At 54.8% G+C, this 57,671-nt stretch carries 46 protein-coding genes; 3 read left to right on the forward strand and 43 right to left on the reverse strand.

From position 1 onward, the window contains the following. Positions 1-179 precede the first annotated feature (179 nt). From ACE418_RS07590 to ACE418_RS07690, 21 genes are all read right to left on the reverse strand, one after another. Positions 180-2,081: a type I glutamate--ammonia ligase gene (locus tag ACE418_RS07590; protein ID WP_416450093.1), complete on the reverse strand. Its 1,902-nt coding sequence runs from the start codon at positions 2,079-2,081 to the stop codon at positions 180-182. 165 nt (positions 2,082-2,246) lie between these two features. Further along, positions 2,247-2,693, reverse strand: coding sequence for a GatB/YqeY domain-containing protein (locus ACE418_RS07595; RefSeq protein WP_292261809.1), 447 nt, complete (start codon positions 2,691-2,693; stop codon positions 2,247-2,249). A gap of 26 nt (positions 2,694-2,719) precedes the next feature. Further along, positions 2,720-2,899, reverse strand: coding sequence for a 30S ribosomal protein S21 (gene rpsU / locus ACE418_RS07600; protein ID WP_020311403.1), 180 nt, complete (start codon positions 2,897-2,899; stop codon positions 2,720-2,722). A 98-nt stretch (positions 2,900-2,997) separates the two neighbouring features. Next, on the reverse strand, positions 2,998-4,122 hold the full coding sequence (gene hemW / locus ACE418_RS07605) for a radical SAM family heme chaperone HemW (protein WP_416450048.1): 1,125 nt from the start codon (positions 4,120-4,122) through the stop codon (positions 2,998-3,000). Then, positions 4,119-5,921, reverse strand: coding sequence for a translation elongation factor 4 (lepA, locus tag ACE418_RS07610; RefSeq protein WP_298589940.1), 1,803 nt, complete (start codon positions 5,919-5,921; stop codon positions 4,119-4,121). Before lepA ends, hemW begins: the two co-directional genes overlap by 4 nt. A gap of 20 nt (positions 5,922-5,941) precedes the next feature. Then, entirely contained in the window at positions 5,942-7,021 is a 1,080-nt protein-coding gene (gene mnmA, locus ACE418_RS07615) for a tRNA 2-thiouridine(34) synthase MnmA (protein ID WP_416450049.1), read from the reverse strand. Then, entirely contained in the window at positions 7,018-8,166 is a 1,149-nt protein-coding gene (locus ACE418_RS07620; RefSeq protein WP_416450050.1) for a cysteine desulfurase family protein, read from the reverse strand. The genes mnmA and ACE418_RS07620 overlap by 4 nt, the downstream gene beginning before the upstream one ends. A gap of 420 nt (positions 8,167-8,586) precedes the next feature. Next, entirely contained in the window at positions 8,587-10,722 is a 2,136-nt protein-coding gene (locus tag ACE418_RS07625) for a DNA topoisomerase III (protein ID WP_416450051.1), read from the reverse strand. Positions 10,723-11,045: 323 nt separating this feature from the next. Continuing rightward, the gene (locus ACE418_RS07630) at positions 11,046-12,692 is read right to left on the reverse strand and encodes an ATP-dependent nuclease (RefSeq protein ID WP_416450052.1); all 1,647 of its coding nucleotides are present in this window, start codon (positions 12,690-12,692) and stop codon (positions 11,046-11,048) included. Between the two features lie 246 nt (positions 12,693-12,938). Further along, positions 12,939-16,337: a 4-alpha-glucanotransferase gene (malQ, locus tag ACE418_RS07635; RefSeq protein WP_416450053.1), complete on the reverse strand. Its 3,399-nt coding sequence runs from the start codon at positions 16,335-16,337 to the stop codon at positions 12,939-12,941. Between the two features lie 211 nt (positions 16,338-16,548). After that, positions 16,549-17,985 carry a glycogen synthase GlgA gene (glgA, locus tag ACE418_RS07640; RefSeq protein ID WP_416450054.1) on the reverse strand — a complete coding sequence of 479 codons (1,437 nt, stop codon included), beginning with the start codon at positions 17,983-17,985 and terminating at the stop codon, positions 16,549-16,551. Positions 17,986-18,016: 31 nt separating this feature from the next. Then, positions 18,017-20,125 (reverse strand): 1,4-alpha-glucan branching protein GlgB, encoded by a 2,109-nt coding sequence (gene glgB, locus ACE418_RS07645; RefSeq protein ID WP_416450055.1) that lies wholly within the window; start codon positions 20,123-20,125, stop codon positions 18,017-18,019. A 22-nt stretch (positions 20,126-20,147) separates the two neighbouring features. After that, positions 20,148-22,577 carry a glycogen/starch/alpha-glucan phosphorylase gene (locus tag ACE418_RS07650; RefSeq protein ID WP_416450056.1) on the reverse strand — a complete coding sequence of 810 codons (2,430 nt, stop codon included), beginning with the start codon at positions 22,575-22,577 and terminating at the stop codon, positions 20,148-20,150. A gap of 28 nt (positions 22,578-22,605) precedes the next feature. After that, positions 22,606-23,727 (reverse strand): glucose-1-phosphate adenylyltransferase subunit GlgD, encoded by a 1,122-nt coding sequence (gene glgD, locus ACE418_RS07655; protein ID WP_416450057.1) that lies wholly within the window; start codon positions 23,725-23,727, stop codon positions 22,606-22,608. A 2-nt stretch (positions 23,728-23,729) separates the two neighbouring features. Beyond that, positions 23,730-24,890 (reverse strand): glucose-1-phosphate adenylyltransferase, encoded by a 1,161-nt coding sequence (locus ACE418_RS07660; protein WP_416450058.1) that lies wholly within the window; start codon positions 24,888-24,890, stop codon positions 23,730-23,732. 399 nt (positions 24,891-25,289) lie between these two features. Further along, positions 25,290-25,532 (reverse strand): DUF4911 domain-containing protein, encoded by a 243-nt coding sequence (locus tag ACE418_RS07665; protein WP_416450059.1) that lies wholly within the window; start codon positions 25,530-25,532, stop codon positions 25,290-25,292. Next, on the reverse strand, positions 25,525-26,754 hold the full coding sequence (locus ACE418_RS07670) for a peptidase U32 family protein (RefSeq protein WP_416450094.1): 1,230 nt from the start codon (positions 26,752-26,754) through the stop codon (positions 25,525-25,527). Before ACE418_RS07670 ends, ACE418_RS07665 begins: the two co-directional genes overlap by 8 nt. Positions 26,755-26,767: 13 nt before the next feature. Beyond that, positions 26,768-27,361 (reverse strand): O-methyltransferase, encoded by a 594-nt coding sequence (locus tag ACE418_RS07675; RefSeq protein WP_416450060.1) that lies wholly within the window; start codon positions 27,359-27,361, stop codon positions 26,768-26,770. Next, the gene (mltG, locus tag ACE418_RS07680) at positions 27,358-28,416 is read right to left on the reverse strand and encodes an endolytic transglycosylase MltG (protein WP_416450061.1); all 1,059 of its coding nucleotides are present in this window, start codon (positions 28,414-28,416) and stop codon (positions 27,358-27,360) included. Before mltG ends, ACE418_RS07675 begins: the two co-directional genes overlap by 4 nt. Positions 28,417-28,424: 8 nt before the next feature. Next, positions 28,425-30,263 carry a DUF4127 family protein gene (locus tag ACE418_RS07685; protein ID WP_416450062.1) on the reverse strand — a complete coding sequence of 613 codons (1,839 nt, stop codon included), beginning with the start codon at positions 30,261-30,263 and terminating at the stop codon, positions 28,425-28,427. A gap of 77 nt (positions 30,264-30,340) precedes the next feature. Then, complete coding sequence (locus ACE418_RS07690) at positions 30,341-31,003, reverse strand: trimeric intracellular cation channel family protein (protein ID WP_416450063.1); 663 nt, start codon at positions 31,001-31,003, stop codon at positions 30,341-30,343. A gap of 70 nt (positions 31,004-31,073) precedes the next feature. On the opposite strand from ACE418_RS07690, the gene tadA reads away from it, so the two are divergent. After that, positions 31,074-31,529, forward strand: coding sequence for a tRNA adenosine(34) deaminase TadA (tadA, locus tag ACE418_RS07695; protein WP_416450064.1), 456 nt, complete (start codon positions 31,074-31,076; stop codon positions 31,527-31,529). Between the two features lie 530 nt (positions 31,530-32,059). Here the strand turns inward: tadA and galU are convergent. The 7 genes from galU to ACE418_RS07730 form a co-directional block, all read right to left on the reverse strand. Next, positions 32,060-32,935, reverse strand: coding sequence for a UTP--glucose-1-phosphate uridylyltransferase GalU (galU, locus tag ACE418_RS07700; RefSeq protein WP_416450065.1), 876 nt, complete (start codon positions 32,933-32,935; stop codon positions 32,060-32,062). Continuing rightward, entirely contained in the window at positions 32,916-34,031 is a 1,116-nt protein-coding gene (glf, locus tag ACE418_RS07705; protein WP_416450066.1) for a UDP-galactopyranose mutase, read from the reverse strand. The genes galU and glf overlap by 20 nt, the downstream gene beginning before the upstream one ends. Positions 34,032-34,076: 45 nt before the next feature. Further along, positions 34,077-35,057 (reverse strand): P1 family peptidase, encoded by a 981-nt coding sequence (locus tag ACE418_RS07710; RefSeq protein ID WP_416450067.1) that lies wholly within the window; start codon positions 35,055-35,057, stop codon positions 34,077-34,079. A 14-nt stretch (positions 35,058-35,071) separates the two neighbouring features. Continuing rightward, a complete protein-coding gene (gene dcd, locus ACE418_RS07715) occupies positions 35,072-35,599 on the reverse strand; it encodes a dCTP deaminase (RefSeq protein WP_416450095.1) in 528 nt (175 codons plus the stop codon). A 27-nt stretch (positions 35,600-35,626) separates the two neighbouring features. After that, positions 35,627-36,913 (reverse strand): tetratricopeptide repeat protein, encoded by a 1,287-nt coding sequence (locus ACE418_RS07720; RefSeq protein ID WP_416450068.1) that lies wholly within the window; start codon positions 36,911-36,913, stop codon positions 35,627-35,629. Positions 36,914-37,174: 261 nt separating this feature from the next. Further along, on the reverse strand, positions 37,175-38,176 hold the full coding sequence (locus ACE418_RS07725; protein WP_416450069.1) for an electron transfer flavoprotein subunit alpha/FixB family protein: 1,002 nt from the start codon (positions 38,174-38,176) through the stop codon (positions 37,175-37,177). 13 nt (positions 38,177-38,189) lie between these two features. Beyond that, complete coding sequence (locus ACE418_RS07730; protein ID WP_416450070.1) at positions 38,190-38,972, reverse strand: electron transfer flavoprotein subunit beta/FixA family protein; 783 nt, start codon at positions 38,970-38,972, stop codon at positions 38,190-38,192. 211 nt (positions 38,973-39,183) lie between these two features. On the opposite strand from ACE418_RS07730, the gene ACE418_RS07735 reads away from it, so the two are divergent. Continuing rightward, positions 39,184-41,124, forward strand: coding sequence for an OPT family oligopeptide transporter (locus ACE418_RS07735; RefSeq protein ID WP_416450071.1), 1,941 nt, complete (start codon positions 39,184-39,186; stop codon positions 41,122-41,124). Here ACE418_RS07735 and ACE418_RS07740 read toward each other — a convergent pair. Continuing rightward, entirely contained in the window at positions 41,121-42,503 is a 1,383-nt protein-coding gene (locus tag ACE418_RS07740; protein WP_416450072.1) for an ATP-binding protein, read from the reverse strand. The two genes, ACE418_RS07735 and ACE418_RS07740, sit on opposite strands and share 4 nt — an antisense overlap. Before the next feature lie 150 nt (positions 42,504-42,653). On the opposite strand from ACE418_RS07740, the gene ACE418_RS07745 reads away from it, so the two are divergent. Beyond that, positions 42,654-43,427, forward strand: coding sequence for a PhzF family phenazine biosynthesis protein (locus ACE418_RS07745; protein ID WP_416450073.1), 774 nt, complete (start codon positions 42,654-42,656; stop codon positions 43,425-43,427). A gap of 47 nt (positions 43,428-43,474) precedes the next feature. Here the strand turns inward: ACE418_RS07745 and ACE418_RS07750 are convergent, their stop codons facing one another. From ACE418_RS07750 to ACE418_RS07815, 14 genes are all read right to left on the reverse strand, one after another. Further along, complete coding sequence (locus ACE418_RS07750) at positions 43,475-43,729, reverse strand: zinc-ribbon domain-containing protein (protein WP_416450096.1); 255 nt, start codon at positions 43,727-43,729, stop codon at positions 43,475-43,477. Positions 43,730-43,769: 40 nt separating this feature from the next. Continuing rightward, positions 43,770-46,907 (reverse strand): type I restriction endonuclease subunit R, encoded by a 3,138-nt coding sequence (locus ACE418_RS07755; protein WP_416450074.1) that lies wholly within the window; start codon positions 46,905-46,907, stop codon positions 43,770-43,772. A 21-nt stretch (positions 46,908-46,928) separates the two neighbouring features. After that, complete coding sequence (locus ACE418_RS07760; protein WP_416450075.1) at positions 46,929-47,462, reverse strand: restriction endonuclease subunit S; 534 nt, start codon at positions 47,460-47,462, stop codon at positions 46,929-46,931. A 37-nt stretch (positions 47,463-47,499) separates the two neighbouring features. Then, a complete protein-coding gene (locus tag ACE418_RS07765; RefSeq protein WP_416450076.1) occupies positions 47,500-48,816 on the reverse strand; it encodes a restriction endonuclease subunit S in 1,317 nt (438 codons plus the stop codon). Further along, positions 48,809-50,410, reverse strand: a complete 1,602-nt coding sequence (locus tag ACE418_RS07770) for a type I restriction-modification system subunit M (RefSeq protein WP_416450077.1) — start codon at positions 50,408-50,410, stop codon at positions 48,809-48,811. The genes ACE418_RS07765 and ACE418_RS07770 overlap by 8 nt, the downstream gene beginning before the upstream one ends. A gap of 150 nt (positions 50,411-50,560) precedes the next feature. Next, complete coding sequence (locus ACE418_RS07775; protein WP_416450078.1) at positions 50,561-50,908, reverse strand: RNA polymerase sigma factor; 348 nt, start codon at positions 50,906-50,908, stop codon at positions 50,561-50,563. 159 nt (positions 50,909-51,067) lie between these two features. Further along, positions 51,068-51,298, reverse strand: coding sequence for a DUF2922 domain-containing protein (locus ACE418_RS07780; RefSeq protein ID WP_416450079.1), 231 nt, complete (start codon positions 51,296-51,298; stop codon positions 51,068-51,070). 43 nt (positions 51,299-51,341) lie between these two features. Beyond that, a complete protein-coding gene (locus ACE418_RS07785) occupies positions 51,342-51,560 on the reverse strand; it encodes a DUF1659 domain-containing protein (protein ID WP_292296835.1) in 219 nt (72 codons plus the stop codon). A 130-nt stretch (positions 51,561-51,690) separates the two neighbouring features. Further along, positions 51,691-51,921 carry a hypothetical protein gene (locus ACE418_RS07790; RefSeq protein ID WP_416450080.1) on the reverse strand — a complete coding sequence of 77 codons (231 nt, stop codon included), beginning with the start codon at positions 51,919-51,921 and terminating at the stop codon, positions 51,691-51,693. A 25-nt stretch (positions 51,922-51,946) separates the two neighbouring features. After that, a complete protein-coding gene (locus tag ACE418_RS07795) occupies positions 51,947-52,852 on the reverse strand; it encodes a phage replisome organizer N-terminal domain-containing protein (RefSeq protein WP_416450081.1) in 906 nt (301 codons plus the stop codon). 263 nt (positions 52,853-53,115) lie between these two features. Continuing rightward, a complete protein-coding gene (gene rlmD / locus ACE418_RS07800; protein WP_416450082.1) occupies positions 53,116-54,498 on the reverse strand; it encodes a 23S rRNA (uracil(1939)-C(5))-methyltransferase RlmD in 1,383 nt (460 codons plus the stop codon). Between the two features lie 15 nt (positions 54,499-54,513). After that, on the reverse strand, positions 54,514-55,818 hold the full coding sequence (locus tag ACE418_RS07805; protein ID WP_416450083.1) for a thymidine phosphorylase: 1,305 nt from the start codon (positions 55,816-55,818) through the stop codon (positions 54,514-54,516). A gap of 4 nt (positions 55,819-55,822) precedes the next feature. Beyond that, a complete protein-coding gene (locus ACE418_RS07810; RefSeq protein WP_416450084.1) occupies positions 55,823-56,995 on the reverse strand; it encodes a phosphopentomutase in 1,173 nt (390 codons plus the stop codon). Positions 56,996-57,007: 12 nt separating this feature from the next. After that, a complete protein-coding gene (locus ACE418_RS07815; protein ID WP_416450085.1) occupies positions 57,008-57,568 on the reverse strand; it encodes an NUDIX hydrolase in 561 nt (186 codons plus the stop codon). Between the last annotated feature and the right edge of the window lie 103 nt (positions 57,569-57,671).

A 57,671-nucleotide genomic window follows, 5' to 3' on the forward strand; every position in this document is an offset into this window, starting at 1 on the left:
ACTACGAACGAAAAACTTTTAAGTTGAAGGGGCCTCGCATGATGGCAAAAACCTTCGTGCGACAGCCCCTTTTAAGTAGTTAGTGGCTAGCTGTTAGTGGTTAGCGGATGGTTAAAAATTTATAGTCACCTAAAAAGGAGCTGTCGCATTGCGACAGCTCCTTTTTTACATCCAAACTATTAGAAAGCGTTATGAGAATATTCGTAGTACATATCGGTGAGCTGATCCATTTTGTCGCTCATTTCGACCATGAGGTCCGATGCGGTATCGTAGTCGTCAGCAGCCAGGGCCTGTTTGATCTTGGAGAAGATGGAAAGGCTCTTTTCCGTGTCGCGGCCCAGTTCTGTACGGAGGGCGTTGATTTTGGTCCAGCGTTCGACTTCGAGGGCATTGCTGTCGCCATCTGCATGGAGCTGTTCAGCAGCGATGACTTTCGAGAGGTTTTCCGGAATGATGCGGTACTGGAGTTCCAGTGCCCAGCGGCTGAGTGCGCCGAGTTTGAAAGATTCCATGAGGCGTTTCTGGAAAGCGTCGCAAGCGAGGTCGTCCAGTTTTTCCGGATACGTCGTAAGGGCTTTGAAGTTTTCCCATACCGTACGCGGAGCTTTGCCGAACATGGCGCTGCGTTCTTCGTCGTTGAAGTTTTCGAAGACGTCGACTTCAGAACGGTATGCACGGTCTTTTTCGAGGTAATCAGCATCTTCGCCCGGTTTCTTGGAGAGTTCAGCCAAGAGTTCTGCCGTCGATTTGCCGCTGGAGAGTGCATATTTGATGCCGTCCAAAGCGCCGAGGTAGCACATGGCGATAGCGATGTAGGTATTGGTGAACGGGTTCGGAGCACGGAGTTCAAAACGTGTAGCTGCCGGGCTGGCAATATCGCGGATGAGGCCGGCCAGGACGGAACGGTTACGAGTCGGGACATCCGGTGTTTCGCCACCGAGAGCCGTTACGATGCAAACAGGAGCTTCAAAGCCCGGTTTCAAGCGGTTGAGGGAGTCCGTCGTCGACGATACGAAGGGGTTGATGACTTCGTAGTGTTTGAGGATACCCATGATAGCGCCATAGCCGATAGCCGAGAGGAATTCGCTCTTCATGTCATCCGGGTTGAAGAGGTTGACGAATTTGCCATTCTTCATGATGGCACCGATGCCGAGGTGTGTATGTTCACCGGAGCCGGCAACACCCTGAATCGGTTTTGCCTGGAAGGTAACTTCGAGGCCGTTTTCACGGAAGACTTCGCGGACGATGATACGGGCAGCGATTTCGTTATCGGCTGTCTGTACAGGGTCACTGGCATATTTCCAGTCGACTTCGAGCTGTTCGAGGACGAAGGTCAATTTACCGGAATCGTCGATCTGGGCTTTTACGCCGCCGACTTCTTTATGACCCATTTCCGGATCGAGGCCGTATTTCTGGAGGCGTTCGACAGTCTGTTCAAGAGCCGTACGAACGACGCCATGTGTACGCTGCCAATACTGTTCCTGCATCTTCTGGGATGCCGAAAGGAGACGGGTAGCTACATCCTGGCTCGGAGTCTTGACCCAGAATTCCAATTCTGTTGCCGTCGTGAAGACGATTTTTTCGATGTCGTCCGGATTGATGGACGTGCCTTTGATACCATATTTTTTGACAAGAGCCAAAATCTGATCGCCTACATAATCGCAGGTATTGCGAAGGATGGAACGGGAGTCGATGAAGCCCGTAGCATGGCGGAGGAAGCTGGGGATACGGAGCGTACCAACGGGTTTGCCCGTTTCCGGATCAATGTTACCGTCATTGTAGTCGACGAACCAGTTAACGCCCGGATCGGCTTTGATGTCGACACGTGCATTGGAAAGGGTAGCAATGCCCGGGAGAACAACGGAAGAACCGTCGGTCTGGAAAGCCGTTGCATTGAAGAATTTATCATATTCATCGAAGAATACACTAATAGGAATCTTTTCGTCCGTATCGTTACCGGCGAGGTCGACCCCTACGAGAGATACAAATTTAATTTCCGGGTGCTGTTCGAGTAAAGCCAGCACACCTTCTTTACCATATTGACCTGCAGGGATTACATATACTAAATCATCTTTAGCCATCATGACTCCTCCTTTGGGTGAAAAAAAAGACTCCGCCCCTATGGTTAAGGTTCGGAGTCTTCTTTGACTCTTGTTTCATGACTTATTTTATTTTCAAATCATGCTAAAATAATACAATCAATCAGTCTATTTGTCAATAGATTTCTTTAGAAAAATCTAACAAAACTAATTATTTTGTAAAATTTCTCGAACAATCTGCGAAACAAGCTTGCCGTCGGCCTTACCTTTGACTTTCGGCATGACGAGCTTCATGACGTCGCCCATCTTGAGACCGCTCTGACCGGCAACGGCATCGTTGACGATCTGGCGGATTTCATCGGCTGTGAGCTGTTTGGGCATGTACTTTTCGAGTACGGCCATTTCGGCCTTCGTTTCTTCGACGAGGTCGCTGCGGCCTGCTTTTTCGAACTCAGCCAACGATTCCTTGCGCTGTTTCATTTCTTTGGCAATGACGGCACCGACGCCAGCGTCATCGAGTTCGCATTTGCCGTCGATTTCCGTATTGCGGATGGACGACCGGACCATGCGGATGACGGACAAAGCCGTTTTACCGGCTTCTTTGGCTTTCATGGCCGCTTTCATGTCCTGAAGCAGTTCTTCTTTAAGAGACATGCTATCACCCTTCTTACATTTGACGATTATGCTCTGTACTTCCGTTTCCGTGCTGCTTCGGATTTTTTCTTTCTCCGTACACTCGGTTTTTCGTAGTGTTCACGTTTCCGTACTTCGGAAAGAACACCGGCCTTTTGGCAAGAACGTTTGAAGCGGCGAAGTGCGCTGTCTAACGTTTCGTTTTTACCAACTCTGATTTCTGCCATTCTGTTATCCCTCCCTCCAAGGTATGATAGGGAGTGCTTTTACTGCACACAATGAAATTATACTCAGATTGGTGTCATTTGTCAACAATTTCTGAGGTTCAGCGTATAAATTTACTGAATACATAATTGCCATATCCTAACCCTTCTTCACTGAGGCAGCAGCCCTGGGGCGTGCGCTCCAGCAGGCCCTGGCGGACGAGCTGATTGATGACGGGGCCGAAGTCGGCTTCGATGGTTTTCCCGAAACGGCGCTGATAATCGCCGTAATCGATGCCAACCCGGCGGCGCAGGGCCAGGAAACAGTAATCTTCGACGGCCCGTTTGGCGTCGATGGCGACGGACTCGGCGATGACGCTCCCCCTGCCAGCCTGGCGGATATAGGCCGGGATGTTGGCCACATTGGCCCAGCGCGTCGTACCATCGAAGGAATGGGCCGACACGCCAAAGCCGAGATAGGGCTCATACGTCCAGTATTTGCTGTTGTGGCGCGACTCAAATGCCCCTTTGGCATAGCTGGAAATCTCATAGTGATGGAAACCGGCGCCGTGCATGGCATCGTGGACGGCCTTCCCCATGGCTTCCACCGTCTCATCCGGCGGCAGCTGCCACGTTCCCTTCTCCAGTCCCGCCTTGAGCTGTGTCCCGTCTTCGACGATAAGACTGTAAATGGACGCGTGGACGACGGGCAGCTGGGAAAGGCGTTCCACATCGCGGCGGACGTCGGCCAGACGTTGGCCGGGCAGGCCGTACATCAAATCGAGGGACAAATTATGGATGCCAGCGGCGTACGCGGCCTCGATGGCCTCTTCTCCCTGGGCGGCCGTATGGACCCGCCCCAAAAAGGCCAGCATGGCGTCGGAAAAAGACTGGACGCCCAGGCTCAGGCGGTTGACGCCGCAGTCGGCCAATGCCGCCGCCTTCTCGTAATCGAGGCTGTCCGGATTGGCTTCTATCGTGATTTCCGCCCCTTCCCGGACGCGGAAAGTCCGGCGCAGCTGGTCCAGGATGGCGCTGATGGCCGATGGGTCCAGGAGAGACGGCGTACCGCCGCCAAGGTAAATCGTATCGGCCTCTTCCCCGGCATAGGGCGAGGCCGCGATGTCCCGGCACAAGGCCCGGACGTAGCCATCGCGATAGCGCTCCAGGCCGGCATAGGACGGAAAGTCGCAGTACAGGCATTTATGGCGGCAGAACGGGATGTGGACATAGAGGCCCAGCATCATTCTTCGTCGACTTTGAGGACAGCCATGAAGGCTTCCTGCGGGATTTCGACGGTGCCAAACTGTTTCATGCGCTTCTTGCCTTCTTTTTGTTTTTCCAGGAGCTTGCGCTTACGGGAAATATCGCCGCCATAGCACTTGGCCAGGACGTCCTTGCGCAGGGCGGCCACGTTTTCACGGGCAATGATCTTATTGCCGACGGCGGCCTGGATAGGAATCTGGAAGAGCTGGCGCGGAATGAGGCTGCGCAGCTTTTCGACCAGAGCGCGGCCGCGGCGGGCGGCGAAGTCTTTATGGACGATGATGCTCAGAGCGTCGACGACATCACCGTTGATGAGGATGTCCATTTTGACCATGGGCGACGCCTGATAACCGTTGAGCTCATAATCGAGGGACGCATAGCCGCGGGTCGCCGATTTGAGGACGTCGAAGTAATCGTAGAGGATTTCGCACAGGGGCAGGTTGTAGATCAGGGAAACCCGCGTGTCGTCGAGGTAATCCATGGTGACATACTGGCCGCGGCGGTTCTGGGAGATTTCCATGACCGTGCCGACCATATCCTTGGGGATGATGATCGTCGTCTTGACCAGCGGTTCTTCGATGTGGTCGATTTTCGTCATATCCGGCATCTGCGACGGGTTGTCCACTTCGACCATGGTACCGTCCGTGCAGTAGACGTGGTAAATGACCGACGGCGCCGTCGTGATCAGGGACAAGTTGTATTCCCGTTCCAGCCGTTCACGGACGACGTCCATGTGCAGGAGGCCCAGGAAGCCGCAGCGGAAACCGAAGCCCAGGGCCGACGACGTTTCCGGTTCAAAGAGGAGCGCCGCATCGTTGAGGTGGAGCTTTTCCAGGGCATCGCGGAGGTTGTCGTAATCGTTCGTTTCGACCGGATAGAGGCCGCAGTAGACCATGGGCACGGCCTTGCGGTAGCCCGGCAGCGCTTCTTTGGCCGGATTGTCGGCCAAGGTAACCGTATCGCCGACGCGGCAGTCGCGGACGTTCTTCATGCTGGCAGCCAGATAACCGACGCTGCCACATTCCAAAGACGGGACAGGATGCATCTGGGGCAGGAAGACGCCCGTTTCGATGACTTCGAATTCCTTGCCCGACGCCATCATGCGGATGCGCTGGCCCGGCTTGACACTGCCTTCCATGATGCGGATATTGGCGATAGCCCCTTTATAGGCATCGAAATGGGAGTCGAAGATGAGGGCCCGCAAGGGCTTGTCCCCTTCGTCAGCCGGTGCCGGGATGCGCTGGACGATGGCTTCCAGGACCTTGTCGACGCCGTAGCCCGTCTTGGCGCTGATCATGATGGCGTCCGACGCGTCGAGGCCGATGACGTCTTCGATTTCCTTGCAGACCCGGTCGGGGTCGGCGCTGGGCAGGTCGACTTTATTGATGATGGGGATGATTTCCAAATCGTGTTCCAGGGCCAGGTAGACATTGGCCAGGGTCTGGGCTTCGACGCCCTGGGTAGCATCGACGATGAGCAGGGCCCCTTCGCAGGCGGCCAGGCTGCGCGATACTTCGTAGTTGAAGTCGACGTGCCCCGGCGTGTCGATGAGATTGAGTGTATACTGTTTGCCGTCTTTGGCATCATAAATGAGACGGGCCGACTGGGCTTTGATGGTAATGCCCCGTTCCCGTTCGAGATCCATCGTATCGAGGAGCTGGTCTTCCATTTCCCGTTTGGGCACGGTGCCGGTCATTTCCAGCATCCGGTCGGCCAGCGTCGATTTGCCATGGTCGATATGTGCGATGATTGAAAAGTTTCTGATATGATCTGTAGACACAGGAATCCTCCTCTTTTTTCCTATTGAATGACGCCGCCGCCCAGGACGCGTTCGCCTGTTTCGGCGTCGTAAAGTACCAGGGCCTGGCCGGCCGTGACGGCGCGCTGGGCGTCGTCGAATTCAGCCCGCAGGCTGTCGCCGTCGGGATAGACCGTGCAGGCCGCTTCGCGGGCGGCATAGCGTATCTTGCCCAACGCCCGGAACGGCGCAGACGGCGCCTCTTCGACCCATGTCGCTTCGGCGGCGCGGACGGTCTTGGAGAACAGATCCTGTTCCGAACCGACGACGACCCGGTTGTGGGCCACGTCGAGGGCCGTCACGTAGTACGGGCCGCCGGGACCGCCGAGATTCAATCCCCGGCGCTGGCCGATGGTATAAGCCGCAATGCCCTTATGGCGGCCGATGACGCGGCCGGTCTTATCGACGAAGTCGCCGGGCTTGAAGATGCCCTGGCGTTCGTGCTGCAAGAAGCCTTTATAGTCGTTGTCCGGAATGAAGCAGATATCCTGGCTTTCAGGCTTATTGAAGACCGGCAGGCCCCATTCCTTGGCCAGTTCCCGCGTGTGGACCTTTTCCAGGCCGGCCATGGGGAACAAAATATGCGGCAGCAGGTCCTGCGTCAGCTGGTAGAGGACATAGGACTGGTCCTTGCGGCGGTCCGTGCCGCGAAGCAGGGAATAAATCCCCGTCTCTTCGTTCTTTTGGATGCGGGCATAATGACCCGTCGCCAGGAAGTCGGCACCGAACTGCTTGGCCTTGTCCCAGAGCAGGCCGAATTTAATGAATTTATTGCAGGCAATGCAGGGATTCGGCGTCCTGCCGTGGACGTAGGCATCGACGAAGTAGTCGATGACGTCGCGCCGGAAGATATCGCGGAAATCCAGGGTATAATGGGGAATCCCCAGGACCGAGGCGACGGCTTTGGCATCGTCGACGGAACTGAGGGAGCAGCAGGCGTGGACGTTGTCGATGGTGCAGGCCGGGTCTTCTTCCCACAGGCGAAGGGTAATGCCGATGACGTCATACCCCTGCTGCTTCAAAAGGCCGGCTGTGACCGAACTGTCGACGCCGCCGCTCATGGCTACGGCAACTCGTTTCATACTGTTTCTCCTCTGCTTTTATGGACAGCCTCGCCGATGATGGCGACGGCTGCTTCGATTTCATCTAACGTATTCTCTTTGCCCACGGACAGGCGGATGCTGCTGCGCAGCCATTTTTCCTCGACGCCCATGGCCTGGAGGACATGAGACGCTTCGACGGCGCCGGCTTCACAGGCCGAACCGGCCGACACGGCCAGGCCCTGCAGGTCGAGGGCGATGAGCAGGATGGCGCTGTCCACGCCATCGACGCTGAAGTCGATGATGTTGGGCAGGACGTGATTGCGCCGGCCGTTGAGGTGGAAGCGGGCGTCGCCCTTGATGAGCTGATCATAGACGGCATCGGTCAGGCGCCGTGCCGCCCGGGCGCGGTCGTCCCGTTCGGCTTCCAGGAGTTCGGCGGCCTTGCCGAAACCGGCGATGGCGGCGACGTTCTCCGTGCCCGCCCGCAGGCGGTGTTCCTGAGGGCCGCCATAGGCTTCGGCAGCGACGTTCAGTCCGTGGCGGATGTACAAGGCGCCGACGCCTTTAGGGCCGTAAATCTTATGGCTGCAGACTGTGAGCATGTCGATGCCCTGTTCCAGCGGCCGGATGGGCAGATAGCCAAAGGCCTGGACGGCATCGACGTGGAAGGCGATGCCCTTCTGCCGGGCCAGGGCGCCGATGGCGTCGATGGGCTGGACCATGCCCGTTTCATTGTTGGCGTACATGACGGAAATGAGGACCGTGTCGTCGCGCAGGGCCTGGGAAACGGCATCAGCCGTGACCCGGCCGTCGGCTTCGACTGGGACATAGGTCACGTCATAGCCCTTCCCTTCCAGGGCCTGGAAGGTGCGCAGGACGGCGTGGTGTTCCACAGCCGTCGTGACCAGGTGGCCGCCGTCAGGGTAGTTGGCCCGCAGGAAACCGAGGATGGCCAGGTTGTCCGCTTCCGTGCCGCCGCTGGTGAAGACCAGGTCTTCCCCCTTGACGCCCAGGCAGTGAGCGACTTGGCTGCGCGCCGTCTGGACGGCAGACCGGGCCTGCTGGCCGAAATAATGTAAGCTCGACGGATTTCCATAAGCCGTCGTCAAATAGGGCATCATGACGTCCAGGACACGCGGGTCCATCGGCGTCGCTGCCGCGTTATCTAAATAAATTCGTTTCATGAATGATTCTGACTCCAAAGTTGATGAATGGGCTATAAAAAATAGCCTAGTATTTATCATACCATAGGTAGTTGTTAGTGGCTAGTGGCTAGTGGCTAGTGGCTAGGGGCTAGGGGCTAGGGGTTAGGGGTTAGGGGTTAGGGGTTAGGGGTTAGGGGTTAGGGGTTAGTGGTTCGTGGTTCGTGGTTCGTGGCTCGTGGTTCGTGGTTCGTGGCTCGTGGTTCGTGGCTCGTAGGGGCCCTTCAAGCGAACGCAAATTCAACCTCTCAGTCAGCTGACGCTGACAGCTCCCCTATTAAGGGAGCCTTGGGCGGCCCCTACGATTGCGGTCCACGGGACCGCGGCGGACTGCGGCCTGCGTTATCCACAGGATTCGCGGCGGGCTCCCCACGCGGGAGCCCCTACAGCTACTATGCCAAACTACCGTTTGGCATAGTAGCTCGGTACGCCGTCGACGTCGGCGCATTTGGTGTTACAGCCGGCTTCGCTGCAGACCCAGAAGGCGCCATAGGGGCCGTTGCGTTTCTGGAAGGTCCCTTTGTGGCAGCGCGGGCACGGGTACGGCGACGGCTTGGCGTCGGCCTGTTTCTTGTCCCCTTCGAGGGGTTCGGTGTGGCGGCACGACGGGTAGTTGCTGCAGCCGTAGAAGTCACCGTACTTGCCGTGGCGCTTGACCATGGCGCTGCCGCAGACAGGGCAGGTCTTGATGCCTGCGATATGCATGACGACTTTCCGGGCCGCTGTGACCAGTGTATCCAGGAAGGACAGCTGGTCGTGTAGGAAGGTGTCGAGGTTATCCTTGCCCAGGCTCATCTGATAGAGCCGTTCTTCCCAGACCGCCGTTTCATCAGGATAGAGCATTTCGTCGGGCAGGGAATCGACGAGGAGATAGGCATCGTCCGTCGGCTTTAGGTACTTCTTCTTCCCTTCTGTCGTCAGGAATTTGCGCTGGATGAGTTCCTGGATGATGGTCGCCCGCGTCGCTTCCGTACCGATGCCCTGGACTTCCTTCAATTTCTTCTTCAGGCTCTCGTCTTTGACGTACTTGTAGATTTCCTTCATGGCTGCCAGGAGGGTCGACGGCGTGAAGCGCGGCGGCGGTTTGGTCGCCTTCTTGTCGACCTGGCCGTTCTGGTAATGGACGCTGTCGCCCTTGCGGACAACCGGCAGGGTCCCCTTCGCTTCTTCGTCGTCATCGTGCTTGTCGCTCTGATAGAGGACCTTCCAGCCCGGCACAGTGACTGTCTTGCCATGGGCGACGAAGCGTTCGTCAGCCGCTTCGATGACCATGCGCGTCTGGTCGTATTCATGGATGGGATAGAACTGGGCGATATAGGCCTGGGCGACGAGGTAATAAATGTGCTGCTGCATGGACGTCAATTTGTCGAAGGGACAGGCTACGGTCGTCGGGATGATGGCGTGGTGGGCCGTGATCTTGCTGTCGTTCCAGGCGCGGCTGCGTATCTTACCGTCGGCCCCGGCGACCCATTCGGCCAGCTTCCCGGCCGGCAGTCTGCCCAGATTGGCCAAAATACGGGGGACGTCCTTGCGCTGGTTCACGGGCAAGTATTCGCAGTCCGACCGGGGATAGGTCGTCAGTTTCCGTTCATACAATTCCTGGGCCGTATCGAGGACCTGCTGCGGCGTATAGCCATAGCGCTTGCCGGCCAGGACCTGCAGGGACGACAGGGACAGGGGCAGGCGCTGGGCTTCTTTTTTCTTGGTCTTTTTATGCTCGACAATGGTCCCATCCGGCCGTTCCTGGAGGCATTCCAGGATGGACTGGGCCGTCTTTTCGTCGACACAACGCCCTTCCGGGTCGAGGCCGCTCTGGGTATCGCGGGGCTGCCACTGGGCCGTGATGAGGCCGTTTTTATGCAGGAAATCGGCTTTGACGACATAATACGTGACGGGGACGAAGTTGTCCAATTCCCGCTGGCGGCGGACGACGAGAGCCAAAGTCGGCGTCTTGACGCGGCCGATGGGAAAGACGACGCGGTGCCCCTGGCGGCGGGCGGCCAGGGTATAGGCCCGGGACAGATTCATGCCGATGAGCCAGTCGGCACGGCTGCGGGCCAGGGCCGATTCCTTGAGATGGACGAAATCGCGATTGCTGCGCAGATCATCGAGGGATTCGTGGATGCTCTTCTCGTCAAGGGCATTCAAGAGGATCCGTTCGACAGGCTTCTTATTGTCGACGTAATCGAGGATCTCGTCGATGAGCAGCTGCCCTTCCCGGTCCGGGTCACCGGCGTTGACAATGGTATCGACGTCGGGACTGGCGATGAGGTCGGTAATGACCTTGAACTGGTCCTTACTGGCCGGACTGACCAGGAGCTTCCACTGCCTGGGGATGATCGGCAAGTCGTCGGCATTCCAGCGCTTGTACTTGGGGTCATAATCCTGCGGTTCGGCCTGCTGCAGGACGTGGCCATACGCCCAGGTCACGATGCCGCCGCCCGTGCGGATGCAGCCGTTCCCCCGCTGGTGCGGATCAGGCAGGCACTTGGCCAATTCCCGGGCCATGCTCGGCTTTTCGGCAATAAAAAGTTTCATAGGGCATCTCTCTTTCTGAAATAGACTGTACCCTATATCATACCATGGTTGGGGGTTCGTGGCTAGTGGTTAGTGGTTAGTGGCTAGTGGCTAGTGGCTAGTGGCTAGTGGCTCGTGGCTCGTGGCTCGTGGTTCGTAAAAACCTGCCATGATGCTCGAATGGGCTGTGGTTAAACATCACAACGGGCTGCCCTCATCGGGACAGCCCCTACGAATGCCCCGATTGGGGCTATTTTTGCGGACTGCGGACGGCGGCCTGCGTTTATTCCCATTATTCACAGCGGGCTCCCCACGGGGAGCCCCTACGAAAGTCACCAAAGCCGTTACACGGATTTTGTTACTTTGGCCAGCTGGCCGGCGGCTTCGATGGCCTGGACGAAGGCCGGCGGGATGTCCTTTTTCTTTAAAGACTGACCGATGAGGCGGCCGAGGATGACGCCTTTATTGCTGTAGAGCCAGGCGAAGTAATAGATATACAGGGCCTTTTTATTGCGCGGGTTGACGTGCCACAAGAGGCGGGCCGGATAGTCGTGGAAGTTGACGTCGAGCTTGCGGCAGGCTTTCTTGATCATATCCGTCGTGGCCCGGGCGTGTTCGCCGCAGGCCGTGTTGATGATGCGGTCCAGGTCGCGGCGCTGGCCGTGGTCGATCATGGTCTTGGCCAGGTCCATTTCAAAGCAGATCTCATCGGTGAAGTAGACGCCCCGTTCGCCTTTATGGCTGCCCTTGACGTCGGCGTCGTAGAGGGCGACGACGGGGATCTTGAAGTATTCCAGGAGTTTCTTGATCTTGGAGATAGAACTTTCGCCGCGGGCATTGATGAGACAGATGCCGTAGTAGTCAAAAGGCAGGTCCAGGGTCTTGGCGAAGTGCTGGAAACAGCCGTACTCCGTTTCCCCTTCGACGATGAGGACGCTCCGAGAATAGAGGGCTTCCTTGACTTCCGGGAAGTGCATGATCAGGTGTTTCTCGATTTCTTCGCTGAAATGGAAGCTGGCCCCGCAGGCCGCTTTGACCAGGCCCTGCTTGTTACGGTACAGGCGGATGATGTGGCGGTAGTCGTCGATGAGGGAATCCGTCGAGTGCGTGACGACGAATAATTGCCCCCGCAGGCCATCGAGGTTGAAAAGGTCCTTGAGGAGCGTACAGAACTGGGGATCTTCGTTGTTCAGGAGCTGCTGGTAATAGAGCAGGACCGACCGCTGCATGTAAGGATGGAGGTGCATTTCCGGTTCGTCGATGGAAATGACCAGCGGCAGGTAGCGCTTGCCTTCTTCGTCGACGATGAGATTGTGCTCGATCGGCACGGCGCGGCTGATGGACATCAGGTAGACCTGGGTGATGACACACAGGGCGGCCAGGGAAATGAATTTCATATTGTCCGCCCTGGGCCGGTCCATGCGGCAGAGCATGCGGGACAAGAGGAAGATGTTGATGAAATAGGACGAGTCCAGGCTGCCGACGGCGACTTCGTGATGGATGAAGGCCTTGGCTTCTTCGGATAAGCCGTCCCAGTGGGCTTCGCTCCATTGAGAGAGCTTCTGTTCCAGGGCGCGATAAATGCGCGGCGGTACGCGCTGTTCTTCCGGCATGGCGGCCGAATAGGACACGTAGCGCAGGCGGCGGATGAGCTCTAACGGCAGTTCTTCACCGCTGTTGTCGTCATAGAGATGGGGATACATATCGCTGACGTGCATTTCCATGCGGACGCGCAGGCTCTGATGATGCTCGCCCGGCGTATCGGCGAAATACTCCTTCTCGCTCTGGAGCAGGTGCAGGTCCAAGGTAATGATGATGGGCCGGGTCACGTCGGCATAGTCGTCTTCTTCGACATTGCGGCCGGCACTCATATAGGAAATGAGGCGCAAGAGGCCGCTCTTGCCGATGGCGTTTTCCCCGACGATGTAGTTGGCCCTTTCATGAAAGGTCATTTCCACGTCTTGCAGATTCCGGTAATTTTGAATACGCATGTAAGTAATATACACAAAATCACATCCTTTTCAACATTACTTTACTATACGTATTCGACAAAAAACGCGCTACTCCCTTCTTTTCGAGAGCAGCGCGTTATTCCTTTTACGTATCATTCATCGTTCATCGTTTGATGAACGGCCTATGGGTTCAACAAACATCGTGAAAAACGATGTGACCAATCGCTGCCGGGCGCCCCACGTGGTCGCCCCTACGATGAACGGCCTACGACGAACGGCCTACGATCAACGTCCGCTTTCCTGGCACACTTTGGCCAGCCAGTGGGCGATGTCGAAGGTCGTCTGGCCTTCTTTGAGCTGCCAGTGCCAGTTGCCATCGGCGACGCCAGGCGTATTCATGCGTCCCGACGACGGCAGGGCCAGCAGGTCCTGCATGGGGATGATGACCGTTTCAGCCCGGCGGCGGCAGGTATAGGCGATGAGGGCGCCGACGATTTCCTGCGGTGCCGCTTCGTCAGACAGCCCCAGCATCTGGCGGACGTGGAGCTGCTGGCTCGGCGTCAGGTCGTCTTCATACCAGCCGCGGAGAGTATTGTTGTCGTGGGTCCCGGTATAGGCGATGCAGTCCGGTTCGGTGTCGAAGGCCAGGCGGCCGTCGGCCCGGTCCTTGAGGTGGAACTGGATGACTTTCATCCCCGGCAGGTGCAGGGCATCTTTGAGGGTGCAGACGTCGTCGGTAATGACGCCCAGGTCTTCGGCGACCAGGCGCAGCCGGCCGATTTTCTGATAGACCGCCCGGAAGAGGTCCAGGCCGGGCCCTTCCTTCCAGGCGCCGCTCTTGGCCGTTTCCGAACCGGCCGGCACGGCCCAGTAAGCGGCAAAGCCGCGGAAATGGTCGATGCGGACTTCGTCGACGAGGTCCATCATGCGGCGGAAGCGGTCGGCCCACCACTGGTAGTTATCCTTGGCCATAGCCTGGTAATCATAGAGGGGATTGCCCCAGAGCTGGCCGTCGGCACTGAAGTAATCAGGCGGAACGCCGGCGACGGATGAGGGGTTGCCCGTTTCATCGAGGTCGAACTGGTCCTGATGGGCCCAGCAGTCGGCACTGTTATGGGCGACGAACATGGGCACGTCGCCGAGGATGGACACGCCGTTCTCAGCGGCATAGGCCCGGACATCGTGCCACTGGCGGCTGAAGATGTACTGCATGAATTTGACATGCGATACGGCACCGGCCAGTTCCTTGCCATACTGGGCCAGGGCGGCCTGGCTGTGGTGGCGGATATCTTCCGGCCATTCCGTCCAGCAGCGGCCGCCGAAGAAGTCGCGGACTGCCCGGAAGAGGGCGTAGTCATCGAGCCAGTAGGCGTTCTTTTCACAGAAGGCCCGGAACGGTTCCCAGGGAATGGTCAAATCCGGATCATGGGACATATCCCAGAGGAGCTTGGCCTTATAGGCGGCCAGGCTGTGCCAGGATGCCGTCTTTTTCCCCTGGGCCAGGAAATCGTCTAAGGCTTCCTGTTTCAGCCAGCCCCAGTCGCGCAGGACTTCCAGGGAAATGAGGGCTTCATTGCCGGCAAAGGCCGATTCCGACAAATACGGCGAATCGCCCATGAGCGGCGGCGTCAGGGGCAGGATCTGCCAGACCTGCTGACCGGCCGCCTTGAGGAAGTCGACGAAGCGGTAGGCTGCCGGCCCTAAGACGCCGTTGCCGCAGGCCGCCGGCAGGGACGTCGGATGCAGGAGGACGCCGGCCCGTTTGGTCCCGGTTTCCTTCCCCTGGAGGATAACCGCTTTCAACGGCGGCAGGGTCAAGGTGAAGCGGCTGTTCACCGTCGTGACCGGCGTCATGCGCGGATGGAGGGCATTGGTCAGTTTGCCGTAGGCCAGGCCGTCGGTATAGATGCTGATGGTCCGCAGGGCTGACGGGTTGCGGTTCATGGCGATGATGAAGAAACCGTCTTCGGCGGGCTTGCCAAAGACATCGCGGCCCCCTTCGATGACCCGGGCAAAGGCGAAGACGTCGCCATCGGCGTAGAGCGGGATGAAGCGGCCCGTCTGCAGCGCGTCGTGTGCTGTCCGCAGCCGCGTCAGGGCCTTGGTCCAGGACAGGAGGTCCCGGTCTTCGTGGCCCCAGGGATAGGTCCGGCGGTTGTCGGGGTCTTTGCCACCGGTGACGCCGGCTTCATCACCGTAATAGATGCACGGCGCACCGGGCATGGTCATCTGCCAGACCGTGAGCAGCTTCAGGCGCTTCCGCCCCGTTTCTTCGGCTGTGGCCACATCGGTGCCTCCGGCCCGGGTGAGGACCGTCAGGATGCGTTCGATGTCGTGGCTGCCTATGAGGTTGAGCATGGCGTAGAAATTTTCCGGCGGGTAATTTTCGATGAGCCGCGTCAGTTCGGCATTCATGCGCCGCGCATCTTTGGCTCCGGTCATGAAGTCGATCATCAGGGACCGCTGGGCGTAGTTCATGGCACTGTCGATGTCGTAGCCGCAGAGGTATTCCCGCTGTTCGCTGTAGCTGACCTTGTTGGACGCATCTTCCCAGACTTCGCCGATGAGGACGGCATCGGGCTTTTCTTCTTTCAAGGTCTGGTAGAAGCGGCGCAGGAAGGGCACGGGCAGCTCGTCGATGACGTCCAGGCGCCAGCCGCTGATGCCTTCGTTCAGCCAGTATTTGAGGACGCTGTCTTCGCTGTCGATGATGAAATCCATGTAAGACGGCGTCGTTTCTTCTACGTCGGGCAGGTCCGATACGCCCCACCACGATTCATAGTCGTCGGGATAGTGCTTGAAGCGGTACCATTCATAGTACGGCGATTCCTTCGACTGGTAGGCGCCGACGCCGGGATAGTTGCCGAAGCGGTTGAAATAGATGCTGTCGGCGCCGGTATGACTGAAGACGCCGTCGAGGATGATGCGGATACCTTCTTCTTTCGCAGCCTGACAGAAAGCGGCGAATTCTTCATTCGTCCCCAGCATGGGATCGACGCGGAAGTAATCGGCCGTCCCGTAACGATGGTTGCTGGAGCTTTCAAAGATCGGATTGAGGTAAATCGCCGTAATGCCCAGTTCTTTGAGATACGGCAATTTTTCCCGGATACCGGCGATATTGCCTCCGAAGAAATCGTAATAGACGATATCGCCCTTCCCTTCACGCTTACAGTAGTACGGCACATCGTCCCAGTCGCTGTGGATGACAGCCCCTTTCTTGCCGTACAGGCGGCCGGCCGTGTGGGTCCCGTGGCGGAAGCGGTCCGGAAAAATCTGGTAGACGATGGCGTGTTTGAACCAGTCCGGCGTATGGGCGTCCTTATCGTAGACCGTGACCTGATAAGCCGGCGGCACATCCGGGTATTTGGCCCCTTCACCGCCGAGGCGGTCGTAGTTATTGCCATAGTAAATCGTCGTATGGCCATTGTCGACGATGAAGTAATACCAGAGCAGGCAGCCCTTGGGCGGAATGGCGACGATGCCCGTAAAGATGCCGTCTTCATAGGTCATGGGTACAAAAGATTCGCCGACATTGCTCTGCCACAGGCGGATGCGGGCCCGACAGCTCTGCGCATCGCTGCCGCTGGCGCGGAGCCGCAGGATGAGCCGGCTCCCGGACGGAACGGCCCCAAAAGACGAGCGGTAATAAAATTCGTGAGAGTTGTGGTACAATCGTAAGTCCATAAGCGGTCCTTTCGTGGTGATTAGTGGCTAGTGGCTAGTGGTTAGTGGTTAGTGGTTAGTGGCTAGTGGTTAGTGGCTAGTGGCTAGCCAAAAAGGCCTGCCGGACAACGACAAGCCTTTTATCGTTCGTCGTTGGTCGTTCGTCGTTCATCGAAGGAACTAAAAAACATTCCCAGCGATGAACGATGAACTACAAACGAAAAACGCTATTTTATTGTTGTAATACTTTTTCGTACAGGTTCTGGTAGGCTTCGGCCGAGCGGTCCCAGCTGTAGTCGCTGGTCATGGCGTTGCGGACGAGGGCATCCCACAGGGCTGCGTCTTCATAGTACCCCATGGCCCGTTTCGTCGTGAACAGGAGTTCATGGGCGTTGAAGTTCGGGAAGGTCAGGCCATTGCCCTGTTTGCTGTATTTATCGAAGGGATGGACCGTATCCTTGAGGCCGCCCGTTTCGCGGACGATGGGGATGGCACCGTAGCGCAGGGCGATGAGCTGGCTCAGGCCGCACGGTTCGTACCGCGACGGCATGAGGAACATGTCGGCAGCGGCGTAGACCTTGTGGGCCAGGGCTTCGTTGAAGGTGATGTTGGCCGATACCTTGGTCGGATGGCGGCGGGCCAGCTCGCGGAAGGCTTCTTCATAGCCGGCATCACCCGTCCCGACCAGGACCAGCTGGACGTCGTCGTCGACGAGTTCATCCATGATGCGCGTGACCAGGTCCAGGCCCTTGTCTTCGACGAGGCGCGTGACCATGGCGATCATGGGGACGCCGCGTTTGATGCGCAGGCCCAGTTCGGCCCGCAGGGCATCTTTATTTTCCCGCTTGCCGGCCCGGGCGTTGGCAACGGAATACTGGCGCTTGATGTACGGATCCGTTTCCGGATTGTAGACATCGACGTCGAGGCCGTTGATGATACCCGTCACCTTTTCCCCATTGTCGCGGATATAGCCGTCCAGGCCTTCGCCAAAGTACGGATAGGTGATTTCCTGGGCATACGACGGGCTGACCGTCGTAATGTGGTCGGCGTAGACCATGCCCGATTTCATGTAGTTCACGCAGCCATCACATTCCAGGTTGCCGTTGTCGAAGAGTTCCTGCGGCAGGCCGATGATGTCGCGCATGATCGATGGCGGATAGATGCCCTGGTATTTCAGGTTGTGAATGGTATAGATGACTTTGATTCCCTTGTAGAAATCGTCGTGCCAGAAGTCTTCTTTGAGGAAGACGCCCATGAGGCCCGTATGCCAGTCGTTGCAGTGGATGATGTCCGGCTTGAAACCGACCTTGGGCAGCATGGTCAGGACGGCGCGGCAGAAATAAGCGAAGCGTTCGTCGTCATCGCCGTAGCCATAGAGGCCGTCGCGCTTGAAATACCATTCGTTGTCGATGAAATAGACGGTCACGCCGTCCTGCTTGATTTCTTCGACACCGTAGTAGAGCTGGCGCCAGGCCAGGTTCACGATGCCTGTCGTCACTTCTTTCATCTGCTTCTTCGCTTCGTCAGCGATGCGGCTGTATTTCGGAATGACCAGGCGGACGTCCATGCCTTTCTTGGCTAAGGCCTTGGGCAATGCGCCCATGACATCGGCCAGCCCGCCTGTTTTAATAAATGGCACTGCTTCTGAGGCCACAAATAATACATTCATCGTATGTCCCCCACTTTCCCTAAGTACCGTATCAGGCGTCTGCTTCCTTTTTGGCAGGACGCCCAGTTCTTCTTTTTCTCGTTGCAGCAGTCTTCTTTTCAGACGCTGCCGTCTTGGCTTTCCCTTTTCCACGGGTCGTTGCCTTCTTTCCCGGCGCCTTGGCCGTTTTCTTTTCTATCCCGTCGGCAGCCTTATCGGCTTTCACCGTCCGGCGGCGCCGCGGTCTGGTCACTGCTTTTTTTTTAGCGCTCCCTGTGAGCTGCAGGTAAATCGTCGCCAGCGGCGGCAGGGTCAGTTCCAGGGACTGGTCCATGCCGTGCATGGGCACATCCTGGGCTTCGAATTCACCTTCATTGAGGACGTTGGAGCCGCCGAAGGCCGTGGCGTCGCTGTTGAAGACTTCGACATAGGTCCCTTTGCGGGGGACGCCGAAGCGGTACGAATGGCGGACAACCGGTGTGAAGTTGCAGACGACGACGGTCATGTCCGTTTCGTCCTTACCGGTACGGTAAAAGGCGATGACGCTGTTGTCGCAGTCGTCGCAGCTAATCCACGAGAAGCCCGACCAGTCGCAGTCTTCTTCCCAGAATTCCGGATGGTCCACATAGTACGTATTCAGGCTGCGCACGTAATCGTGCATGGCCTTGTGCATGGGATACTTGAGGAGGTGCCAGTCCAGGCTGTCATCGTATTTCCATTCGATGAACTGGCCGAACTCGCTGCCCATGAACAACAGCTTCTTGCCCGGATGGGACATCCAGTAGCCGTAGAAGGCGCGCAGACCGGCGAATTTCTGCCAGTAGTCGCCAGGCATCTTGTCCAGGAGGGAATGTTTGCCGTGGACGACTTCATCATGCGACAAGGGCAGGATGAAGTTTTCTGAAAAAGCATAGCATAACGAAAATGTGATCAGGTTGTGATTGTCCTTGCGGAACAGCGGGTCCAGCGACATGTAGCGGAGCATGTCGTTCATCCATCCCATGTTCCATTTGTAATTGAATCCCAAGCCGCCGACATCGACGGGCTTGGTCACGAGCGGCCAGGCCGACGATTCTTCGGCAATCATCAGGGCCTGAGGATATTCCTTGAAGACAGCCGTGTTGAGATGACGCAGGAAGTCGATGGCTTCCAGGTTTTCCCGGCCGCCATACTTATTGGGCTGCCAGTCGCCGTCAGCATGGCCGTAATCGAGGTAGAGCATGTTGGCGACGGCGTCGATGCGCAGGCCGTCGATGTGGAACTGGCTGATCCAGAACAGAGCGCTGGAGATGAGGAAGGACTGGACTTCCGTCCGGCCGTAGTCGAAATTCATCGTGTCCCATTCCTTATTTTCTGCCAGCATGGGGTTGCCCGATTCATAGCACGGTTCGCCATCGAAATAGCGCAGGCCGTGGGCGTCGCGGCAAAAATGGCCCGGTACCCAGTCGAGGATGACACCGACGCCGTTGCGATGGCAGAGGTCGACGAGGTACATGAAGTCTTCCGGGCTGCCATAGCGGCTGGTCGCCGAGAAATACCCCGTCCCCTGGTAGCCCCAGGAGCCATCGAAAGGATATTCACACAGCGGCATGAGCTCGATGTGGGTATAATTCATCTGTTTGACATAATCGACAAGCTGGGGTGCGATGTCGCGGTACGACAGCATTTCCCCGTCTTCACCGCGGCGCCACGAGCCGAGATGGACTTCATAGGTCAGCATGGGCTTGCGGTACGAATCGTAAGCACTGCGGCTGTCCATCCATTTCTTGTCGCGCCACGTATAGTGGAGTTTCGTCAGTTTCGATGCCGTATTGGGACGTACTTCCGACCAGAAGGCGTAGGGGTCGCTCTTCAAGATGCGTTCCCCCGACGCCGTCGTGATGGCGTACTTGTAGATGTCCCCTTCCTGGAGGCCGGCAATATGTGTAACCCAAATGCCGTTGCCGCAGCTGCTCCGCTCCATGGGATTGGCATCGGCATCCCAATGATTGAAATCGCCGACGACGCTGACCTGCTGGGCATGAGGCGCCCAGACGGCAAAGCGCACGCAGGGTTTGCGGCGCAGGACCGTGAAATGGGCCCCGAACAGACGATAACTGGCGTAGTTCGTACCCTGATGATACAAGAAGGTACTGTACTCGTCGATTGCACTGAGTTTCATATCTTATCCTCCTGATTCTTAGTTAGTGTTTGACCGGCTTGATGCGCCAGATGTCATCGGCATACTGCTGGATCGTCCGGTCGCTGGAGAAGTAGCCGGACTGAGCGATATTGACGACGCTCGAATGGCACCATTTCGTATGATCGCCGTAGCGCTTGGCGATTTCCTGCTGCGCCTGGCAGTAGGACTTGAAGTCCTTGAGGACGAAGTATTCGTCGTTCTTGTCGAGGAAGGCCGAATAGAGCATGCCGAAGTGTTCCCCGCCGATGGAGCCGTCGACGAGGGCATCCATGAGGCGGCGGATATCGGCGTCGCCGCTGTACATCTGCCACGACGAGTAGCCGCCGTGGATGTAGTAGTTCATGACTTCATCGGCCCGCAGCCCGAAGATGACGCAGTTTTCGTCGCCGACCTTGCGGTGGATTTCGACGTTGGCCCCGTCCATGGTCCCCAGGGTGATGGCACCGTTCATCATGAACTTCATGTTGCCCGTGCCCGACGCTTCCTTGCCGGCTGTCGAAATCTGTTCGCTCACGTCGGCGGCCGGGAAGAGGAGCTGCCCTAAGGACACATTGTAGTTTTCCAGGAACAGGACCTTCATCTGCTTGCTGACCTGACGGTCGGAATTGACCATATGGGCGACGACGTTGATGAGGCGGATCGTTTCCTTGGCTTCGCCGTAGCCGGCAGCGGCCTTGCCGCCAAAGAGGAAGGTCCGCGGCGTGATCTTGAGTTTCGGGTTATCCTTCAAGAGGTAGTACAAGTGCAGGATGTGCAGGATATTCAAGGTCTGGCGCTTGTACAAGTGGATGCGCTTGATCTGGATGTCGAAGATCGAATCCGTCCGCACGTCGGTATCGTAGCGGTCACGGATGTAGCGGGCCAGGATTTCCTTGCGTTCCTTTTTGACCCGCGTCAGCTGTTCCTGGAAAGACGGGTCGTCGGCAAAGGGCATGAGGTCCTGGAGCTTCGACGGCGTCCGGCGCCAGCTGTCGCCAATGGTATCGTCGATGAGCGACGCCAGCTGCGGATTGGCTTCGATGAGCCAGCGGCGATGGGAAATGCCGTTGGTCTTGTTCGAGAAGCGGTGCGGGAAGCACGTGTAGAACTGGTGCAGCGTCGAATCCTTCAAAATCTGCGAATGGATTTCGGCGACGCCGTTGACGCTGTGGCTGCCGAGGACGGCCAGATGAGCCATGTGGACCTGGCCATCCCAGAGGACGGCGACGTCGCGGGCCCGCGATTCATCGCCGGGATAGAGGCTGCGGACTTCTTTGAGCCAGCGGTTGTTGATTTCTTCAACGATGAGGTAGATGCGCGGCAACAGTTCCTTGAACATGGGAATGGACCATTTTTCCATGGCTTCCGGCAAAATCGTGTGGTTCGTGTAGGCCACGGTACGGACGGTGATGTTCCAGGCCGCATCCCACGATACGCCTTCTTCATCCATGAGGATGCGCATCAGTTCCGGAATGACCAGGGCCGGATGGGTGTCATTGATGTGGATGGCCACATAGCGGTCGAATTTATAGATGCTTTCGTGATATTTCTTCTTATAATGGCGGACGATGCTCTGCAGGCCGGCCGATACGAAGAAGTATTCCTGCATCAGGCGCAGGCGGCGGCCGTCTTCATTGCTGTCGTCAGGATAAAGGAAACGGGAAATCTGCTGGACACTGTCCTTGTAGCGGAAGGCCCGGCGCCGGTCGCCGATGGACAGTTCCTGGTAGAGCTGTTCCCGCGAGTATTCGGCCCGCCACAGGCGCAGCGTGTTGACCGTGTTGTTGTGGTAGCCGATGATGGGCACGTCATACGGGACGGCGCGGACCGACGAGTACTTTTCGTGGACACATTCCAGGTTGCCATCTTCGTCAGGACGCATGTAAGCGTTGCCGCCAAAGCGGACATAGACGGCCTTGTCGACTTTCTTGACTTCCCAGGGATAGCCGTTGACCAGCCAGTTATCGGGCAATTCGACCTGCTGGTTGTCGACAATGCGCTGGTTGAACAAGCCGTACTGATAGCGGATGCTGTTGCCATGGCCCGGCAGCTGCAGCGCCGCCAAAGAGTCGATGAAGCAGGCAGCCAGCCGGCCCAGTCCCCCATTCCCCAGGCCCGGATCGCGTTCGGCCGGGATGACCTTGTCCAGGTCCCAGCCCAGATCTTCCAGGCCCTGACGACAGATGTCGTCCATATCGATGCCCAGGAGATTCGATTCCAACAGGCGGCCGATGAGGAATTCGATGGAGAAATAATAGACTTGCTTAACCTTCTGTTCGGCATAGATTTCATTCGTATGGATCCAATCTTCACTTACCAGATCGCGGATCATATAGGCGATGGTCTGATAGACTTCATTCAAGGTCATGTCCCGCAGATCTTTTTCCCACAAGATGTGAGCTTTCTCGGTAAATAACTTTTTGAATTCTTCCTTATCCTGCCATTTTTTCATATTGTCTCTAACCCCTTCATAGTTGCGTTCAGCGGACCGAACGTTTACCAATGCACAACGGGTTGTCGTGGCTGCCGCTCAACACGGCTTCCGGCTGGATGACCGTATTCTTGTCGCATACGATGTAATCGAGCTGGGCGTCATCGCCGACGACCGAGTGCTGCATGATGATGCTGTTGCGAATGACAGCATTCTTTCCGACCTTGACGCGGCGGAAAAGAATCGAATTCTCTACGCGGCCTTCGATGATGCAGCCATTGGCTACGAGAGAATTGGAGACATGCGATTCTTCCATGTACTTGGCCGGCGCTTCATCCTTGATCTTGGTATAGATGCGGTGATCCGCATCCTTGAGGAGCAGTTCATGCCAGATGCGGCTGTCGCGCAGGTCCATGTTGACCTGGAAGTAAGAAGGAACGGAATCAATCCGTTTTGCATACCCCTGATAATTATAGCCGAAAATCCGCAGGCGGTCTACATTGCGCTGGAGCACATCGGTAATAAAATGGGTATATCCCTGGGCATAGGCCCGACGTATGCAATGCTGGAATACATCGCAATCAATGAGGATTCCCCGCTGGTATAAATTGTCACCGGCCTTGACTTCCGGCTTGGCTTCGATGGCCGTGACCCGGTCCTGGCAGACATCGTCGATGGTCAGGACATAGCCTTCGCGGTCGAAGTCGTATTTCTGCTGCTGATAGATGAGGGTAACGTCGGCGTTGTGATGGCGGTGGAAATGGAGGACCTTGTCATAGTCGATGTTCTGGACCATGTCGCAGCCCGACAGCAGGGCGTAGCGCTTATTGGCCCGCTGGACGAAGACGAGGTTCTTATAGTACGCGGCGATGTCCCCTTCTACGGGATGTTCGATGTCCGCCCGTTCTTCCGGCAGGTAGAACAAGCCGTCGCCCTTATGGGCCAGGCCCCATTCCTTGCCGGAACGGATGTGGTCCAGGACCGACCGGGACTGGCTCGAGAGCAGGAGGCCGACGTTTTCGATGCCGGCGTTGACCATATTGGAAAGCGTGAAGTCGATGAGGCGGTATTTGCCGCCGATGGGCAGCGTCGACAACGGGCGCGTGTCGTTGATTTCCTGCAAGGGATGGTCTTCACGCATATTGATGAGGCCGATCATATTACTGTTCATAACTAGTGTTCCCCTTTCGCTGTAACTTGTTCTGGTTTCAATTCCCCTTTGCGGCCCAAGACGGCGACAGACCCGTCTTCATTGTGGAGGACGGCGCCGGGATAGATATGGCAGCGTTCGCCCAGGATGGCCTTGTCGACGACAGCGTTCTCTTCGACGACCGAACCGGGCATGATGACCGAATTGGTGACCTTCGCCCCTTCTTTGATAGTGACGCCGTAGAAGATGACGGAATTGCTGACGGTCCCGAAGATTTCCGACCCTTCAGCGATGAGGGAACTCTTGGCTGAGCCATTGGGCCCGATGAGGTGCGGCGGGAAACTCTGGTTGCCCGAATAGATGCGCCAATGGCTGTCGCGCAGGTTGATGGGCGGTTCGTCGGCAATGAGGTCCATGTTGGCCTGCCACAGGCTGTCGATGGTGCCGACGTCCTTCCAGTACCCTTCAAAAGGATAGGCGTACAGCGGAACCTGGTCGGCCAGCATGGCCGGGATGACGTTCTTGCCGAAGTCGTGTTCCGATTTTTCATCCTTGGCATCGGCTTTGAGGTACGATTCCAGAATGTCGCGGTTGAAGATGTAAATGCCCATAGAAGCCAGGTTGCTTTCGGGCTTGGCCGGTTTTTCCTGGAACTTGGTGATGCGCATGTTTTCGTTGGCGACCATGATGCCGAAGCGGCTGGCTTCGTCCCAGGGGACGCGGATCGTGCCGATGGTGACCTTGGCGTGGTGTTTCTTGTGGAAATTGAGCATCTTGTCGTAATCCATGGAATAGATGTGGTCGCCCGACAGGATGAGGACGTAATCATCGTCGACCATTTCCACGAAGTTCAGGTTCTGATAGATGGCGTCAGCCGTGCCGCGATACCAGTTGGAACCGCCGTCGCTCTGATACGGCGGCAGGACGTAGGTGCCGCCCTTGGTCGAGTCGAGGTTCCACGAGCTGCCGTTGCCGATGTACCAGTTCAGTTCCAGCGGCTGGTACTGGGTCAGGATGCCGACCGTATCGATACCGGAATTACGGCAGTTACTGAGTGGGAAGTCGATGATGCGGTATTTGCCGCCGAACAAGAGGCCCGGTTTAGCCTGGTCTTTGGTCAGGACGCCTAAGCGGCTCCCTTTCCCGCCGGCCAAAATCATGGCCAGGCAATTAGATTTTTTCATAGAAGCTCCTCCTCACTTGACTGGGACCCGGCCGCTTCGCTTATGGTTTCAGTATGTATGATAATGGACATCGTGTCGTCAGACGGCGGGCCTTCGATTGAATAGCGTATCATATACGCATATAATATACGCCATAAATTATTTTATGATTATATTATTAATTATACACCAATTATGTAGAGAATTTAAAGGCCTAACCGCCAAAAAAATGGATAGTAGAAACGACTATTTTACATACGACGACAAGGAGTGCCATTTTTTAAAATGTACTGTTTTGAATCGGCATGGAATTGCTATCGTAGGGGCGCCCCACGTGGGAGTCCCTACGAAAAAAGCGCTGCCGTCAGGGTCAGCGCTTTCACTCAATCGTATAACTATAAATTTTGTAAATTTCATACACTACTTCTGTTCCGCTTCGGCCAGGGCTTCCTGGCGGGTCAGGATGCGGACCGGGATGGGCAGCGATTGGAGTACATCCATCGTTTCCCTGGCCGTGTCTTTCGTCGTCCGGACGAAGCCGAGGCCTTTCTTGCCGTCCAGGGCCGTGACGACGCCCAGGTAGTCACAGCCTTCGATGATGCGGTTGATGAAGGTCATCTCCGACGGCGGAGCCTGGAAGTATACCCAGTCTTCATCAAACATGGCTCTTCACCTGGCGGCGCATCATGGAATACGGTTCCAGCCGTTCCGGTACGGCCAGGCCGACGAGCTGCTGGGCGTGGCGGGCGGCGTCGAGTTCCTGCCCGTCTTCGTCGACGATGCGGTCGATGGTATAGCGGACCAGATGGCCCTTGGGCTGAAGGAATTCGACGGTCTGGCCCAGTTTGAAGTGGTTGCGCTGTTCCACCCAGGCCAGGCCCTTTTCTTCGTCATAGGACTTGACCAGGCCGATGAAGTCATGGGTCTGGGTATTGCTCGACTGGCTGTAGACCTGGTCGGCCGCCGTCGGGCGGGACACGGAGAAGCCCCGCGTGTAGGGCCGGTGGGAAATCTTTTCCAGTTCGTCGAGCCATTCCTGGCGGACCGTGAAATGTTCCGGGTCGGCTTCGTAGGCGTCGAAGGCCTGGCGGTAGACCTTGGTCACGGTGGCGACGTAGTGGATGCTCTTCATGCGCCCTTCGATCTTGAGACTCGTAAAGCCGGCGTCGTAGAGGTCCGGCAGGTACGGCAGGAGACAGAGGTCCTTGGAGTTGAAGATGTACGTCCCCCGTTCATCTTCGACGACAGGGAAATACTGGCCCGGCCGTTTTTCTTCGACGACGTTGTACTTGAAGCGGCAGCACTGAACACATTCGCCACGGTTCGAGTCGCGGTCGCCCTGGGTGAAGTAATTGCTCAACAGGCAGCGGCCGGAATAAGAAATGCACATGGCGCCGTGGATGAAGCCTTCCAGTTCGACGTCAGGCACTTTGGCATGGATTTCCTTGACATCGCTCAGGCTCACTTCGCGGGCCATGACGACGCGCGATGCGCCGTTGTCGCGCCAGAACTTCGTCGAGGCCCAGTTGGTCGTATTGGCCTGGGTCGAGATGTGAATGGGCAGGTCGGGCACGAGCTGGCGGGCCAGTGAAAAGATGCCCGGATCGGCGATGAGCAGGGCGTCGACGCCGATATCGCGCAGGTAGACGAGGTATTCCGGCAAGCCCTTGAGGTCGTCGTTGTGCGGGAAGATGTTGACCGTCACGTGGATGTGCTTGCCCCGGGCATGGGCATAGTCGACGGCTTCCTTCAGTTCTTCATTGGAGAAGTTGTCGCTGAAAGCCCGCAGGCCAAAGGACTTCCCTCCCAGGTATACAGCATCAGCGCCGTATAAAAAGGCCATCTTCATTTTATCCATACTGCCGGCCGGAGCCAGCAATTCCATTTTTCCCATTCTCTTATCCTTTCCATTGCGAAACGGTCATGCCGTCGCCATTTTCAAAAAATACAGTCTCAAAAAGGGACCGGTCGCCGACGAGGTCCATGAACTCCCGCAGGCGGGTCACGGCCGTGCGGTGTTTGTGCGGCAGGGTCCCTTCGATGTAAAACATGTCGTGGTAATCGATGTTGTCCGCTGCGACGATGGCCCCGGGCAGGAGTTTGGGCAGGAGATGGCGCAGCTGGCGCACATACTGCCCTTTCGGTCCGTCGAGGAAGATGAAATCCCAGGGACCGGGAAGCTGTTCTGCCAGCACCGTCCCATCGCCGTGGAGGGCCGTAATGACCCTGGCATAGGGTGAGCGCCGGATGAAGCGGCAGGCCAGGTCATAGCGTTCGTCATCGAGTTCGATCGTCGTAATCATCCCGCCCGGTGCCAGGAACGGCGCCATCTGCAACGTCGAATAGCCGATGCAGGTCCCGATTTCCAGGACATATTTAGGCCGGCACGACGCCAGGATGCCCGTAAACAGGGGCAGCTCGCTGTCGCGCAGGATGGGCAGGTTCCGCTCGCGGGCGCAGGCCTTCATTTCCTGGAGCAAAGCATCCATCATGGCATGTGCTCCTGGACGTTCTTCATGTGTTCCTCATAGGTAGCAGCGAAGTAATTGTGGCCGTCCTTATCGGCGACGAAATAGAGGTAGTTCGTCTGCGGTGCCTCGAGGATGGCTTCCATGCAGTCCATGCCGGGGTTGCCGATAGGTCCCGGCGGCAAGCCTTCATAGAGATAGGTATTGTACGGTGAATCGTACTGCGTTTCGTTGATGCTGTACGCCGCCTTATGCGTACCCATGGCATAGGAAATGCTGGCATCGGACTGGAGTTTCATGTGGATCTTCAGGCGGTTCTCGAAGACCGACGCGATGAGGGGCCGGTCCTTTTCGTATTTGGCTTCCTTTTCGATGAGCGACGCCAGGGTGACGAACTGGTAGACCGACAGGTTCTGTTTGGCAATACCCGCTTTCATGGCGTCCGTCAGATGGGCGTCGAAGTTCTGGAGCATCAGGGCCACGACGTCTTCGGCCGTCGCATCATAGGGGATGAAATACGTGTCCGGGAAGAGGAAGCCTTCCGTCGGATAGGTCACGTTGCGATTGCCCTTCATGTATGGCAAAAGCTGGTCCGACGACGAGGCGGCCTTGAGGAAATCGGCTTCGCTGATGCGCCCGTTGGCGGCGACGGCCTTGGCGATTTCCCGGACCGTATAGCCTTCGGGGACGACCAGGCGGTCGGCTTCGGACTTGCCGCTGGTCAGCTTTTCCAGCAGCGTATGGAGGCTCATGCGCGAATCGAGGGTATACTCGCCGGCATGGATATCGCCGGCCTGGCCGGTGACGGTCGCTATGGCGCGGAACCACAGCGGGCTGGCGATGTAACCTTCATCGGTCAGGACATCGCCGACTTCGGACGCCGTCATGTCGCTGCGGACGTGGACGTAACCGCTCTTATAGGGCAATAAGAAGTTGGGTCCGAAATAGCCGTAAGCCACGGCGGCGATGCCGAGACAGACCAGACCGGCCACAGCGGCGGCGATACGGCGGCGCCGCCTGGATTTCCGGGCCGGCTGCGGATGATGTAATTGTGTCTTCGTATTGTTCTGTTGTTCCATGTTGACTCTTATTTCTGTACAGCCCAGGTACGGCTCTGCTGGGCTTTTTCTTCACTATGATTGATGGCCTGGGCCTGTTTTTCCTGTTCGTAACGGGCCTGGGCTGCAGCCTTGGCGGCCTGGAGCTGGGCCTGGACAGCCGGGTCGGCCGGCGTGACCGTCCCATCAGCATTGACCGTCTGGGCCGCATCGATCTGGGCCTGGGCTGCCGAGACCTCATTGGCCAGGGTCTGGAGTTCGCGGTTATTCATGTCATGGCGCACGTCGGCTTCCAAGGGCACTGACGGCGTCGGCTTGACATCGACATAGACTTCGAACAGGCGCTGCCACGGCAGGGTGACGTCGACCGTCTTGGGGTCGATGCCGAGGTACGTCGAGGCATAGCGCTGGAGCTGTTCTTTCGTCCGGCTCTGGAGCTCTTCGTTGAGCGTCGGGTAATACTGGGTGACGACGCCGGCTTCCAGTTTCTGCTGCATGCGGTAGATGTAGTCGCGGACATTGGCCTGATAAGCCCAGTTGTCGAGGTACTGCGTCGTCAGCATGTCGCGGTGGGCATCGGCCGTCATGTACTTGGACAAGACGCCCTGAGCGATGCCGTAGCCGACGGAGTTGCTGGCCGTGTTCCAGCCGTTATAGGCGGCCAGGCGGTACATCATCTTATCCTGATAGAGGCCGTAGACCAGGGTATTGTCGGACCCATTGGAAAAGGCCATGTCGACGATGCTGACCGGGATGTCGAGGTTGACGGCTTTTTCGATCTGATTGAGGAAATCTCGCGTCGACTGGAGCATGATCGGGAAGTTTTCGAAATTCTCCGATTCCGTCGTCGACGTCGTCAGCGGCGTATTGACGGCCAGCAGGAGATCCGGCCGTTCGTTGTCAACCATCGTACCGCCAATGGCTTCGACGTGAGAGGCAATGGTCTTGCCGATGGCCTGGCCGTCGTAGCGGGGCACGGTCTTTTCGCCGCCGCCTAAAGGATAGATGACGGTGATCTTGGGATGGTAATTATTGAAATCATTGCTGGCCCGCGTGATGAGCAGCAGGCCCAGCTGGTCCGCCCCCGGGAAGGAGCCGAAAGCCGTCTTGGGGATGCCGGCGCCGGCCATTTCCAGGTACTTCGATTCCAGCGACGACTGGGTGCTGACGGAGTTATCGTCGTGGCCCAGGCTGTAATAGGTAAAGATGCCTTGGCGGGCATCGTCGATGAGGCGGTAATTGATACTCATATTCTTGCGGCGCCGGTTGTACCAGTCCTGGAGATATTCCATGGGCACGCGGCGCATGATGGCGAACCAGTCATTGCGTTCCTGCGGATTCAGGCCTTCTTCGTCCATCTTGGCCTGGAGCGACGCCAGTTGGTAGATGTCGGAGCCCATGGTCAGGTAATAGTCCGGTTCGACGCCCTTGCCACCGGCCCAGGGGCTGCGCATGACCGTGCTGAAGACATAAATGGGCACATTCTTGTGCGATTTATGCAGGTTTTCGACCTTTTCCAGCCGCGCCGTCAGCGTTTCCATGGGCAGGTTATGCTTGCGCGAATCGACGAGGCCGCCGTAGACCAGGGAATCGATGGACAGGACCATGGCGTCGGCCTTGCCGGCATTGGCATCGACCCAGGCCATGAGCTTGTCCGGCGAGCCGTGGAAATTCATACCCGACAAATACTGGGCCGGCGGCGTCAGGACCTGATAGCCCGCCGCTTCGGCCGTACTGACCGTATATTCATAATCGACAGGACGGTCATCCTGGGGTACATATAAAATCGTCTTTGCCAGTGCAGCCGGCGAGGCACATAAAAAGAAAGAAGCTACGGCCAGGCTGACTGCTTTCTGTAACAGATTCACGTTATCACTCCTAATATGAAGAAAAAAATTGTACCCTTTATTATATCACGGCCCTGGGAAAATTTGTAGGGGCGGCCCTACGCTCTCCGATGGCGGGCACGGCGTATCCTGGGGATGTTGAGGTGCAGGCGGATGGCGACCAGGCGGATGGCGACGGTGACAGAAAAGCCGACGATAGCGCCGACTTCCAGGGGTACCTCGAAGGGAATGACGGCACCGTACAAGAGGATGCTGCCCAAGAGGGACGCCGTCGCGTAGACTTCCTTGCGCAGGACGCCGGGGATGCGCCCGGCCAGGACATCGCGGATGACGCCGCCGCCGACGGCCGTCAGGACGCCGAGGGTGATGTCGAGGATCCAGTAGTCCGGATAATAAAAACAACCCAAGAGAGTCCCGGTGACCGTAAAGGAACCGAGGCCGATGGCATCGCAGACGAGATACCAGATGGAAAGGCGGCCGACGACGCGGCGCCACATGCGGATATTGAAATAACGGATCGTCACGGTGATGACGGCCATGGAACCGAGGATGATCCATAAATAAACGCTGTTCTTAAAAGCAGCCGGCGGGATGTTGCCGATGAGGATGTCGCGGATGATGCCGCCGCCGACCGCCGTCGCCGCGCTGAGGACGAAGATGCCGAAGAGGTCCATGCGCCGCGAAATGGCCGCAAAGACACCGGATACGGCAAAGGCCGTCGTCCCTAATAAGTCGAAAATATGCCACCAAATGGCATCCATAGCAGTTTCCCCTTCCTTGTTTTCGTGTTATGATAGACGTAAATTTTTTGTTAAGGAGATTCCATCCATTATGACTAAAGATGAATTCTATATGGGCAAAGCCCTGGCCGAAGCCAAGACGGCCTATGCCGTCGGGGAAATCCCCATCGGCGCCGTCATCGTCTATGAAAAGAAAGTCGTCGCCCGGGCCTATAACCTGCGTGAAAGCCTGCCCTGTGCGACGGCCCATGCCGAACTCCTGGCCATTGAAAAAGCCTGCCGGGCCCTGAATCGCTGGCGCCTGACAGGCTGTACGCTGTACGTAACGGTCGAACCGTGTCCCATGTGTGCCGGCGCCATCGTCAACAGCCGCCTGGACCGCGTCGTCTACGGCTGTGATGACCCCAAAGCCGGCGCCGTGCGCTCCCTCTTCCAGCTCGTCGATGACGACCGCCTCAACCACCGGACGGAAGTCACAGCCGGCGTCCGGGCCGAAGAATGTGCGGCCCTCATGAAAGATTTCTTCCGAGAAAGACGGAAGAAATAGGGGTTAGGGGTTAGGGGTTAGGGGCTAGGGGTAGCGGTTAGTGGTTAGGGGTTCGTGGCTCGTGGCTCGTGGTTCGTGATTCGTGGTTCGTGGCTCCCCTGATAGGGGAGCTGTCAGCGCAAGCTGACTGAGAGGTTTTTCAAGGCAACCTCTCCGGCCTTACGGCCACCTCCCCTATTAAGGGAGGCATACCGTCCCAAGCCTTTCTGGCCCATCAGGTGCTGACCAACGGAAGGCGCAGGACGGCTGCCAGAACGGACAGCCGTGGCTGGCATCCCGCTCATGGCGCCCCTGATAGGGGAGCTGTCAGCGCAGCTGACTGAGAGGTTTTTCAAGGCAACCTCTCCGGCCTTACGGCCACCTCCCCTATTAAGGGAGGCATACCGTCCCAAGCCATTCTGGCCCTCAGGTGCTGACCAACGGAAGGCGCAGGACGGCTGCCAGAACGGACAGCTGTGGCTGGCGGCCCGCTCATGGCTCCCCTGATAGGGGAGCTGTCAGCGCAAGCTGACTGAGAGGTTTTTTAATCCCTATTCGGGGAGGCTATGGCGCAGGTATTCCCGGAAAGCGTCGCCCAGGTCTTCCCGGCGCAGGGCATATTCGACGGTAGCTTTCAAAAAGCCCAGTTTGTTGCCTGTGTCGTAGCACCGGCCGCTGAAGTTATAGGCGTAGACCGCTTCCCGGTCGGCCATGAGGCGCAGGGCATCGGTGAGCTGGATTTCCCCGCCCTTGCCGGGCTGGACGCGGCGCAGGATTTCAAAGATATCCGGCGTCAGGATGTAGCGGCCCAGGGCAGCCAGGCGGCTCGGCGCTTCCTCGACGGACGGCTTTTCGATCATGTCGATGAGCTTGACGACGCGGTCGTCGTCCGTCGGCTGGCCCTGGACGATGCCGTAACGCGACACCAGTTCCTGCGGCACTTCCTGACAGCCGAGCATGGTCGCCCCTAAATCACTGAAGGCGTCCATCATCTGTTTCAGTGCCGGCTGCTGGGGATTATAGACGACGTCGTCGCCTAAGAGGACGGCAAAGGGTTCGTTATCGATGAACGATTCGGCACAGCGGATGGCATCACCCAGGCCGCGCATGTGCTTCTGGCGGATATAATGGATATTGATGGACGAAATGTCCTGGACCAGGTGCAGCAGCGCGTCCTTCCCCTGCTGGCGCAGCTGCAGCTCCAGGTCGATGTTGGTATCGAAATGGTCTTCGATGGCCCGCTTGCCGTGGCCGGTGATGATCAGGATTTCTTCGATGCCGCTCTGCAGAGCCTCTTCGACGATGTACTGAATGACCGGTTTGTCGACAATGGGGATCATTTCCTTGGGGATGGCCTTGGTGACCGGCAAAAAGCGCGTCCCATAGCCGGCCGCCGGGATGACGGCCTTACGAATTCGTTTCTGCATGGTATCCTTCCTTTTCTACAGCAGCCAGGGCACTGGCGACGACATCGTCCATGTCATAATACTTATATTCTGCCAGGCGGCCGCCGAATATAACATTGTATTCATGGCGGGCTAAGGCCGCATATTTATGGTACAGGGCCTGGTTCACATCATCGTTGACGGGATAATAGGCTTCCTGGCCGGCCTGCCATTCGGCGGGGTATTCCTTGGTGACATACGTCACCGGCTGCCTGCCGAATTCAAAATGCTTGTGCTCGATAGTCCGCGTATACGGCGTTTCCCGGTCGGTATAGTTCATAACGGCCACGCCTTGATGATTGACCTCGTTATAACGTTCTGTTTCAAAACGCAGTCCCCGATAGGCCAGATGGCCCAGGCGGTAGCCGAAATACTCGTCAATGGCCCCGGTGTAGACGACTTTGCGGGCTATATCCAGGTACGACGCCCGTTCGCGGTTATAATCGACACCCGTCCGCACTTCGATGCCCTCCAGCAGGGCGTCGATGAGGACGTTGTAGCCCCCTTGGGGGATACCCTGCCAGCAGTCGTCGAAATAATTATTGTCGAAGGTGTAGCGCACGGGCAGGCGCTTGATGATGAACGCCGGCAGGTCCGTACAGCTCCGGCCCCACTGCTTTTCCGTATAGCCTTTGATCAATTTCGTATAAATATCCGTGCCGATGAGAGAAATAGCCTGTTCTTCCAGGTTGCGGGGCTCCGTAATCCCTGCCGCCCGGCGCTGGCCCTCAATTTTGGCCGCCGCCTGTTCCGGCGTGATGATGCCCCACATCTTGGCAAAGGTATTCATATTGAAAGGCAGATTATACAGTTCGCCTTTATAATTGGCAATGGGCGCATTGATGAAATGATTGAATTCGACGAACTGGTTGACATACTCCCAGACCCGGCGGTCCGACGTGTGGAAAATGTGGGCGCCATAGCGATGGATATGGATGCCGTCCTTTTCTTCACAATAGACATTGCCGCCGACATGGTCCCGCCGTTCCAGGACCAAGCATTGCCGGCCGGCCTTATGCATCTCGTGGGCAAAGACACAGCCAAAAAGGCCGCTGCCGACGATGACGTAATCGTACATAGTTTAGTTCCTCGTTTCCTTGTTAATGGTTGTGGGAATCCCCTGTCATGAACCGCACGCCGGCACGCCATACATATTTTCGGCCTGGCGGACGGCGCGGCGGATGGCTTGTTCGACGACGTAGGCGGCGATGGTCCCGGTCAGGCTCAGTTCTGCCGAGACGCTGCCGACGCTGGCGGCATAGAGGGAGTCGCCGTCAGCCGTCGTATTGACGGGACGAATGGTACGGACGAGGCCGTTGCTGCCGAGAGCGGCAATTTTCTTGAGCTGGGCCTTGTCGAAGCGCCCATTGGTGACGACGGCGCCGATGGTCGTATTGGTCGTCGTCCCGACGGCGCGCTGGGAAAAGAGGGTCGGCGTCTGGCCGGCTTCTTCGAGCATGACCCGCCGCGTATCGGCAAAGCCCTGCCCGTCGCGGCGGCGCATACCGGCCAGGATCTGTCCCTGTTCGTCGAGGACGTCGCCCACGGCATTGACGGCGACGACGGCACCGACCTGGAGGTCGCCGACCTGGACGGCATAGGCGCCGAGACCGGATTTCATCATATAGTCAGGCCCACAGAGCTTGCCGACGGTAGCGCCCGTACCAGCACCGTAACAGCCTTGGCGGAAGTCTCCCTTTTCCGACGCCTGGCAGGCCGCATAGCCCATGGCCGCATCGGGGCGGACGTTGTCGCCGCAGCCCAGGTCATAGATACACGATTCGACGACCAGCGGCACCTTGCAGATGCGCGTATCGAAGCCGATGTGCTGTTCTTCCAGATACTGCATGACTCCCGTCGAGGCATTGAGGCCAAAGGCACTGCCACCGCTGAGCAGGATGGCGTGGATGCCCGATGCCGCCGCCATGGGGCTGAGCAGTTCCGATTCCCGGCTGGCCGGGCCGCCGCCGCGGACGTCGACGGCGCAGGGCGCGCTGTCCGGGAATACGAGGACCGTGCAGCCCGTGCCGCCCTGGCGGTCTTGGGCATTGCCCAGGCGGAACCCGTTCGTCCGGGCCATGGCTAACATATCTATTTCTTTCATAAAGACACTTCCCTTTATTTCATTTTTTCAAAATCCTTCCAGAGCATACTGGGCTGGATACCCGTATTGTTCTGGTACTTGCCGTGCTGATACGTATCGTAGTCGCCATCGATATCGTGATAATAGATCTGGCAGATTTCCACGTTCGGATAGATGCGGATGGGCTGGACACAGAAGATTTCCAGCGTCCAGTAGCCGGCAAAGCCGACGTCGCCGAAACCGGCCGTAACGTGGATGAAGACGCCCAGGCGGCCGACAGACGACCGGCCTTCGAGCATGGGGATATAGCCGTCCGTGCGGGTATATTCATTGGTCCGTCCCAGGTAGAGCTTATTGGGCTGCAGGACGTAGCCCGACTTGGGGATATAGATGGTCGATGCCGGATTGGGCTTGGCCATGTCCAGTTCATGATGGTCATAGACCATCAATTCATTGTGCAGGGACAGGTTATAGCTATTGGGATTGACCCGTTCCGGATGGAAGGGTTCGATGATGATTTCCTTGCCTAAATGCTTGACGATTTCCTTGCCTGATAAAATCATGAGTGCCACTCACTTTCTCTAGTAAATTCACTTCTTATGATATAGCAAAACCGGTTCGATGTCCACGGCGCGATGAGCCGGTTTAGCTTTTCCTGTCTCAAAGAAGTCCTCTACGTAGAACGTGACCTTCTCACCTTCCTGCGGACGGACATGGTACAGCGAGGTTGTACGGAAATAATACGAATTGCCACCGTATTCCCGCAGGAATCCAGCCTTGCCGCCAGGCAGGATTTTTTCAATCGTCCCTTTGTGGCGCGTCTGGCCGGCGTGCTTCTCGTGCATCCAGAATTCATGGAGCCCGTCCAGCAGCTCCCGCCGGTCCGGTTCGGAAAAATCATAGCTGTCGGTCTTAGCCAGGAGTTCGGCCTTGACCTTCCAGTGCTGGTCCATGCGGACCCGCCGGGCCAAGAGATAATGGAAATAGGCCATCTTCTCATAGCCGCCCATGTTTTCCAGGGCCTGGGCGAACTGGACCAGAAAATTGACCTTGCCCTTGAACTCGCCGCCGGCCAGGAAGGCCGACGCCCCATAGCGGCGCATGGCCGCGCTGTCTCCTTCGGCCTGGGCCGCAAAGAAGAGGCCCCGGCAGAGGATCCAATGCTGCTTGTACTTCAGCAGGTTTTCCAGGCGCCGGCGCCCTTCCCCGATGTGGCCCTGGCGCAGCAGACAGAGGGCGATGCGGTAGGAGAACCAGATATCATTGTCATGATGGAGCTGGGGAAAATAATTCAGGGCCTGCTGGCACAAGGTGATGCAGTCGTCGTACTTCTCCTCCTTGACCAGGATGCGGCTCATAAGCGAATACCAGCGCTCCCGGTCGGAGGCGATGACCCGTTCCCGCCCCTTTAAGGTCACGGTCTTTTCCTGGTCCGGCAGCTGGTCCGGATCGAGGCGGCGCAGGTAAGCCCCCATGAGTCCGGCCTGGCCGGGCTGGTTCTTGAGGACGTCGACCATGCGCCACACGGCCAGGGCATAGGGCGTATACGGCCCTTGCTGGCTGTACTTCAAGATGGCATCGACGGCGCGGCGGAAATCTTCCGGTGCCTCTGTCCGTTCATCGAATTTCTGGATGTATAAATAATAAAGGCACCAGCAGTAAATCCCGTGGAGATTGACGAAATCCGGGAAAGCTATCATCCCGGCCCGGGCGATTTCCCGTCCCTTCCGGTACTGCTTCGTCTTGCGCAGGGCATAGGCATAGTAATAATAATCCCAACACGTCCAACTCCGGTCCGGCTCCGCCTGGCCATACATAGCCAGGACCTCGTCATAGCGGCCATCCCGGCAGGCCTGGCGGGCAGCAAAAGAATCCATGGAACCACCTCCGTATTTTTTCACAAGGTTTCGTATATGATAAGGGTATTATAACATAAAAAATAGGGCTTGTCGCACGACGACAAGCCCTTTAAAGTTGTTAGTGGCTAGCAGTTAGTTGTTAGCGGATGGCTTTAAATTTGAAGGTTTTCTCTGCAAACTACAAACTCTGTTGCTACAAACTATAAAGTAAATGGGGCCTAGCATGAAAGCAAAAGCCTTCGTGCGACCCCTACAAACTCCGTACTACAAACTACTTTTCTAGCCACGGATCTTTTTAATTTGTTTTTCCAGTTCCGGCATGACTTCAAAGAGGTCGCCTACGATGCCGTAGTGGGCGAATTTGAAAATCGGTGCGTCCGGGTCTTTATTGACGGCGATGATGAGGCCGGCATCCTGGATGCCCAGTTTGTGCTGGATGGCTCCGGAAATGCCCAGGGCGATGTAAATCTTCGGGGCGATTTTCTTGCCCGTAATGCCGATCTGCCATTCGTAAGGCGCCCATTCTTTATCGACGAGGGGCTTGGAAACGCCGAAAGCAGCACCGATGCGCTGGGCAAAGGCCTGGACGGCTTTCATGCCATCTTCGGTCTGGACGCCGCGGCCGGCACCGACGACGATATCTGCCGTCGTGATGGTCAGTTCTTCGGCTTCTTTTTCGACCGGTTCAAAGTTCGTCACCTTGACCGACGGAGCGGCACCGGCGAAGTCGACGCTTTCCTTGATGATGTCGCCTGTCCGGGACGGGTCAGCCGGCGTGCCGTGGAAAATCTTGTCGCTGATGGTCGCCAGCTGGGGCCGCGTCGTCGTCTGGATCTTGACGAAAAGTTTGCCCGTATAAGCCGGACGGATCCAGGTCAGCGTGTCATCGTCGCCTTCAAAGCGGACATCCGTGCAGTCTGCGACCAGGCCGACGCCGAGCTGGGCCGACAGGCGGCCGCCGAGGTCACGGCCATCGGGCGAACCGCCGATGAGGATGACACTGGGTTCATATTTTTCAGCCAAAGCGGCGATGGCTTTGGTGTACAAGACGGAATCATAGGCAGCCAGGGCGCTGTCTTCGACAGCGACGACGGCATCGGCCCCGTAGGAAATGGCTTCCTGGCTGGCTTTGGCCGTATCGGCACCGGCCACGAAGGCGACGACCTGTTTGCCCTTGGCATCGGCCAGCTGACGGGCTTTGCCCAACAATTCGATGCTCAGCGGGCTCAGGGCACCGCCGGCGATTTCTATATATACGCAGATGTTCTGTTTCAATTCCATAATTCAGCCCTCCTTACAGCAAGTTCTTGGCAGTCAGTTCTTTGACGAGATTAGCCGCAGCATCTGCCGGCGTAGCGCCTTCGATCATGACGCCGACCGGATTCGGTTCCGGTGCGAAAAGTTCCGTGACTTTCGTCGCCGAACCAGCTGTCCCGACACTTGCTGCATCGAGGCCCAGGTCTTCCACTTTCCAGACATCGAAGACGGCTTTCTTGGCAGCCATTTTCCCGCGGATCTTCGGGGAACGCGGCGTGTTGCTCTTTTCCGTAACCGAGACGACAGCCGGAAGCTGTGCCTGTACCGTTTCGATGCCGTCGTGATTCAGGCGCGTGGCCGTCACCGTCGTGCCGTCGACCTGTACCGAATTGGCATAAGAAATAAGGGCCATGCCCAGGCGCTGGGCGATAGCCGGCGGAATCTGCCCGGTATCACCATCGGTCGAGCGCTTACCTGTGAAGACCAGGTCGGCACCGCCCAGTTTTTCGATGGCCTTGGCCAGGACCAGGCCCGTTGCCAGCGTATCGGAGCCGGCCATGCGTTCATCCGAGACCAGGACGCCCTTATCGGCGCCGATAGCAATGCCGTCACGCATCATTTCACCGGCCAGGGCATTGCCCATGGTCAGGAGCGTCACCGTGCCGCCGACGGCGTCCTTGACAGCGACAGCCGCTTCGATGGCATGTTTATCAACCGGGTTGAGCATCGACGGAGCGCCGACACGGACCAAGTTGTTGTCTTTGGCGATTTCAATATCCGAAATCGCAGGAACCTGCTTTACCAAAACTACAATATTCATAAGTAAGCCTCCTTTTTGTACGTCTTCTTATGTCACCTATTATACTCCATATTCAATAATTTATCAACGGATAATTATTTTTATTTACAAAATCTATATCTGCGCGTCTCCCATTGACAGTCACATCGCTTTCTTTTAAAATTAAAGGGTATTTAACGGGTTAATCGTTTGATTTTCCAGTAAAACTTTATACTTTTAGGAGGTCTTTGTCATGTCAGAATCCCATCCGGAGCCGCGTCCGTATCATCCGCCCATGTCTCCGGACCAGAATTACGTTGAAATCAATGCCTATGTCATCGGCTGGGGGCTGTTCTTTGCGGCCCTCTTTTCCCTGGCCGTCGGCTACCTGTGCCTGAAAATCGGCCAGACCGTCGACGCCTTTGCCCCCGTTTCCGTCCTGGCCATGGGCATGGCCGTCTTGTTCAAGCGCAAGAACGCCTTCCCGGAAACCGTCCACATCCAGGCTATCGCCAGTGCCGGGACCAACATCATCGGCGGCGTCATGTTCATTCTGCCGGCCCTGTTCATCCTGCAGCTCGACAGCCAGCTGACCTATGCGGAAATGGTCATCCCCATCGTCCTCGGCGGCGTCCTGGGCGTCCTCCTGGCGACGACGTTCCGCCGCTACTTCTGCGAAGAAATGGATGCCGCCTATCCCTTCCCGTCCGGCCGGGCTGCTGCCGAAGTCCTGACCTGCAATGAAGGTTCCAAGGCCCACGTCATGGTCTTCAGCGGCCTCCTGGCTATGGCCTATGATTTCGTCCTCAACAGCCTGGGCTGGTGGCAGGAAGTCCTGTCGACACTGACCTTCTCCTGGGGTCAGGCCGCCGCAGCGAAATACAAACTGGCGTTCAGCCTGGACAACGACGCCGCCCTCCTGGGTATCGGCTATTTCACGGGCCTGCGCTATGCAGCCATCATCGCAGCTGGCTCTTTCTTCTCCTGGTTCGTCTGCATCCCTGTCGTCTACTACCTGGGCGGCGAACACGTCATGACCCTCCACGGCCAGGCTGTTCTCTTAGCGGATGCCCCGATTGACGCCGTCTTTTCCCAGTACGTCCGCCACATCGGCATCGGCATGCTGGCCATGGCCGGCATCATCGGCCTCGTTTCCATGTCTGGCGTCGTCGGACGGGTCATCCGCCGGGCCGCTTCGGATTTATGCACATCAGGCCCGTCCTCGACAGCCGGGCTCCTGCGGACCCAGCAGGACCTGCCCATGAGCCAGATTGTCACGGGGACCCTGGCCATGGATGCGTTGTTTACCCTCTTCTTCCACGTCACCTGTTCCCACAGCCTGACCCAGACCCTACTGGCTGGCGCTATCATCCTCATCTTCTCGTTCCTCTTATCCGTCGTCGGCATCAGCTCCATCGCCTTTACGGGGAACGAACCCGTATCAGGCATGACCATCTTCATGATCATCGTCTCGGCCGTCCTCATGGGGAATGCCGGCATGAGCGGCAGCTCCGGCATCATCGCCATTCTGCTCATGGCCGCCTTCCTCTGTTCGACCCTGGCCGTAGCCGGCAACTTCATGTCGGAACTGAAAGTCGCCTACCTGACCGGCGCGACGCCGAAGAAGATGCAGCAGTGGCAGCTTCTGTCCATCATCGTTTCCAGCTTTATCGCCGTCGGCGTCATCTTCCTCCTGGACCACGCCTACGGCTACACCGGACCGGGCGCTCTGGCCGCCCCGCAGGCCAACGCCATGGCTGCCATCGTCAAACCCATGATGGACGGTGGTGCCGCACCCTGGCCCCTGTACATGGCCGGCGCCTTCTTCGCCTTCCTATTGTGGATGATGAAAGTCCCGCCCCTGGCCTTTGCCCTCGGCGCCTACCTGCCCATGGAAATCAACACGCCTGTCCTCATCGGCGGCCTCGTATCGTATTTCGTCTCCCACAGCAGTAAAGACGACGCCCTCAACGCCCTGCGCCTCAGTGAAGGCAGCACCGTCGCCTCGGGCTTCGTCGCCGGCGGCGCCATCGGCAGCCTTATCAGCGCTGTCCTACACATCGGCGGCATCGACTGGTTCCTCAAAGACTGGGTCGTCACCCCGGGAGCTACCTACCTGGGCATCCTCGCCTACCTGGCTCTGTGTGCCGTTATCTATACCGTAGCCTGCAAAGTAAAGAAAGCCAGTCATTAACAGCTTTCGAACAAATCGTCCAGCGTGTAGAGGATGACGTCCGGTCTGGGAGTCACCTCATAGCCGGCACGAGAAAAGAAGCCATAACCATAACAATCCATCCCAGTCCGACGGACCTGGCGGATTTCGTTTTCAATCATGGCATCCGTAATAGGAGTCTGCCGGAATTTGGCTTCGTAAAAGATGTAGCCTTTATCATCATGCGTAACGACATCGAATTCCCCATTCTTATGCTCTTTTGGCAAATCGTAAGAATAGGTCCCGATGGCATCGAAGATTTCCGGCAGACGTCCCTGCCGGTTCTGGCGGATCAGAAATTGCCGGCACAGCGATTCAAACCGCTTCGGTACGAAAACCTGAGCGAAATCGGCCGCAATATACCGGTCAAAAAAAACGTCCGGCGCCATGATCTGCCGTTGTGAACTATAAGGAAAAATATACCGATAATAAAAGCTGGCCAGATTATCACAAATGTGGTAACTGGCTCGTTTTTTATTATGTACATCATTAATAGGCACTTCTTTTTCAACGAGCTCCATAAGAATCAGTCGTTTCAAGACTTCGGACAAAGCCGGACTGCTGGAAATATGGGATTGCGACAAAATATCCTTGTAGCGGTGAAACCCTCTGGCCAAGGCCTCGAAAGCCTCATTGGCATTGATGAATTTCGATAATTCCCCCAATAGATACATCTGCACCTCATTTTCCAGGCGAGCGCCTGGTTCCACCAGCAGAGAGATGACATTGTCCCGGACACTCCGTGCCGGATCAATCAAACTATTATAATAAGGTACTCCGCCAAAAACGCTGTACAGACGCACCTTGTCTTCCAAGGAAAAGTCGGGGTAGAATTGCGCAGACTCAAAATAATCCATAGGGTGGACGTGGAGCCCCAAGGTCACACGGCCATATAACGGATTTTCTTCCAACATGAGCGATTTCATGGTATCCACAAAGGACCCGCAAAGAATCAGCTTCAGCTGCGAACGCTCCCGATACGTGTCAATCAAAGATTGCAGCATACTGTCCAACCCGGCGACAGTCTGCCGTAAATAAGGGTATTCATCCAAAACAAGGACTTGTTTTTCCTGACAGGCTCGTTGAAAAAGAAACTCCAGCAGCTTTTCTATTCCCGAAAAAGCAAGGGGCGGATACTGATACACATCGGAAATCAAAGCGGACAGGCTCTGCACATTATTCATTTCCGTCGTCCGCTTACATTGATAATACAGCCCAGTCACTTCAGGCGCCTGTAAAAATTGCTTAATCAGCTCACTCTTACCAATGCGCCGGCGTCCGTAAATCAGTATCATTTCCTGCTTTGGCGAATCATACATTTGCTGCAACCGCGTCAGTTCCCTTTTTCTTCCAATAAACATAGGCCCACTCCTTTACTCAGTTTTATTTTACTCAGAATGTTTTGACTAAAAAGCTTTTGAGTAAAATCCTTCTGAGTAAAATTATACCATGCCCCTCATTGCCAGTCCAGCCAGGCTGTGATACGATGACTAAAAAAGGAGGTCTGTCCTATGAAATGTTACATTGTCGACGCTTTTACCAAAGAAATCTTCAAAGGGAACCCGGCCGCCGTCTGCGTCCTGGACCAGTGGCTGCCCGATGAGCTGATGCAGCACATCGCCATGGAAAATAACCTGTCCGAAACGGCCTTTACCGTCAAAGAAGGCGATCACTGGCACCTGCGCTGGTTCACGCCGGGCGGCGAAATCGACCTCTGCGGCCACGCCACCCTGGGGACGGCTTATGTCCTGGCCCATTTCGTCAAACCCGATGCCAGCCGCTACGTCTTCCATACCCTCAGCGGCGAATTAGTCGTCACCCGTGACGGCGACCGCTTCTCCATGGATTTTCCGGCCTACGACATGAAACCCGTCCCGGTCACAGACGCCATGGAAAACGCCCTGGGCGTCCGCCCCGTCGAAGCCTACCTCGCCCGCGACCTGGTCTGCGTCCTGGCCGACGAAGACCAGGTCATCCACTGCCAGCCTGACATGGCCAAACTCAAACAGCTCGACGGCCTGCTCTGCAACATCACCGCCAAAGGCAGCAAATACGACACCGTCAGCCGCTCCTTTGCGCCGAAACTCGCCGTCCCGGAAGACCCGGTCTGCGGCAGCGGCCATTGCCACATCATCCCCGTCATGGCAGCCAAACTCGGCAAAACCGACCTCATCGCCTACCAGGCCTCGAAACGGGGCGGCGAACTCTATTGCCACATAGAAAAAGGCCGCATCGCCCTGGCTGGCTACGCGGCACTCTATGCGGAAATGGATTTGAAAATTTGAAATACTGCCTATAAAGATAGATGTGGCCTCAATTCCTTTTTATGGCATCAAATAGATTTTGATGCCAATAAAAAGGCCGTTCCGATGACAAACAGGATAAGTGTTACAATAGCACGAGCTTTGCGGCTATCTGATACTTTCTGAACATCCAATGCGTCTCGAGTCGTCTTTACGGCCGGCCGCTCTTCCACACTTTCCGAATGGACATGACAGATTTTTGCCCCACAATAGGGACAAAACATAAAGTCATCCTGAATTTCCTTGCCACACTTTCCGCAGAACATAGTACCACCTCGATTCATCCCCACGCATGCACGATTAATATAAAGACAAAACACTCCATCATTTCTGGTCACTGGAAAACATAGTACCGATACCGAAATATTTCTCAAAGAAAGCTTTCAATTTATCAATAATGGTCTGCTTTTTATCAGCTCGGTTCGAGTGACCAAAACGAGACATAGGAGGCATGAGTTTGTCAATGTCGGTTCCAGTCGTCTTTACTTCCCCATCACGGAATGAGTTTTCTATGAATTCTCTTGTTTCCTGTGGTTTAAGCCGTTCTGCTTGAATAATAGACGTTAAATCATTTTCACGTTGTTTTGCTACAAATTCATTCCATTCATTCATGACATCATCCACTTCGCTGAGTCCTGCAATAAAATGATCAATCAGTTCTCTTTTACTACGGAGTTCCGGGCTCGAATCCATAGCCTTATGGATAGATATCAATAATTCCTTATCTTTACAATGACTGTCATGGTATTTCTTGACCAGCATCAAAATATAGTCGATGTTGATTTCAATTTGCTTGACCAGTTCGATTTCAAAAACGATGTCGTCCGTAATATCCGTCCGCTTTCCTTCTTCTCTTCTGCGTCTCCACTCATCACGTAAATCCTGATATTTTCCCAGGTAATCCTGCAAATCCCGTGCTGTAAGGATTTCTTTTCCCAGAAAATCATCAAAGGAAACCAACAGGTTGCGCATACGAAGAACGGCCCCGAAAAGTTTGATAAACTCTTTTTGTTTTTGCTCCCCTATGATTCGAGGCTCTTCAACGGGGAAATCGTTCACCAACTCGTCAATTAAGTCCACATATCCCGGCACATTTTTTCCCTTATTATCTTTATAGCCATAATAATAGTCAGCAAAGCTGCGTATCAAGACAATTCCACCGGCATTTTTATCGCCAAACAAGGCAATCGCGTCGTCCACTTTCTTTTGTAACGGACGGAAACAGACAATATTACCAAAGGTCTTGATGCTGTTTAGGATGCGATTCGTCCGGCTAAAGGCTTGAATCAAACCGTGCATCTTAAGATTTTTGTCGACCCATAGCGTATTCAATGTCGTCGCATCAAAGCCGGTCAAGAACATATTGACGACAATCAGCAAATCAAGTTCCTTATTCTTCATGCGCAGGGATACATCCTTATAATAGTTCTGAAATTTATCGCTAGACGTATCATAATTCGTCTGGAACATTTTATTATAATCTTGAATCGCCGCTTCCAGAAAATCGCGGGAAGTCTGATCCAGGCGAGACGTATCCTCTGAATTTTCTTCATCTAAGATGCCATCGATTTCTTCCTCATTAGCTGCATAACTATAGATGACAGCTATTTTCAGCCGCTTTGTCGGATCATCGTCCATGATTTTGCGAAATTCTTCGTAATAGGCCTTGGCCATGGGGACGCTGGAAACGGCAAAGATAGAGTTAAAGCCGCTGATACGCTGTTTCTTCTTGATTTCTTCTACCTTGTCCGAGTTGCCAGATGCGACTTGCGAAATATTTATCAGGGAATTGTAAATATAAGTCTTATTGCCTCGATATGTCTTCTGGTCAAAATGGTCAAGGATATAATGGGCCACCAGTGAAATACGCGCCGGTGCTTCAAAGGCCTTTTTCCGGTCGATGTCCCAGACCTCTTCATCTTTAATATCATCTTCTTCATCCATCGTCTTGATATAGTCTACACGGAAGGGAAGGACATTCTTATCATTGATGGCGTCTACGATAGTATACGTATGCAGGCAATCGCCAAAAGTCTGTGCCGTTGTCGCATACTTCGGATGTTTGATACTGTTCCCTGCATTAGCAGGAAAAATAGGCGTCCCCGTAAAACCAAACATGTAGTATTTCTGGAAGTACTTTACAATAGCCGCATGCATATCTCCGAACTGACTGCGATGACATTCGTCAAAGATAATGACAATCTGTTTATTATAAACGCTATGTTCATGATTCCGTTTAATGAAGGTAGATAGTTTCTGAATCGTCGTGATAATGATTTGGGACTGACTATCAGAAAGCTGTCGTTCCAAGACTTTCGTCGACGTATTCCCATTAGCCGCCCCTTTTTCAAAGCGGTCATATTCTTTCATCGTCTGATAATCCAAATCCTTGCGGTCTACGACAAATAATACTTTGTCAATATATGGAAGTTGTGAAGCAATGCGGGCAGTCTTAAAAGAAGTCAAGGTCTTCCCCGACCCCGTCGTATGCCAAATATAGCCACCTGCTGCAATCGTCCCGTATTTTTTATAATTATGGGCAATCTCGATACGGTTAATGATCCGTTCCGTAGCCGTAATCTGGTACGGCCGCATAATCATCAGCAGGTTTTCTGAAGTAAAAATACAGTACTTGGCAAGCACATTTAAAATCGTGTGTTTCGCAAAAAAGGTCCGTGCTACGTCAACCAAATCTGTAATCGGCTTATTACTGGCATCAGCCCAGAACGAGGTGAATTCAAAACTATTACTCGTCTTTTCCTTCTTGGCATGCTTAGACCCATGGTCTTTGATTGCATTATAACGAGTACTATTGGAATAGTACTTCGTATTCGTACCATTGGAAATGACAAAAATCTGTACATATTCGTATAACCCGCAGCCAGCCCAAAACGAATCTCGCTGATAGCGATTGATTTGATTAAAGGCTTCCCGAATTGGGACGCCTCTGCGCTTGAGTTCAATATGGACCATAGGAAGGCCGTTCACTAATACAGTCACATCGTAGCGGTTATTCTGCCTGGCGCCCTGTTCCTTGCCAATCGCATACTGGTTGATGACTTGCAGGCGATTATTATGAACATTCTGGCGGTCAAAAAGGGTGATGTTCTTGGACATGCCGTTATCCCGTTTCAACACTTGGATGTTATCTTCTTGGATTTTCGCAGTCTTTTCCACGATACCTTCATTTTTATTGGCAATGGCATCCTTAAAGAAACGGGCCCATTCACTATCGCTGAACTGATATTCATTTAAAGCTTCAAGCTGTGTACGGACATTAGCAATCAAATCCGCTTCTGAATGAATCGGCAGGTAAGTATACCCTTGCTCACAAAGGATTTCAATGAATTCCTTTTCAAGACCGGCTTCGGTCTGATAAGAAGCCTGCCGTTCCCGTACCGCTTCATATTCTGTTACGACTGTGTTTTCCGTTGTTTGAGCGACGATATTAAAGTACGGCATAAACACACGCCTCCTAATCCATTATGATTGCTTCTCTTTAAAGGTGAGGAGCTTGTCCCTGTAATATTCATACTGTTTCTGCCGGGCTTCGATTTCGGCGGGAAGATCGGTAGACAAGTCATTGCAAATTTTTTCAAAACAATTAAGAATACCTACAATCTTGTGAATTTCCTTTTCTCCTGGCATGGGAATCTTGATGCAACTCAGATTTTTTTGATTAAGTTTGGGTTGAGCTGCACCCGTGATATAAGGTCTAAGATTTATTCCGTTCAAAAACATCTCAACATATTTCTGCTCATCATGATTACTAAACTTCAGCACATGTGCATGATTATTAACCCAATTTTTCCCCGCTATAGAAAATGCGATTGGTGTTACCCTTGATACCAAGTTGGCTCCATCTTCTGATACAAGTAAATAATCTCCATCAAATAAATAATCAGATACATAATCGACTATTCCGGATGCTCCATAATAAGGATATTTTCCAGAAGAACGATTTTCTTTTGTGACAGGTTTTCGCAAATTATCACAGTTTTCAGATATGTCTTCCAATCTAACATACGCATATCCAAATACATATTGGAACAGCTTAATCAGAGTCTGTCTGTCTGTCTGTCTGTCTGTCTGTCTGTCTGTCTGTCTGTCTGTCTGTCAAGATACTGTTGCCAGACTCAGCAAATGTCAAGAGCTGGTCGCGATAAAATTCATACTGCTTTTGACGTGCCTCGATTTCAGCGGGCAAACCGATATTTAAGTCAGTACAAATGGCTTCAAAGTTATCCAATACTTTAACCAACCGTTTTTGAACTTCAATATTAGGTAAGGGAATCTTGTACTGCAATACTTTTTGAAAATCTAAAGAATCCACCGTACCACCTTGTTTTTTTGTCTTTACAAGGATATCTTTTCCTTTTCCCTGTATTACATGAAAAGCATATCGAGGAATGACGTCTTCTTTAGGTACAAGAACTTTAATATCCTGATTAACTGTAGTTTCAAACGGAACAAAAGCGACAGGGAAAGTATGTTTTAATATACCAGAACGAGTAACGATAGCAATACTGTTTTTGGGGAATACTTTCATGGACGCTTCTACTACAGCTTTTTCCGTGATATGGTTTTGTGTATCTATAAGAGTAGACACTTTCATATCTTTAGAGGAAATCCACGGAATCTTTCCATCGTTCCAATATTTGCTTTCTGCCATTGACGGTGTTTTACCACCAGACCAGGTGCCTAATTCGGCCAAAGTTTCAATTTTGACATCATGGCGACTAATGTTATCAAAAATGTTTTCCCTATAGTATTCATACTGCTTCTTCCGATCTGTAAGTTCTGCTGTAAGTTCTGCTGTAAGTTCTGCTGTAAGTTCTGTGAAATTGTCCAAAATACGGACTATTTCACGTTGTACCTCCAGAGGAGGTACAGGAACTACAACATTATTTAACCGGCTAGGAGTTACTTCAATAACCTTTGTACCATGAGCCAGTTTTAATTTTTGTGTATAAAAATGGCTAGATTGCAAATAATAAGTCAAATATTTAGGATTCAGCATACTATGGATAATAGCTGTATGTCCACTAACAGCAATTTCATCTTCGCCAAGCCATGCTACACATTTACATACATCTTCAACATTTTCACTAGTAACGGCCATGATGATATCACCATGCTTGGCTTTCTTTTGATTTTCCGTTTTTTCATTGTCAATATAAGTCAAAGGAGCATACACAAACAATCCCAATTTCGTATAAATCTGTCCATAATGGATACAAGGAAATCCTTTCTCCCTAAAATCCTTTTTCTGAAAATTCCCGCCTCGTGAAATCTCAGCTACATCACCTAACTTCTTATATTCCACGCCATCCGGGCAGAGTTCCTGAATCAATTCTTCTAATCTACTCATCCACTTTGCCCCCTTCGATTTCTGCTATGATCTTGTCGATTTCATCGCGAAGTACTTGTTCACGGGCCACAATATCCTTGATTTCCGCATTGAGCTTGACAATATCTATCTTTTCCCGTTTATCTTCCTGTTCAACATAGGTACTGACAGAAAGATTGTAATTTTCGTCTTTGACCTCATCGTAGGAAACGAGGCGGCTGAAATACGGCTCATCGTCACGCTTGGTAAAAGTATTTACAATGTGGTCTATGTTTTCTGCCGTCAATTTATTGTTATTCGTAACCTTAATACATTCATTGGTCGCATCAATGAAAAGGATTTTGTTATCATTTTTTCCTTTCTTCATGACCATGATACAAGTTGCAATGGACGTACCATAGAATAAATTACTTGGCAGCTGAATAATACAATCTACGAAGTTATTGTCGACGAGATATTTCCGGATTTTCTGTTCAGCCCCACCGCGATACATGATACCAGGAAAGCAGACGATAGCTGCCGTACCATTCGGTGCCAGCCAGGACAGGGAGTGCATGATAAAGGCCATATCCGCCTTGCTTTTCGGAGCCAGCACGCCGGCCGGCGAAAAACGGGGATCATTGATGAGCAAGGGATTATTGTCCCCTGCCCACTTTATGGAATAAGGCGGATTGGATACAATCAGTTCAAACGGTTCATCGTCCCAGTGTTGCGGATTAATCAGCGTATCTTCACAGGCAATATCGAATTTATCAAAGCCGATATCGTGAAGGAACATATTGATACGACAAAGGTTGTACGTTGTGATGTTAATTTCCTGGCCAAAAAAGCCATTCACTACACCGTCTTTTCCCAGAATCTGGACCGCTTTTAAAAGCAGGCTTCCGCTTCCACACGCCGGGTCATACACCTTATTGACCTTTGTCTTACCTACAGTTCCTAGCCGCGTAAGTAAGACTGAAACGTCCGCTGGCGTAAAGAACTCGCCGCCTGATTTCCCCGCATTAGAAGCATACATACTCATCAAATATTCATAAGCATCGCCAAAGGCATCAATATCATGGTCTTGTACACTGCCCAGCTTCATCAAAGATATCCCGGTTAATAACTTACTCAGTCTTTCATTGCGCTTGGCAACCGTAGCCCCCAGCTTATTGCTATTGACATCAAAGTCATCGAAAAGGCCTTCAAAATCACTTTCGGCATCACTGCCCTTAGCCGATTCCTCGATATGACGGAAGACCTGTTCCAGTGTTTCGTTCAGATTTTCGTCATTTTCAGCTCTGGCCGTAACATTGGCAAAAAGCTCGCTCGGCAAAATAAAGAAGCCCTTCTCCTGTACGAGCCCTTCCCGTGCTTCTTCTGCCGCTTCATCGGACATGGAAGCGTAATCAAAATCGCTATCTCCCGCTTCTCGTTCCCCTTGATTAATATAGTTCGTCAGATTTTCTGAGATATAGCGATAAAACATAGCTCCCAATACGTAATTTTTGAAATCCCATCCGTCTACAGCGCCCCGGAGGTCATCAGCTATCGCCCATATAGCGCGATGTAATTCCTCACGTTCCTTTTCCTTCTTATTATCTATTCCCATTCGTAGTGCCTCCACTTTCATTTATTTATCTTCATTTGCGTTATATATATTCCTCTTTATCATACCATAAAACGAAGAATACATCGAATAAATGTTAGAGCCTCTGGATAATACAATAGCAAAAAAGTACTGCCGCACAAAGCCTAAGCTCTGTGCGGCAGCACTTTTTCTCTATTCCAGCAAACATCGCAATACATTCAGTCCCCGCTTGATGATGAGGCGGACTTTGCTTTTTTCGATGCCATATTTTTTCGAAATGTAATCGTAAGTCTGATTATGTATGTAATGCGCGACGATGAGCGTCCGCTGCGTTTCGTTCTGTTTGTTGAGGGCTTTCCACACCTGCTCTTTTTTCTCTCTTTTTAGCAGACAGTGTTCCGGTGTTGCTTCTTCCGGCGCAGCCCAATTATAGGGAAAATCGGTGACGATATCCGATTCGATGATGTTTTTCTGTACGCGTTTCCAATAACATTGTTTCCGATAGCTTTCATATTCAAAAGCGTTGTGTACAGCTGCCAAGATTTTGCGCTGTATATTGTCACGTAATCCTCTCCTTCTTACCTTAAAATCAAATTAAGACCTCTTTTCTGTATTCATCTTAGCAAATTTTAATCTTTGAAAAAACGAGAAAATACCCTGGGCCGATAGGCGGCCCAAGGCATCTCTATTCGGTTACGCTTATTCGAGCGTTTCGACTTTACGGGTTACGATCTGGCTCGACTTGAGACCGGTCAGGTTGCCGCCTTCGGTCGTCGCAAAGATTTTGCTGTCGACGATGGTCTGTGCAGCCGTATCGACGGTTTCTTTCGTCAGGTCAGATTTCGGATTGGAAATAGAGTAGCTGACAGTTTTACTGGCGCCGTCCATAAATGTAAGCTGTAACGTTTTCGTTTCCGATTTGATGGCCATAGTAGTTCCTCCTTTCTTTGGTATTGTGAGAAGTTAACCTCTCCTACGCCGTGATTTCGTTTTCCACAACTTCATGGATGCCCGTGATGGGGTCTTCATAAAGCGTGCCGATAGCGTTGACGGCGGTGACGACGTTCGCCGGTTCGACACCGGTGACGAGGTTGCGCATCTGTACGGACTTTTCGCACAGATTGTCATTTTCGTCGTTGTAGCTGATGACCAGCTTCAGTTTGCTGGAAACGGCTTTACGTTCTGCTGCCATGTTCATTCCTCCTTTCTTTTTGTATGTGAAGAGCCTTCGTGGCTCATAGGGGCAAGGCCCCGCCGGTCGCAGGTCGCAGGTCGCAGGCCACTTCGGAAAAAGCCGTGGCTCGTAGTTCGTGGTTCGTTACTCATAAAAAACCATCATTATACCAGAACGGGCTGTGATGGAATCTCGCTGCGGGCCGCACAAGGCTCCCTTTATAGGGGAGCTGGCCGCCAAAGGCGGTCTGAGAGGTTAAAGGACGGCCCCTCGTATCTTTCAGCCGATTGATATGGCGCTGGGGCACAGTCTGTGCCGGTCCGGCCTGAAAGGCCTGAGGACGGCAGTTCTCGCGGACGATGGCATACCATTCTTCCATGACTTCGGCAATGGACGGCTCGAACTTACATCGTTTTAGCAAGCGATGCAAAAGAGATTCCGCTTGCGGTGCCGTCATCGTTTCGGGCAGCATTTCTTCGAGCATCTTCAGCTTGTAATCGTTGCAGCTTCTCTCTCCGGGCTTCATGTAACACCGCATCAAGGTGCTCGTAATATTCTCTCTGGTTACGTGCATAAGCGTCCTCCTTCTTCATAGGACGGCCGTTGCTGTTCTTCAAGATGGCCTGGATGTACTTGATATTGTTGACCCCGTTTTCATGAGCCAGTTCGATGGCAATGCAAGTCGCTTCACTGCCCCACAATTTCTCTAAATCAATGAGCTGTTGGGCGAACTCGCCCTGCATGGGACCAAATAGTTTTTGATATTTCTGGACCGACGCGTAGTCCCGCATGACTTTCGGCGTCGTCACGGGCTCGCCGTCATAGGCCGGCGCTTCTTCTGCCGTCACGGGCATCTCATCAGAGGCTGCCGTTTCCGTCACGACAGGCGCCGCATCCATTGATTTATCTTCCGACTGAGATTGGCGCTGCCTCTCGCGGTAGCGCTGTACCCGTTCGCGCGTCTGTTCCCGTTTTTTTTCATCACGTTGGAAGTCCTGCAGCTCATCCCAAATAGCAATGTGGATGAGTCCGCTTGCATCTCGTTCGATAAGTTCCACTTTTTCCAACAGGGCCAGCCCTTTTTCAATAAAAGGCCGGCGTCGGTGCAGGCACTTGGCAATGAGCTGTGTCGTCGTGGCTTCCCGGCCCGATACGTAGACAAAGCCGTTGTCGTTAACCGTTCCGGCCATGTCCTTCAGGAAAAACCATAACACGATATACGAATCGCCGTTCGCCTGATTCATCAGATATAAAATACGAGGATCCGAAAACAGTCCTGTCCTGGTTTTCAGCCATTGCAGCTTCTTCATTGCACACACCTCATTTCCGTTTGGCTCTTCCGGCCTTCTATCTATATAAGAGAAAAAATCCACCCGCTGCGGACATTCTCTCTATATTTTTTAGTCTCCTCTTCTTTCCTTTTCTCCTCTTCTCTTTTCTTTATAGGTAACGCGTTACAGAAGTACGGGAAGCAGCAAAAAAAAGGCTTGTCGCATGACGACAAGCCCTTTTTTGAGTGTTAAGTTTTCAGTTTGTAGTTTTTAGTGATGACTTTAAATTTTTAGACCAACCATTAATGCGTCCGCGACAACAAGGCTACGTTCTCGACGTGATGGGTACGCGGGAACATGTCTACGGGCTGTACTTTGGTGGTGTGGTAGCCGTGCTGGTCGAGGTAGGCCAGGTCGCGGGCCAGGGTGGCCGGGTTACAGGAGACGTAGACGACGCGTTTCGGTTTGCTCTGGGCGATGGCTTTGAGGACCGGTTCGCCGCAGCCGGCCCGGGGCGGGTCGAGGACGATGACGTCAGGACGGACGCCATCCCGGATGAGTTCCGGCAGTTTATAGATGGCATCGCCTAAGATGAACTGGGCATTGCTGACGTGGTTGTCCTTGGCATTGCGGACGGCGTCGCGGATGGCCGGGGCGACGATTTCGATGCCATAGACCTGCTTGGCTTTCTGGGCCAGGAACAAGGTAATCGTCCCGGTGCCGCAGTAGACGTCGGCGACGGTTTCGCCGCCTTTGAGGTCGGCAAAATCGAGGGCCGTTTCATAGAGGCGCTGGGCCTGTTCGCTGTTGACCTGGAAGAAGGACTGGGCCGAAATGTGGAAGGTCAAGGGGCCGATGGAATCGTGAATGGTCCCCTTGCCGTAAACGGTCTTGGTCTTGGGTCCTAAGATGACGTTGGTATGGCGCTTATTGACGTTCTGGACGACGCTGGTCAGGCCGGGGATGTCGCGGCGCAGGCGCTGGACCAAATCTTTCATATGCGGCACCATGTCGCAGGCCGTGACCAGACAGACCATGATTTCACCCGTATGGACGCCGACGCGGCCCATGATGTGGCGGACAATGCCCGTCCGGGCGTCTTCGTCATAGGCGGGAATCTTGAAGTCCTTCATCCACTGGCGGACGACGGCAACGATGGCGTTGTTCCCTTCTTTTTGGATGGCACAGTCCGTCACGTTGATGACTTCATGCGTGGCAGCGGCAAAACAGCCGATGGCCACTTTCCCTTTCCCCGCAGCCGCTACGGGGAACTGCATCTTATTGCGGTAATGCCAAGGGGTCTTGGCTCCCAGCGTCGGCAGAACATCGATTCCCTGCAGATGGCCGATGCGTTCCAGCGCATCCCGGACCTGCTGGCGTTTTTCCTTCAATTCGCCTTCATAGCTCAGGTGCTGGAGCTGACAGCCGCCGCAGCGGTCATAGACGGGACACTGGGGCTGAATCCGGTCCGGTGAAGGCTTCAAGACTTCGACCAGGGCTGCCGCAGCATAGTTCTTTTTGACCAGGGTAATCCGGGCCCGGACCTGTTCGCCGGGCAGGGCGAAGGGCACGAAGACCGTAAAGCCTTCATAGCGCCCGACGCCTTCGCCGCTGGTGCCCAGGCGGACGATGGATATATCATAGGTTTTCCCCTTCTGGACGGGGATTTGCCGTGTTTCTTTCATGAGGTTCCTTTCTATTTAGACGATGATTTCACTGATGACCGGTTCCTGGACGGGAGCCTGTTCTGGCGTGACGATGATGTGGTCGGCGACCTGCTGGGCCAGGGCCATCATATCGGCCTCTTTTTTGCCGTATAAGGTAAACAGGGCTTCGCCGGGACGGACCGGGTCATAGAGCTCTTTGAACAGGCGGATGCCGACCATGGGGTCGATGGCATCTTCCTTGCGGGCCCGGCCGGCTCCCATAGCCATGGCGATTTCGCCAAGGGCCCGGCCATCGATGCGGGTAATATAGCCTTCATCGGTGCAGACCGCCGTAAAGACCTGCGCTGCCTTGGTGAGAGGCCGCTTGCCAATCCACGAGGTACTGCCGCCCTGGGCTTTGACGAATTCCCGGAACTTGGCCAGGCCCTTGCCAGAAGCGACGAGGTCGCGGATCATGGCTCTCCCCTGCCCTTCGTCCTGGGCTTTGCCGCCGACGATGAGCATCTGGGCGCCGATGGCTTCGACGACTTCCATGAGCCGCCGTCCGCCTTTGCCCGATAAAGCTTCCACCGCTTCATCGACTTCCAGGCAGTTGCCGATTGCCGTCCCCAGCGGCGCTTCCATGGACGTGACGACGGCCCGCGTCGGACGGCCGGCCAGATTGCCGATACCGACCATCGTCTTGGCCAGTTCCCGGGCTCTCTCTTTGGTCTTCATGAAGGCGCCGTCGCCATACTTGACATCGAGGACGATGGCATCGGCGCCGGAGGCGATTTTCTTGCTCATAATCGAGCTGGCAATGAGGGGGATGCTTTCTACTGTCGCCGTGGCATCGCGCAGGGCGTAGAGCAGTTTATCGGCCGGGGCGATTTCACCGGACTGGGTGATGAGGGACAAGCCGATACGGCGCACTTGTTCCAAAAACTGCTGTTCCGGCAGGACGACGTGAAAGCCGGGGATGGATTCCAATTTATCGGCGGTGCCGCCGGTGAATCCCAGGCCGCGGCCGCTCATCTTGGCGACGGGGACCCCGGCCGCAGCGACTAAGGGGGCGACGATGAGCGTCGTCGTGTCGGCAATGCCGCCGGTACTGTGCTTGTCGACTTTGATGCCCGGTATGGAGGACAAATCGACCATATCGCCGGAATGTGCCATGGCCAGCGTCAGTTCTTTCGTTTCTTCATAAGTCATGCCCTGGAAATAGACGGCCATGAGCCAGGCCGCTGCCTGGTAGTCAGCGATACGCCCGGCCGTATAGTCCTCGATGAAGCGTGTGATTTCCGCTTTCGTCAGGACTTTGCCGTCCCGTTTATGTTCGATGCAGTCGATAGGCCACATAGGATCACCTCAGTTCCGATAAAAAGCTGGTGCCGAATTCAAGACCGGTCAGGCCGAAATTATCCATGATGGTCTTTCCCAGGTCAGCATAGGTCTGGCGGATGCCCAGGTCCACCGAAGTGTTCAAGGCCGGGCTGTAGAGCAGGAGCGGCACCCGTTCGCGCGTGTGGTCCGTGCCGTGCCAGGTCGGGTCGTTGCCGTGGTCCGACGTGATGACCAGCAGTTCGTCATCCTGGATTTCCGTCAAAAGCTGGCCCAATTCCTGGTCGAAAGCTTCCAGGCAATCGGCATAGCCTTTGACGTTGCGGCGGTGGCCGTACATGCTGTCGAAGTCGACGAAGTTGGCCATGAGCAGGCCCTTATCCTTGCGATGGGCTGCCAGCTGGGCCCGCAGGGTTTCCATGTCTTCGTGGTTGTTGGCCGTATGATACGATTCGGTCAGGCCGATATGGGCGTAGATATCGCCGATTTTGCCGACACCGACGACAGCATAGCCTGCTTCGGACAAATAGGAAAAGACCATCTTCCGCTTAGGCATACGGCTGTAGTCGCGGCGGTCTCCAGTGCGGACGAAGTGTCCCTGGGTCCCGATAAACGGGCGGGCAATGATGCGGCCTACTTCATAGGGGCCGACGCAGACTTCGCGGCGTGTAATGTCGCAGATACGATACAATTCTTCCAAGGGAATGACATCGTTATGGGCGGCAATCTGGAAGACACTGTCTGCCGACGTGTAGACGATAGGCAGGCCGGTGCGGAAATGGTCCGGCCCCAGTCGTTCGATGATTTCCGTGCCCGAGGCGATTTCATTGCCGATATAGCCGTAGCCCGTCTTTTCCGTAAAGGTCTTCAAGAGGTCCGGCGGGAAGGCATTAGGGAAGGTCGGGAAAGGATTTTCTACGGGATTACCCATAAATTCCCAATGGCCGCTGGTCGTATCCTTACCGGCCGAGATTTCCTGCATGAGGCCGTACGAACCGACGACGTCCGCCGGTTCCGCATGGATATGGGCGACGCGGCCCAGGCCCAGGCGGCGCAGGTTGGGCACCTTCAAAGGCACGTTGGCGTCGATATGGCCATACGTATCGGCCCCTTTGTCGCCAAACTTTTCGGCATCCGGAGCATCGCCGGCGCCGACGCTGTCCGTCACGATAACGATGATACGATTGAATTTCATAAGAATCCCTCCTTATAATCCCGGTAAATACTTGCGGGCTTTTTCAAAGGCTGCGATGGTCTTGGCATCGGTAATTTCGTTCTTATCGATGAGGTCTTCCATTTCCTTGGGCGTATAGTATTCGATGTTCATGAATTCGTCATCATCGAGGTGCTGTTTCCCTTTCTGGAGACCCCGTGCCAGGTAGAGGTAAATCCGTTCACTGCAGAATCCCGGCGACGTATAGGTATAGCCCAAGGGCAGGATTTCCGAAGCCGTGACGCCGGCTTCTTCTTCCAGTTCCCGGGCTGCGCAGTAATCGGGCGATTCGCCGTCGTGTTCGATTTTTCCGGCCGGTACTTCCAACATGGCCTGGGCAGCGGCATAGCGGTACTGGCGGACGAGGATAATCTTGCCGTCATTCGTCAGCGGCAGGATAGCGCAGGCCCCGAAATGCCAGACGGCTTCGCGCGTTGCCTTCTTCTTTTCACCGCCCTGCCCGTCATCAATCGAAACGGTATCGACCGTAACGTGCAGGACCCGTCCCTTCATTATTTCCTTACGAGAAACCAGTGTTTCCTTGCTAATACTCACTTGATTCATCATCCTTTCGAAAAAAAGGCTCCCCTAATAGGGGAGCTGGCAGCCGCAGGCTGGCTGAGAGGTTGTTTTTTCAGTGCAACCCTTCCGGCCCGTT

Source organism: Megasphaera jansseni, from assembly GCF_047974155.1.
GTDB lineage: Bacteria > Bacillota > Negativicutes > Veillonellales > Megasphaeraceae > Megasphaera.

Excerpts from the sequence above, each read along its gene's own strand:
- rlmD (WP_416450082.1), bottom strand. The coding sequence starts at position 54,498 with ATGAAAGAAACACGGCAAATCCCCGTCCAGAAGGGGAAAACCTATGAT.
- ACE418_RS07630 (WP_416450052.1), bottom strand. The coding sequence starts at position 12,692 with ATGCGTATTCAAAATTACCGGAATCTGCAAGACGTGGAAATGACCTTT.
- ACE418_RS07730 (WP_416450070.1), bottom strand. The coding sequence starts at position 38,972 with ATGAATATTGTAGTTTTGGTAAAGCAGGTTCCTGCGATTTCGGATATT.
- glgD (WP_416450057.1), bottom strand. The coding sequence starts at position 23,727 with ATGAACAGTAATATGATCGGCCTCATCAATATGCGTGAAGACCATCCC.
- ACE418_RS07750 (WP_416450096.1), bottom strand. The coding sequence starts at position 43,729 with ATGAATCGAGGTGGTACTATGTTCTGCGGAAAGTGTGGCAAGGAAATT.
- mltG (WP_416450061.1), bottom strand. The coding sequence starts at position 28,416 with ATGGAACAACAGAACAATACGAAGACACAATTACATCATCCGCAGCCG.
- ACE418_RS07620 (WP_416450050.1), bottom strand. The coding sequence starts at position 8,166 with ATGAAACGAATTTATTTAGATAACGCGGCAGCGACGCCGATGGACCCG.
- glgB (WP_416450055.1), bottom strand. The coding sequence starts at position 20,125 with ATGAAACTCAGTGCAATCGACGAGTACAGTACCTTCTTGTATCATCAG.
- rpsU (WP_020311403.1), bottom strand. The coding sequence starts at position 2,899 with ATGGCAGAAATCAGAGTTGGTAAAAACGAAACGTTAGACAGCGCACTT.
- ACE418_RS07755 (WP_416450074.1), bottom strand. The coding sequence starts at position 46,907 with ATGCCGTACTTTAATATCGTCGCTCAAACAACGGAAAACACAGTCGTA.
- ACE418_RS07675 (WP_416450060.1), bottom strand. The coding sequence starts at position 27,361 with ATGATGGATGCTTTGCTCCAGGAAATGAAGGCCTGCGCCCGCGAGCGG.
- ACE418_RS07665 (WP_416450059.1), bottom strand. The coding sequence starts at position 25,532 with ATGTTTGATGAAGACTGGGTATACTTCCAGGCTCCGCCGTCGGAGATG.
- ACE418_RS07785 (WP_292296835.1), bottom strand. The coding sequence starts at position 51,560 with ATGGCAGCAGAACGTAAAGCCGTTTCCAGCAAACTGAAGCTGGTCATC.
- dcd (WP_416450095.1), bottom strand. The coding sequence starts at position 35,599 with ATGATTTTATCAGGCAAGGAAATCGTCAAGCATTTAGGCAAGGAAATC.
- galU (WP_416450065.1), bottom strand. The coding sequence starts at position 32,935 with ATGCAGAAACGAATTCGTAAGGCCGTCATCCCGGCGGCCGGCTATGGG.
- glgA (WP_416450054.1), bottom strand. The coding sequence starts at position 17,985 with ATGAATGTATTATTTGTGGCCTCAGAAGCAGTGCCATTTATTAAAACA.
- ACE418_RS07670 (WP_416450094.1), bottom strand. The coding sequence starts at position 26,754 with ATGGAATTGCTGGCTCCGGCCGGCAGTATGGATAAAATGAAGATGGCC.
- ACE418_RS07790 (WP_416450080.1), bottom strand. The coding sequence starts at position 51,921 with ATGGAAGAATGGTATGCCATCGTCCGCGAGAACTGCCGTCCTCAGGCC.
- ACE418_RS07780 (WP_416450079.1), bottom strand. The coding sequence starts at position 51,298 with ATGGCCATCAAATCGGAAACGAAAACGTTACAGCTTACATTTATGGAC.
- hemW (WP_416450048.1), bottom strand. The coding sequence starts at position 4,122 with ATGATGCTGGGCCTCTATGTCCACATCCCGTTCTGCCGCCATAAATGC.
- ACE418_RS07720 (WP_416450068.1), bottom strand. The coding sequence starts at position 36,913 with ATGGATTCTTTTGCTGCCCGCCAGGCCTGCCGGGATGGCCGCTATGAC.
- ACE418_RS07595 (WP_292261809.1), bottom strand. The coding sequence starts at position 2,693 with ATGTCTCTTAAAGAAGAACTGCTTCAGGACATGAAAGCGGCCATGAAA.
- ACE418_RS07735 (WP_416450071.1), top strand. The coding sequence starts at position 39,184 with ATGTCAGAATCCCATCCGGAGCCGCGTCCGTATCATCCGCCCATGTCT.
- ACE418_RS07810 (WP_416450084.1), bottom strand. The coding sequence starts at position 56,995 with ATGAAATTCAATCGTATCATCGTTATCGTGACGGACAGCGTCGGCGCC.
- glf (WP_416450066.1), bottom strand. The coding sequence starts at position 34,031 with ATGTACGATTACGTCATCGTCGGCAGCGGCCTTTTTGGCTGTGTCTTT.
- ACE418_RS07710 (WP_416450067.1), bottom strand. The coding sequence starts at position 35,057 with ATGAAAGAAATAGATATGTTAGCCATGGCCCGGACGAACGGGTTCCGC.
- ACE418_RS07795 (WP_416450081.1), bottom strand. The coding sequence starts at position 52,852 with ATGAAGAAGCTGCAATGGCTGAAAACCAGGACAGGACTGTTTTCGGAT.
- ACE418_RS07660 (WP_416450058.1), bottom strand. The coding sequence starts at position 24,890 with ATGAAAAAATCTAATTGCCTGGCCATGATTTTGGCCGGCGGGAAAGGG.
- malQ (WP_416450053.1), bottom strand. The coding sequence starts at position 16,337 with ATGGACTTACGATTGTACCACAACTCTCACGAATTTTATTACCGCTCG.
- ACE418_RS07725 (WP_416450069.1), bottom strand. The coding sequence starts at position 38,176 with ATGGAATTGAAACAGAACATCTGCGTATATATAGAAATCGCCGGCGGT.
- ACE418_RS07805 (WP_416450083.1), bottom strand. The coding sequence starts at position 55,818 with ATGTGGCCTATCGACTGCATCGAACATAAACGGGACGGCAAAGTCCTG.
- ACE418_RS07650 (WP_416450056.1), bottom strand. The coding sequence starts at position 22,577 with ATGAAAAAATGGCAGGATAAGGAAGAATTCAAAAAGTTATTTACCGAG.
- mnmA (WP_416450049.1), bottom strand. The coding sequence starts at position 7,021 with ATGAAACGAGTTGCCGTAGCCATGAGCGGCGGCGTCGACAGTTCGGTC.
- ACE418_RS07590 (WP_416450093.1), bottom strand. The coding sequence starts at position 2,081 with ATGGCTAAAGATGATTTAGTATATGTAATCCCTGCAGGTCAATATGGT.
- ACE418_RS07740 (WP_416450072.1), bottom strand. The coding sequence starts at position 42,503 with ATGTTTATTGGAAGAAAAAGGGAACTGACGCGGTTGCAGCAAATGTAT.
- ACE418_RS07745 (WP_416450073.1), top strand. The coding sequence starts at position 42,654 with ATGAAATGTTACATTGTCGACGCTTTTACCAAAGAAATCTTCAAAGGG.
- ACE418_RS07625 (WP_416450051.1), bottom strand. The coding sequence starts at position 10,722 with ATGAAACTTTTTATTGCCGAAAAGCCGAGCATGGCCCGGGAATTGGCC.
- ACE418_RS07690 (WP_416450063.1), bottom strand. The coding sequence starts at position 31,003 with ATGGATGCCATTTGGTGGCATATTTTCGACTTATTAGGGACGACGGCC.
- ACE418_RS07770 (WP_416450077.1), bottom strand. The coding sequence starts at position 50,410 with ATGAAAGTGGAGGCACTACGAATGGGAATAGATAATAAGAAGGAAAAG.
- tadA (WP_416450064.1), top strand. The coding sequence starts at position 31,074 with ATGACTAAAGATGAATTCTATATGGGCAAAGCCCTGGCCGAAGCCAAG.
- ACE418_RS07765 (WP_416450076.1), bottom strand. The coding sequence starts at position 48,816 with ATGAGTAGATTAGAAGAATTGATTCAGGAACTCTGCCCGGATGGCGTG.